Annotated in this window: 60 protein-coding genes (2 of these 60 running past the window's edge); 29 read left to right on the forward strand and 31 right to left on the reverse strand. The window is 56.6% G+C overall.

The features are described from left to right. On the reverse strand, positions 1-106 hold the start of the coding sequence (gene fepD / locus U9O48_RS06455) for a Fe(3+)-siderophore ABC transporter permease (protein ID WP_282493834.1). 899 nt of this gene lie to the left of the window's left edge; the window shows 106 of its 1,005 coding nt (coding positions 1-106); the start codon lies at positions 104-106; its stop codon lies beyond the left edge, outside the window. Positions 107-217: 111 nt separating this feature from the next. On the opposite strand from fepD, the gene entS reads away from it, so the two are divergent. Further along, on the forward strand, positions 218-1,453 hold the full coding sequence (entS, locus tag U9O48_RS06460) for an enterobactin transporter EntS (RefSeq protein WP_324723903.1): 1,236 nt from the start codon (positions 218-220) through the stop codon (positions 1,451-1,453). A 106-nt stretch (positions 1,454-1,559) separates the two neighbouring features. On the opposite strand, the gene fepB is transcribed toward entS, so the two are convergent. After that, positions 1,560-2,519 carry a Fe2+-enterobactin ABC transporter substrate-binding protein gene (fepB, locus tag U9O48_RS06465; RefSeq protein ID WP_324723904.1) on the reverse strand — a complete coding sequence of 320 codons (960 nt, stop codon included), beginning with the start codon at positions 2,517-2,519 and terminating at the stop codon, positions 1,560-1,562. 187 nt (positions 2,520-2,706) lie between these two features. Here fepB and entC point away from each other — a divergent pair, with 187 nt between their 5' ends. The 7 genes from entC to U9O48_RS06500 all read left to right on the forward strand — a co-directional run bounded on the left by entC (position 2,707) and on the right by U9O48_RS06500 (position 10,215). Further along, positions 2,707-3,882 carry an isochorismate synthase EntC gene (entC, locus tag U9O48_RS06470; protein WP_324723905.1) on the forward strand — a complete coding sequence of 392 codons (1,176 nt, stop codon included), beginning with the start codon at positions 2,707-2,709 and terminating at the stop codon, positions 3,880-3,882. Between the two features lie 9 nt (positions 3,883-3,891). After that, positions 3,892-5,502 carry a (2,3-dihydroxybenzoyl)adenylate synthase EntE gene (entE, locus tag U9O48_RS06475; RefSeq protein ID WP_324723906.1) on the forward strand — a complete coding sequence of 537 codons (1,611 nt, stop codon included), beginning with the start codon at positions 3,892-3,894 and terminating at the stop codon, positions 5,500-5,502. A 10-nt stretch (positions 5,503-5,512) separates the two neighbouring features. Continuing rightward, positions 5,513-6,367 (forward strand): isochorismatase, encoded by an 855-nt coding sequence (locus tag U9O48_RS06480; RefSeq protein WP_285146665.1) that lies wholly within the window; start codon positions 5,513-5,515, stop codon positions 6,365-6,367. After that, positions 6,367-7,122 (forward strand): 2,3-dihydro-2,3-dihydroxybenzoate dehydrogenase EntA, encoded by a 756-nt coding sequence (gene entA / locus U9O48_RS06485; protein ID WP_285146664.1) that lies wholly within the window; start codon positions 6,367-6,369, stop codon positions 7,120-7,122. The genes U9O48_RS06480 and entA overlap by 1 nt, the downstream gene beginning before the upstream one ends. Next, on the forward strand, positions 7,123-7,536 hold the full coding sequence (gene entH / locus U9O48_RS06490) for a proofreading thioesterase EntH (RefSeq protein ID WP_324723907.1): 414 nt from the start codon (positions 7,123-7,125) through the stop codon (positions 7,534-7,536). A gap of 244 nt (positions 7,537-7,780) precedes the next feature. Next, positions 7,781-9,886 (forward strand): pyruvate/proton symporter CstA, encoded by a 2,106-nt coding sequence (gene cstA, locus U9O48_RS06495; protein ID WP_285146661.1) that lies wholly within the window; start codon positions 7,781-7,783, stop codon positions 9,884-9,886. Between the two features lie 131 nt (positions 9,887-10,017). After that, positions 10,018-10,215: a YbdD/YjiX family protein gene (locus U9O48_RS06500; protein WP_100777263.1), complete on the forward strand. Its 198-nt coding sequence runs from the start codon at positions 10,018-10,020 to the stop codon at positions 10,213-10,215. Here U9O48_RS06500 and U9O48_RS06505 read toward each other — a convergent pair. From U9O48_RS06505 to U9O48_RS06520, 4 genes are all read right to left on the reverse strand, one after another. After that, complete coding sequence (locus tag U9O48_RS06505) at positions 10,212-10,616, reverse strand: helix-turn-helix domain-containing protein (protein ID WP_285146660.1); 405 nt, start codon at positions 10,614-10,616, stop codon at positions 10,212-10,214. The genes U9O48_RS06500 and U9O48_RS06505 overlap by 4 nt on opposite strands. Next, positions 10,594-10,893 carry a type II toxin-antitoxin system RelE family toxin gene (locus tag U9O48_RS06510; RefSeq protein WP_285148756.1) on the reverse strand — a complete coding sequence of 100 codons (300 nt, stop codon included), beginning with the start codon at positions 10,891-10,893 and terminating at the stop codon, positions 10,594-10,596. Before U9O48_RS06510 ends, U9O48_RS06505 begins: the two co-directional genes overlap by 23 nt. Positions 10,894-11,083: 190 nt before the next feature. Then, positions 11,084-11,827: an SDR family NAD(P)-dependent oxidoreductase gene (locus tag U9O48_RS06515; protein ID WP_285146658.1), complete on the reverse strand. Its 744-nt coding sequence runs from the start codon at positions 11,825-11,827 to the stop codon at positions 11,084-11,086. 55 nt (positions 11,828-11,882) lie between these two features. Next, entirely contained in the window at positions 11,883-12,971 is a 1,089-nt protein-coding gene (locus U9O48_RS06520) for an oxidoreductase (protein WP_285148711.1), read from the reverse strand. Between the two features lie 162 nt (positions 12,972-13,133). Between U9O48_RS06520 and U9O48_RS06525 the strand changes: the two genes are divergently transcribed. The 4 genes from U9O48_RS06525 (at position 13,134) to U9O48_RS06540 (ending at position 18,052) form a co-directional block, all read left to right on the forward strand. Continuing rightward, positions 13,134-14,636 (forward strand): sugar ABC transporter ATP-binding protein, encoded by a 1,503-nt coding sequence (locus tag U9O48_RS06525; protein ID WP_285148713.1) that lies wholly within the window; start codon positions 13,134-13,136, stop codon positions 14,634-14,636. Then, positions 14,633-15,628, forward strand: a complete 996-nt coding sequence (locus U9O48_RS06530) for an ABC transporter permease (protein WP_285148715.1) — start codon at positions 14,633-14,635, stop codon at positions 15,626-15,628. Before U9O48_RS06525 ends, U9O48_RS06530 begins: the two co-directional genes overlap by 4 nt. 27 nt (positions 15,629-15,655) lie before the next feature. Next, positions 15,656-16,720 (forward strand): sugar ABC transporter substrate-binding protein, encoded by a 1,065-nt coding sequence (locus tag U9O48_RS06535; RefSeq protein WP_285148716.1) that lies wholly within the window; start codon positions 15,656-15,658, stop codon positions 16,718-16,720. Between the two features lie 87 nt (positions 16,721-16,807). Further along, positions 16,808-18,052 carry an LVIVD repeat-containing protein gene (locus U9O48_RS06540; protein ID WP_324723909.1) on the forward strand — a complete coding sequence of 415 codons (1,245 nt, stop codon included), beginning with the start codon at positions 16,808-16,810 and terminating at the stop codon, positions 18,050-18,052. A 57-nt stretch (positions 18,053-18,109) separates the two neighbouring features. Here U9O48_RS06540 and mtnK read toward each other — a convergent pair whose 3' ends face one another. After that, positions 18,110-19,309 carry an S-methyl-5-thioribose kinase gene (gene mtnK, locus U9O48_RS06545; protein WP_285148717.1) on the reverse strand — a complete coding sequence of 400 codons (1,200 nt, stop codon included), beginning with the start codon at positions 19,307-19,309 and terminating at the stop codon, positions 18,110-18,112. A 105-nt stretch (positions 19,310-19,414) separates the two neighbouring features. Here mtnK and mtnA point away from each other — a divergent pair, with 105 nt between their 5' ends. Next, complete coding sequence (gene mtnA, locus U9O48_RS06550) at positions 19,415-20,431, forward strand: S-methyl-5-thioribose-1-phosphate isomerase (protein WP_285146653.1); 1,017 nt, start codon at positions 19,415-19,417, stop codon at positions 20,429-20,431. Between the two features lie 43 nt (positions 20,432-20,474). Next, on the forward strand, positions 20,475-20,945 hold the full coding sequence (locus U9O48_RS06555; protein WP_285146652.1) for an SRPBCC family protein: 471 nt from the start codon (positions 20,475-20,477) through the stop codon (positions 20,943-20,945). A gap of 59 nt (positions 20,946-21,004) precedes the next feature. Here the strand turns inward: U9O48_RS06555 and U9O48_RS06560 are convergent, their stop codons facing one another. Then, entirely contained in the window at positions 21,005-21,277 is a 273-nt protein-coding gene (locus U9O48_RS06560) for a helix-turn-helix domain-containing protein (RefSeq protein WP_285146651.1), read from the reverse strand. Between the two features lie 106 nt (positions 21,278-21,383). On the opposite strand from U9O48_RS06560, the gene U9O48_RS06565 reads away from it, so the two are divergent. Beyond that, the gene (locus U9O48_RS06565) at positions 21,384-21,617 is read left to right on the forward strand and encodes a helix-turn-helix domain-containing protein (protein WP_285146650.1); all 234 of its coding nucleotides are present in this window, start codon (positions 21,384-21,386) and stop codon (positions 21,615-21,617) included. A gap of 13 nt (positions 21,618-21,630) precedes the next feature. Further along, the gene (locus U9O48_RS06570; RefSeq protein WP_285146649.1) at positions 21,631-22,950 is read left to right on the forward strand and encodes a DUF6602 domain-containing protein; all 1,320 of its coding nucleotides are present in this window, start codon (positions 21,631-21,633) and stop codon (positions 22,948-22,950) included. 184 nt (positions 22,951-23,134) lie between these two features. Here the strand turns inward: U9O48_RS06570 and U9O48_RS06575 are convergent, their stop codons facing one another. Genes U9O48_RS06575 through U9O48_RS06585 form a run of 3 tightly spaced genes read right to left on the reverse strand, consistent with a single transcriptional unit; the run spans position 23,135 to position 24,974 of the window. Further along, positions 23,135-23,677 (reverse strand): 1,2-dihydroxy-3-keto-5-methylthiopentene dioxygenase, encoded by a 543-nt coding sequence (locus tag U9O48_RS06575; RefSeq protein ID WP_285148718.1) that lies wholly within the window; start codon positions 23,675-23,677, stop codon positions 23,135-23,137. Further along, positions 23,674-24,363: an acireductone synthase gene (gene mtnC / locus U9O48_RS06580; protein ID WP_285148719.1), complete on the reverse strand. Its 690-nt coding sequence runs from the start codon at positions 24,361-24,363 to the stop codon at positions 23,674-23,676. The genes U9O48_RS06575 and mtnC overlap by 4 nt, the downstream gene beginning before the upstream one ends. Then, the gene (locus tag U9O48_RS06585; RefSeq protein ID WP_285148720.1) at positions 24,360-24,974 is read right to left on the reverse strand and encodes a methylthioribulose 1-phosphate dehydratase; all 615 of its coding nucleotides are present in this window, start codon (positions 24,972-24,974) and stop codon (positions 24,360-24,362) included. The genes mtnC and U9O48_RS06585 overlap by 4 nt, the downstream gene beginning before the upstream one ends. A gap of 125 nt (positions 24,975-25,099) precedes the next feature. Here U9O48_RS06585 and U9O48_RS06590 point away from each other — a divergent pair, with 125 nt between their 5' ends. Beyond that, a complete protein-coding gene (locus tag U9O48_RS06590) occupies positions 25,100-26,260 on the forward strand; it encodes a pyridoxal phosphate-dependent aminotransferase (protein WP_324723910.1) in 1,161 nt (386 codons plus the stop codon). Here U9O48_RS06590 and U9O48_RS06595 read toward each other — a convergent pair whose 3' ends face one another. Beyond that, positions 26,261-26,887 (reverse strand): IbrB-like domain-containing protein, encoded by a 627-nt coding sequence (locus tag U9O48_RS06595; RefSeq protein ID WP_282493812.1) that lies wholly within the window; start codon positions 26,885-26,887, stop codon positions 26,261-26,263. Further along, positions 26,872-28,095: a phosphoadenosine phosphosulfate reductase gene (locus U9O48_RS06600; protein ID WP_324723911.1), complete on the reverse strand. Its 1,224-nt coding sequence runs from the start codon at positions 28,093-28,095 to the stop codon at positions 26,872-26,874. The genes U9O48_RS06595 and U9O48_RS06600 overlap by 16 nt, the downstream gene beginning before the upstream one ends. Positions 28,096-28,735: 640 nt before the next feature. On the opposite strand from U9O48_RS06600, the gene ahpC reads away from it, so the two are divergent. Then, the gene (ahpC, locus tag U9O48_RS06605; RefSeq protein ID WP_100777247.1) at positions 28,736-29,299 is read left to right on the forward strand and encodes an alkyl hydroperoxide reductase subunit C; all 564 of its coding nucleotides are present in this window, start codon (positions 28,736-28,738) and stop codon (positions 29,297-29,299) included. A gap of 180 nt (positions 29,300-29,479) precedes the next feature. After that, positions 29,480-31,045 (forward strand): alkyl hydroperoxide reductase subunit F, encoded by a 1,566-nt coding sequence (ahpF, locus tag U9O48_RS06610; RefSeq protein ID WP_282493810.1) that lies wholly within the window; start codon positions 29,480-29,482, stop codon positions 31,043-31,045. Between the two features lie 67 nt (positions 31,046-31,112). On the opposite strand, the gene uspG is transcribed toward ahpF, so the two are convergent. From uspG to rnk, 3 genes are all read right to left on the reverse strand, one after another. Then, positions 31,113-31,541: a universal stress protein UspG gene (uspG, locus tag U9O48_RS06615; RefSeq protein ID WP_282493809.1), complete on the reverse strand. Its 429-nt coding sequence runs from the start codon at positions 31,539-31,541 to the stop codon at positions 31,113-31,115. Positions 31,542-31,675: 134 nt separating this feature from the next. Further along, a complete protein-coding gene (yldA, locus tag U9O48_RS06620; protein ID WP_276329564.1) occupies positions 31,676-31,765 on the reverse strand; it encodes a small membrane protein YldA in 90 nt (29 codons plus the stop codon). 140 nt (positions 31,766-31,905) lie between these two features. Next, on the reverse strand, positions 31,906-32,316 hold the full coding sequence (gene rnk / locus U9O48_RS06625) for a nucleoside diphosphate kinase regulator (protein WP_282493808.1): 411 nt from the start codon (positions 32,314-32,316) through the stop codon (positions 31,906-31,908). A 242-nt stretch (positions 32,317-32,558) separates the two neighbouring features. Here rnk and U9O48_RS06630 point away from each other — a divergent pair, with 242 nt between their 5' ends. After that, on the forward strand, positions 32,559-33,176 hold the full coding sequence (locus U9O48_RS06630) for a flavin reductase family protein (protein WP_285146643.1): 618 nt from the start codon (positions 32,559-32,561) through the stop codon (positions 33,174-33,176). Between the two features lie 20 nt (positions 33,177-33,196). Here U9O48_RS06630 and rna read toward each other — a convergent pair whose 3' ends face one another. Together rna and dcuC are read right to left on the reverse strand one after the other, a co-directional pair. Beyond that, positions 33,197-34,006 (reverse strand): ribonuclease I, encoded by an 810-nt coding sequence (rna, locus tag U9O48_RS06635; protein WP_285146642.1) that lies wholly within the window; start codon positions 34,004-34,006, stop codon positions 33,197-33,199. A 187-nt stretch (positions 34,007-34,193) separates the two neighbouring features. Next, positions 34,194-35,567, reverse strand: coding sequence for an anaerobic C4-dicarboxylate transporter DcuC (gene dcuC / locus U9O48_RS06640; protein ID WP_282493805.1), 1,374 nt, complete (start codon positions 35,565-35,567; stop codon positions 34,194-34,196). Between the two features lie 342 nt (positions 35,568-35,909). Between dcuC and U9O48_RS06645 the strand changes: the two genes are divergently transcribed. The 7 genes from U9O48_RS06645 to cspE all read left to right on the forward strand — a co-directional run bounded on the left by U9O48_RS06645 (position 35,910) and on the right by cspE (position 43,384). Continuing rightward, complete coding sequence (locus U9O48_RS06645; protein WP_285146640.1) at positions 35,910-36,311, forward strand: hypothetical protein; 402 nt, start codon at positions 35,910-35,912, stop codon at positions 36,309-36,311. Positions 36,312-36,366: 55 nt separating this feature from the next. After that, positions 36,367-36,675 (forward strand): copper-binding protein, encoded by a 309-nt coding sequence (locus U9O48_RS06650; protein WP_324723913.1) that lies wholly within the window; start codon positions 36,367-36,369, stop codon positions 36,673-36,675. An 11-nt stretch (positions 36,676-36,686) separates the two neighbouring features. Next, complete coding sequence (locus U9O48_RS06655; protein ID WP_324723914.1) at positions 36,687-37,943, forward strand: TolC family protein; 1,257 nt, start codon at positions 36,687-36,689, stop codon at positions 37,941-37,943. Then, the gene (locus U9O48_RS06660) at positions 37,940-39,145 is read left to right on the forward strand and encodes an efflux RND transporter periplasmic adaptor subunit (RefSeq protein WP_324723915.1); all 1,206 of its coding nucleotides are present in this window, start codon (positions 37,940-37,942) and stop codon (positions 39,143-39,145) included. The genes U9O48_RS06655 and U9O48_RS06660 overlap by 4 nt, the downstream gene beginning before the upstream one ends. After that, positions 39,142-42,246, forward strand: a complete 3,105-nt coding sequence (locus U9O48_RS06665) for an efflux RND transporter permease subunit (protein ID WP_324723916.1) — start codon at positions 39,142-39,144, stop codon at positions 42,244-42,246. The genes U9O48_RS06660 and U9O48_RS06665 overlap by 4 nt, the downstream gene beginning before the upstream one ends. Positions 42,247-42,408: 162 nt before the next feature. Further along, the gene (gene pagP / locus U9O48_RS06670; RefSeq protein WP_416382176.1) at positions 42,409-42,984 is read left to right on the forward strand and encodes a lipid IV(A) palmitoyltransferase PagP; all 576 of its coding nucleotides are present in this window, start codon (positions 42,409-42,411) and stop codon (positions 42,982-42,984) included. Positions 42,985-43,174: 190 nt separating this feature from the next. Next, complete coding sequence (gene cspE / locus U9O48_RS06675; protein ID WP_000034826.1) at positions 43,175-43,384, forward strand: transcription antiterminator/RNA stability regulator CspE; 210 nt, start codon at positions 43,175-43,177, stop codon at positions 43,382-43,384. Between the two features lie 221 nt (positions 43,385-43,605). Here the strand turns inward: cspE and crcB are convergent, their stop codons facing one another. After that, a complete protein-coding gene (gene crcB / locus U9O48_RS06680; protein WP_282493799.1) occupies positions 43,606-43,989 on the reverse strand; it encodes a fluoride efflux transporter CrcB in 384 nt (127 codons plus the stop codon). A gap of 66 nt (positions 43,990-44,055) precedes the next feature. Between crcB and U9O48_RS06685 the strand changes: the two genes are divergently transcribed. Together U9O48_RS06685 and tatE are read left to right on the forward strand one after the other, a co-directional pair. Beyond that, the gene (locus U9O48_RS06685) at positions 44,056-44,844 is read left to right on the forward strand and encodes a deaminated glutathione amidase (protein WP_285148731.1); all 789 of its coding nucleotides are present in this window, start codon (positions 44,056-44,058) and stop codon (positions 44,842-44,844) included. Between the two features lie 127 nt (positions 44,845-44,971). Next, positions 44,972-45,175, forward strand: coding sequence for a twin-arginine translocase subunit TatE (gene tatE / locus U9O48_RS06690; protein WP_095281210.1), 204 nt, complete (start codon positions 44,972-44,974; stop codon positions 45,173-45,175). Between the two features lie 80 nt (positions 45,176-45,255). Here tatE and lipA read toward each other — a convergent pair whose 3' ends face one another. From lipA to holA, 12 genes are all read right to left on the reverse strand, one after another. Further along, complete coding sequence (gene lipA / locus U9O48_RS06695) at positions 45,256-46,221, reverse strand: lipoyl synthase (RefSeq protein ID WP_282493797.1); 966 nt, start codon at positions 46,219-46,221, stop codon at positions 45,256-45,258. 207 nt (positions 46,222-46,428) lie between these two features. Next, on the reverse strand, positions 46,429-47,382 hold the full coding sequence (locus U9O48_RS06700; RefSeq protein ID WP_282493796.1) for a YbeF family transcriptional regulator: 954 nt from the start codon (positions 47,380-47,382) through the stop codon (positions 46,429-46,431). A gap of 299 nt (positions 47,383-47,681) precedes the next feature. Continuing rightward, positions 47,682-48,323, reverse strand: coding sequence for a lipoyl(octanoyl) transferase LipB (gene lipB / locus U9O48_RS06705; protein ID WP_282493795.1), 642 nt, complete (start codon positions 48,321-48,323; stop codon positions 47,682-47,684). 96 nt (positions 48,324-48,419) lie between these two features. Next, a complete protein-coding gene (ybeD, locus tag U9O48_RS06710; RefSeq protein ID WP_003022706.1) occupies positions 48,420-48,683 on the reverse strand; it encodes a DUF493 family protein YbeD in 264 nt (87 codons plus the stop codon). Between the two features lie 108 nt (positions 48,684-48,791). Beyond that, positions 48,792-50,003 (reverse strand): D-alanyl-D-alanine carboxypeptidase DacA, encoded by a 1,212-nt coding sequence (gene dacA, locus U9O48_RS06715; RefSeq protein WP_282493794.1) that lies wholly within the window; start codon positions 50,001-50,003, stop codon positions 48,792-48,794. 139 nt (positions 50,004-50,142) lie between these two features. After that, the gene (rlpA, locus tag U9O48_RS06720) at positions 50,143-51,237 is read right to left on the reverse strand and encodes an endolytic peptidoglycan transglycosylase RlpA (RefSeq protein ID WP_282493793.1); all 1,095 of its coding nucleotides are present in this window, start codon (positions 51,235-51,237) and stop codon (positions 50,143-50,145) included. Positions 51,238-51,253: 16 nt separating this feature from the next. Then, entirely contained in the window at positions 51,254-52,366 is a 1,113-nt protein-coding gene (gene mrdB / locus U9O48_RS06725) for a peptidoglycan glycosyltransferase MrdB (protein ID WP_282493792.1), read from the reverse strand. A gap of 2 nt (positions 52,367-52,368) precedes the next feature. Beyond that, positions 52,369-54,270 carry a peptidoglycan DD-transpeptidase MrdA gene (gene mrdA, locus U9O48_RS06730; RefSeq protein WP_282493791.1) on the reverse strand — a complete coding sequence of 634 codons (1,902 nt, stop codon included), beginning with the start codon at positions 54,268-54,270 and terminating at the stop codon, positions 52,369-52,371. Between the two features lie 28 nt (positions 54,271-54,298). After that, positions 54,299-54,766, reverse strand: coding sequence for a 23S rRNA (pseudouridine(1915)-N(3))-methyltransferase RlmH (gene rlmH, locus U9O48_RS06735; protein WP_014069327.1), 468 nt, complete (start codon positions 54,764-54,766; stop codon positions 54,299-54,301). A gap of 3 nt (positions 54,767-54,769) precedes the next feature. Beyond that, positions 54,770-55,087, reverse strand: a complete 318-nt coding sequence (gene rsfS / locus U9O48_RS06740) for a ribosome silencing factor (RefSeq protein ID WP_282493790.1) — start codon at positions 55,085-55,087, stop codon at positions 54,770-54,772. A gap of 268 nt (positions 55,088-55,355) precedes the next feature. Further along, positions 55,356-56,021, reverse strand: a complete 666-nt coding sequence (gene nadD, locus U9O48_RS06745; protein WP_285146630.1) for a nicotinate-nucleotide adenylyltransferase — start codon at positions 56,019-56,021, stop codon at positions 55,356-55,358. Then, a protein-coding gene (gene holA, locus U9O48_RS06750) for a DNA polymerase III subunit delta (protein ID WP_285148734.1) crosses the window boundary here: on the reverse strand, positions 56,014-56,152 show its 3' portion. 893 nt of this gene lie beyond the right edge of the window; the window shows 139 of its 1,032 coding nt (coding positions 894-1,032); its start codon lies off the right edge, out of view; it ends in the stop codon at positions 56,014-56,016. The genes nadD and holA overlap by 8 nt, the downstream gene beginning before the upstream one ends.

The raw sequence follows: 56,152 nt of genomic DNA on the forward strand, positions 1-56,152 counted from the left end.
GCAGCGGTTTCGCGCCGACCAGCAGGCTGAGTGCCACAGCAAGAAATAGCAGTATCAATAACACGGGCACGGCAGTGGCGCGCACCGTCAAAGGGGAAGACGACATAGCAACATCCATGATTTGATAATGATAGTAATTATCGTTATCTATCTTATTTGGCTATGTTAGCATGTGCCGCCATGGAATTGGTAGAAAGTTAGATTTGAAGGCATTGTTATGACTAAACAATCCTGGCTGCTCAACCTCAGCCTGCTCAGGACCCACCCGGCGTTTCGCGCGGTATTTATCGCCCGTTTTATCTCCATTTTATCCCTCGGCCTCTTGGGCGTTGCCGTCCCGGTACAGATCCAGGCCATGACGAACTCCAGCTGGCTGGTCGGTCTTTCCGTCACCCTGACGGGCAGCGCGATGTTTATCGGCCTGATGGTCGGCGGCGTGCTGGCGGACCGCTACGAGCGCAAAAAGCTGATCCTGCTGGCGCGCGGCACCTGCGGCGTGGGCTTCGTCGGGCTATGCCTGAACGCCATGCTGCCGGAGCCGTCGCTTGTCGCGATCTATGCGCTCGGTTTGTGGGACGGTTTCTTTGCCTCGCTGGGCGTAACGGCGCTGCTGGCGGCTACGCCTGCGCTGGTCGGGCGTGAGAATCTGATGCAGGCCGGGGCGATCACCATGCTCACCGTGCGTCTGGGGTCGGTCATTTCCCCGATGGTCGGCGGCCTGCTGCTGGCGACCGGGAACGTGGCCTGGAACTACGGCCTGGCGGCGGCGGGGACTTTTATCACCACGCTCACCCTGCTGCGTCTGCCGCTGCTGCCCCCTCCGCCGCAGCCGCGCGAGCATCCGCTGAAATCCCTGATGGCGGCGATCCGTTTTCTCTTCAGCAATCCGTTGATCGGCGGCATTGCGCTGCTGGGCGGGCTGCTGACGATGGCGAGCGCGGTGCGCGTGCTTTACCCGGCGCTGGCGCTGGAGTGGCAGATGAGCGCCTCGCAGATTGGCCTGCTGTACGCGGCGATCCCGCTCGGCGCGGCGTTTGGCGCGCTGACCAGCGGTAACCTGGCGCAGAGTGCGCGTCCGGGGCTGATTATGCTTTCGGCCACGCTGGCGTCCTTTGTCGCTATCGGCTTCTTCAGCCTGATGCCGTTCTGGGCGCTGGGCGTGGTGTGTCTGGCGCTGTTTGGCTGGCTGAGCGCCATCAGTTCTCTGCTGCAATACACCCTGATTCAGACCCAGACGCCGGAAGGGATGCTCGGGCGGATCAACGGCCTGTGGACCGCGCAGAACGTGACGGGCGATGCGATTGGCGCGGCGATTTTAGGCGGGCTGGGGGTGATCATGACCCCGGTGGCGTCGGCGAGCAGCAGCGGGTTTGTATTAGCCATCATCGGGGTGATTTTGTTGATGACGTTGGCGGAGTTGCGCCGGTTCCGTCAGGAGCCCGCCACGGTTTAAACCGGTGGACATTGCCGGGTGGCGGCTTCGCCTTACCCGGCCTACAAAACCCGTAACGACACGAAACGTAGGCCCGGTAAGGCGTAGCCGCCACCGGGCGCAGCGGTTATCCAAACACCGCACTCAGCCTCTGCAACACCAGCATCGCACTGTAATAATCCAGCCGGAATGTCTCCGTCCCGAGCGCCCAGACGCGTTTGTTTTCGACAGACGGCAGGTGCGCCAGCAGCGGATTCGCGTAAATCGCATCGACATCCTTCTGGTCGCCCGCAAACAGGAACAACCCTTGCCCGTTCAGACCCGTCGCCAGATTTTCCCCCCCGAGCTGGATGATGTCGTGGCGTTTCCCCTGGCTTTTTGACGTCGTCAGCCCGGCAGGTAAATCAGCCAGCTGGAAACCGAGCTGCTGCAGGAATTTGCCCTGCGCGGATTCGGGCGTCCACAGGTTCGCGCTGTGCGCCGCGGCGGTGTAAACGATAGCGTTGACCGGCTGCGGCGGCAGCTTCATCTGCTGTTTCACCTGCGCGAGCTGCTTATCGAATTCGGCGATGCGCGCGGTGGCCTGCTTCTCCTGCCCGGTGATGGTCCCGAGCTGGGTCAGCAATGTCTGCCAGCTTTTGTCGTCGTAATTAATGACCAGCGTCGGGGCGATAGCCGACAGCTGATCGTACAGCGCCAGCGCCGAATCACCGCCGGTGGCGCTAATCAGAATCAGATCCGGCATTTGTGCGGCCACGGCTTCGGCGCTCGGTTCGCCGATATAAAGGCGGCTCAGTTTGCGCGTTTTCGCGATATCGCCCCACTGGCGCATAAAGCCCTGCGCATCCGCCACGCGGTTGTTCGGCGTGGTTGCGCCGCTGGCAATGACCGGCGCGTCAATCGCCAGCAGGGAGCCGGTGAGGGTCACGCTGGTGGAGACAATGCGCGTCGGTTTGCTCTCAAGGGTGTGGGTACCCTGGCTGTCGCTCACCTGACGCGGCCAGTCGGCGGCGGTGGCTGAGGTTAGTCCTAAAACAAAAAGTCCTGCTAAAAGCAGGGCGTTACGACAAACAGCGGGGAGTTTCACAAAGTGGCATCCTGTTTTCGTTGAAGTTAATGCTTCTCATTTTCATGAATGCGCCGAAGGGATGCAAGCGATAGTCGCACAAGATGCGCTGTCGGCGGTTGACACCGTCGCGCTCACCGATTAGGTTAGCCATCGAAAATATAAATGATAACTATTCGTAATGCGTTTATCGTTTAAGGAGGATGATATGGATACGTCATTGGCTGAGGAAGTTCAGCACACCGCGACCACGCTGCAATCAGACAGCTTTTTCTTTATGTCGCCTTATCGCAGTTTCACCACGTCAGGCTGTTTTGCCCGCTTTTCTGAATCCGCCGTCGGCGGCGACGATCCGACTGGTGCCTTCCAGCAAAAACTGGCGCAGGCCTTCCGACAGGCCAAAGCCCAGGGGATAACGCACCCGATTATGGTCGGCGCGATCCCATTCGATACCCGCAAACCGTCGTCACTGTTTATTCCGCAAAGCTGGCAAACCTTCTCGCGCCCGGCGCGACAGAAATCCGCGCGCTACCTTCCCGGCGCCCAGGAGCTGACCGTCACGAAGCGCACCGAAATCCCATCGCAGCCGATTTTCGAAGAGATGGTGGCCCGCGCCGCCGCGCTCACCGCCACGCCGCAGGTGAATAAAGTGGTGCTCTCGCGCCTGATTGATATCGCCGCCGATCAGAAGATCGACAGCGGGGCTCTGCTTGAGCGTCTGATTGCGCAAAACCCGGCCAGCTTTAACTTCCACGTGCCGCTCGAAGACGGCGGCGTGCTGCTCGGCGCCAGCCCAGAGCTGCTGCTGCGCAAAGAGGGGGCGCATTTTAGCTCCCTGCCGCTGGCCGGTTCCGCGCGTCGTCAGCCGGACGATATGCTGGACCGCGAAGCCGGGAACAAACTGCTGGCCTCGGAAAAAGATCGTCACGAGCACGACCTGGTGACCCAGGCGATGAAAACTGTGCTCGAAACGCGCAGTCACCATCTGACCATGCCTTCCTCGCCGCAGCTGGTGACCACACCGACGCTCTGGCATCTGGCGACGCCGGTCGAAGGCGAAGCGCGCGAGAACGAAAATGCCCTGACGCTGGCCTGCCTGCTGCACCCAACGCCTGCCCTGAGCGGCTTCCCGCATCAGGCGGCGAAACAGCTGATTGCTGAACTTGAGCCGTTCGATCGCGAACTGTTCGGCGGCATCGTCGGCTGGTGCGACAGCGAAGGCAACGGCGAGTGGGTCGTCACCATCCGCTGCGCGCGCATTCATGAAAAAACGGTTCGCCTGTTCGCGGGCGCGGGCATCGTCCCGGCCTCTTCGCCGGTCGGCGAGTGGCGCGAAACCGGGGTGAAACTTTCCACCATGCTCAACGTTTTTGGCCTGCACTGAGGAATCATCATGACCCTTCCCTTTACCCGCTGGCCCGAAGATTTTGCCCGGCGCTACCGTGAAAAAGGCTACTGGCAGGATCTGCCCCTGACCGACATTTTGACCCGCCACGCCGGCCGCGACGCGACGGCGATTATCGACGGCGAGCGCCAGTTCACCTATCGCCAGTTCCATCAGGCGGTCAACAATCTGGCGTGCGCATTGCAGGCGCAGGGCGTCAAGCGCGGCGAGACGGCGCTGGTGCAGCTCGGCAATGTCGCCGAGTTTTACATCACCTTCTTCGCGCTCCTGCAAGTGGGCGTCGCGCCCGTCAATGCCCTGTTCAGCCATCAGCGCAGCGAGCTGAACGCCTACGCCACGCAGATTGAACCGGCGCTGCTGATTGCCGACAGGCAGCACGCCCTGTTTGCGGGCGATGATTTCCTCAATACCTTTGTCGACCAGCACCGCTCCGTGCGCGTGGTGCTGCTGCGCGGTGATACGGGCGAACACGCCCTGGAAGCGGCGATAGCGCGCCCGGCGGATAACTTTATCGCCAGCCCAACGCCCGCCGACGAAGTGGCGTTTTTCCAGCTCTCCGGCGGCAGCACCGGCACGCCGAAGCTAATCCCGCGCACCCACAATGACTACTACTACAGCATTCGCCGCAGCAACGAGATTTGCGCCATCAACAGCCAGACGCGCTACCTGAACGCGCTGCCTGCCGCGCATAACTACGCGATGAGTTCCCCTGGCTCGCTGGGCGTGTTCCTTGCGGGCGGCTGCGTGGTGCTGGCGAATGATCCAAGCGCGACGCTCTGTTTTCCCCTGATTGAAAAACATCAGATCAACGTCACCTCGCTGGTGCCACCGGCGGTCAGCCTGTGGTTGCAGGCGATTGCCGAAGGAGCGGGCAACGCCCAGCTCGCATCGCTGGCATTGTTGCAGGTGGGCGGGGCGCGCTTGTCTGCGACCCTTGCCGCGCGGATCCCGGCGGAGATCGGCTGCCAGCTGCAGCAGGTGTTTGGCATGGCGGAAGGGCTGGTGAACTACACCGCGCTTGACGATTCGCCGGAAAAAATCATGAACACCCAGGGCCGTCCGATGTGTCCGGACGACGAAGTGTGGGTGGCGGATGAGCACGGTAATCCGCTGCCGCGCGGCGAAGTCGGACGCCTGATGACGCGCGGTCCGTACACCTTCCGCGGCTATTTTAAAAGCCCGGAGCACAACGCCAGCGCCTTTGACGCCGACGGCTTCTACTGCTCCGGCGATCTGATCGCCATCGACGAACAGGGCTACATCACCGTTCAGGGGCGAGAGAAAGATCAGATCAACCGCGGGGGCGAGAAGATCGCCGCCGAAGAGATCGAAAACCTGCTCCTGCGCCACGAGGCGGTGATCCATGCGGCGCTCGTCAGCATGGAAGACAGCCTGCTGGGCGAGAAAAGCTGCGCGTATCTGGTGGTGAAAACCCCGCTGCGGGCGGTGGACGTGCGGCGTTTTCTGCGTGAGCAGGGCGTGGCGGATTTCAAGCTGCCGGATCGCGTGGAGAGCGTGGATGCGCTGCCGCTGACGCCGGTAGGAAAAGTGGACAAGAAACAATTGCGCCTGTGGCTGGCCGAACGCGCCCAGGGCTGAGGAGTGAAACATGGCAATCCCAAAATTAACCGGTTATGCGCTGCCAACGGCGGCCGAACTGCCGAACAACAAAGTGAGCTGGGCGTTTGAACCGGAGCGCGCGGCGCTGCTGATCCATGACATGCAGGAATACTTCCTCAACTTCTGGGGCGATAACTGCCCGATGATGGAGCAAGTCGTGGCGAACATCGCTGCGCTTCGCGAGTACTGCAAAAAGCACAATATTCCGGTCTATTACACCGCCCAGCCGAAAGAGCAGAGCGATGAAGATCGCGCCCTGCTGAACGACATGTGGGGACCGGGCCTGACGCGTTCTCCGGAGCAGCAGCGCATTGTCGCCGAACTGGCCCCTGACGAAGCCGATACCGTGCTGGTGAAGTGGCGCTACAGCGCGTTCCACCGCTCGCCGCTGGAGCAGATGCTCAAAGAGACGGGCCGTAATCAGCTGCTGATCACCGGTGTTTATGCCCATATCGGCTGCATGACCACCGCCACCGATGCGTTTATGCGCGACATCAAACCGTTCTTCATCGCCGATGCGCTGGCCGATTTCAGCCGCGAAGAGCACCTGATGTCCCTCAACTACGTGGCGGGCCGTACCGGTCGCGTGGTGATGACCGACGAACTGCTGCCGTCCGTACCGGCAAGCAAAGAGGCCCTGCGCTCGGTGGTGTTGCCGCTGCTGGATGAATCCGACGAGCCGATGGATGACGAGAACCTGATCGACTACGGTCTGGACTCTGTGCGCATGATGGCCCTCGCCGCCCGCTGGCGCAAAGTGCATGGTGATATCGACTTTGTGATGCTGGCGAAAAATCCGACCATTGATGCCTGGTGGGCGCTGCTCTCCCGCGAGGTGAAGTGATGGCCGGGTTTGATTTCACGGGTAAAACCGTCTGGGTGACCGGGGCCGGAAAGGGCATCGGTTACGCCACGGCGCAGGCTTTTGCTGAGGCGGGCGCGCGGGTGACTGGTTTTGATCTCGCGTTCCCGGAGGAGGATTACCAGTTCTCCACTGAAGTGCTGAACGTAGCGGATGCGACCCAGGTGAGCGACGTCTGCGGGCGCGTGCTGGCGACAGTCGAGCGCCTCGACGTGCTGGTTAACGCGGCAGGGATTTTGCGCATGGGCGCGACGGATCAGCTCTCGCAGGAGGACTGGCAGCAGACTTTTGCCGTCAACGTCGGCGGGGCGTTTAACCTGTTCCAGCAGACCATGGGCCAGTTCCGCCGTCAGCAGGGCGGGGCGATTGTCACCGTCGCGTCTGACGCGGCGCACACCCCGCGCATCGGCATGAGCGCGTACGGTGCATCGAAAGCGGCGCTGAAAAGCCTGGCGCTGACCGTCGGGCTAGAGCTGGCAGGCAGCGGCGTGCGTTGCAATATTGTCTCTCCGGGGTCGACGGATACGGACATGCAGCGCACCCTGTGGGTGAGCGATGACGCCGAGCAGCAGCGCATTCGCGGCTTTGGCGAGCAGTTTAAGCTCGGTATTCCGCTCGGCAAGATTGCGCGTCCGCATGAAATTGCCAACACCATTCTGTTCCTCGCCTCGGATCTGGCCAGCCACATCACGCTGCAGGATATTGTGGTCGACGGCGGCTCAACCCTGGGGGCGTAAATGATCTGGAAACGTCATTTGTCCCTTGAAGAGCTGAACGCCACCAGTCTGAACACCATGGTGGCGCATCTGGGGATGGTTTACACCCGCATCGGTGACGATACCCTCGAAGCCGAAATGCCGGTGGATGCGCGGACGCATCAGCCGTTTGGTCTGCTGCACGGCGGGGCCTCGGCGGCGCTGGCGGAGACGCTCGGTTCGATGGCCGGTTTTCTGATGACCCGCGACGGGCAAAACGTGGTGGGAACGGAGTTGAATGCCACCCATCATCGCGCCGTGTCGCAGGGCAAGGTGCGCGGCGTGTGCCAGCCGTTGCACCTGGGGCGGCAGAACCAGAGCTGGGAGATTGTGGTGTTCGACGAGCAGGGACGGCGGTGTTGTACCTGTCGGTTGAGTACGATGGCGTTGGGGTAGGTTTTGTACCCGCGTGTTTGTCGGGTGGCGGCTGCGCCTTACCCGACCTACAAAATCCCCGAATGTAGGCCCGGTAAGCGTTAGCGCCACCGGGCAATCCCCCCGCGAAGGTGATCTCCGTAACAATGTCGCGTAAATATCTGGTTTGACCACGCATTATTGAGTTTCAAAGTTGTTAAATTTTAAGCCGTGATCTAGAAACAAAATGTAACATCTCACTGTTTCACGCTAACGGAAAACAACTATGAACAACTCAGGGAAATACCTCATCTGGGCCGTGCTCTCCGTTGTGGGCGCATTCGCTCTGGGCTATATCGCCCTCAATCGTGGTGAACAGATCAATGCGCTATGGATTGTCGTCGCTTCCGTCTGCATTTATCTGATCGCGTATCGTTTTTATGGCCGTTTTATTGCCGACAAAGTGCTGGCGGTCGACGGCACGCGCATGACGCCTGCAGTTCGTCATAACGACGGGCTGGACTATGTGCCTACCGATAAAAAAGTGCTGTTCGGTCACCACTTCGCCGCGATTGCCGGGGCGGGGCCGTTGGTCGGGCCGGTGCTGGCCGCACAGATGGGCTATCTGCCTGGGATGATCTGGATCCTCGCGGGCGTGGTGCTGGCCGGTGCGGTGCAGGACTTCATGGTGCTGTTTGTCTCCACCCGCCGCGACGGGCGCTCGCTCGGCGAGCTGGTGAAAGAGGAGATGGGCGCCACGGCCGGGGTGATCGCGCTGATCGCCACCTTTATGATCATGGTGATCATTCTGGCGGTGCTGGCGATGATCGTGGTGAAAGCGCTGACCCACAGTCCGTGGGGAACCTACACCGTGGCCTTCACCATTCCGCTGGCGATTTTCATGGGGATCTACATTCGCTATATCCGCCCAGGGCGTATCGGTGAAGTGTCGGTCATCGGGCTGTTCTTCCTGGTCTTCGCGATTATCTCCGGCGGCTGGGTGGCGGAAAGCCCAACCTGGGCGCCGTACTTTGACTTTACCGGCGTGCAGCTGACCTGGATGCTGGTGGGCTACGGTTTTGTGGCGGCGGTACTGCCGGTCTGGCTGCTGCTGGCCCCGCGCGATTACCTCTCTACGTTCCTGAAAATCGGCACCATTGTCGGTCTGGCGATCGGCATTCTGATCATGCGTCCGACGCTGACCATGCCAGCTCTGACCAAATTCATCGACGGCACCGGCCCGGTCTGGACCGGCAACCTGTTCCCGTTCCTGTTTATCACCATTGCCTGCGGGGCGGTGTCTGGCTTCCACGCGTTGATTGCTTCCGGGACTACGCCGAAAATGCTGGCCAATGAAAATCAGGCCTGCCTGATAGGCTACGGCGGCATGTTGATGGAGTCCTTCGTGGCGATTATGGCGCTGGTCTCGGCCTGCATCATCGATCCGGGCGTGTACTTTGCGATGAACAGCCCGATGGCGGTACTGGCTCCGGCCGGAACCGTTGACGTGGTGGCCTCTGCGGCACAGGTGGTGAGCGGCTGGGGCTTCGCGATTACCCCGGAAACCCTGACCCACATTGCGAACGAAGTGGGCGAGCAGTCGATTATCTCCCGTGCGGGCGGTGCGCCGACGCTGGCGGTAGGGATGGCGTATATCCTTCACGGCGCGCTCGGCGGGCTGATGGATGTGTCGTTCTGGTATCACTTCGCGATTCTGTTCGAAGCGCTGTTCATCCTCACGGCGGTCGATGCCGGGACGCGTGCGGCGCGCTTTATGCTCCAGGATTTGCTGGGGGTGATCTCCCCGAATCTGAAGCGCACCGATTCCCTGCCCGCCAACCTGCTGGCAACGGCGCTGTGCGTGCTGGCGTGGGGTTATTTCCTTCATCAGGGGGTCGTGGATCCGCTCGGTGGGATTAACACCCTGTGGCCGCTGTTCGGTATCGCCAACCAGATGCTGGCCGGCATGGCGCTGATGCTTTGCGCGGTCGTGCTGTTCAAGATGAAACGCCAGCGTTACGCGTGGGTGGCACTGCTGCCGACGGCGTGGCTGCTGATCTGTACGCTCACCGCGGGCTGGCAGAAAGCGTTTAGCCCGGATAATAAAGTTGGCTTCCTCGCCATTGCCAATAAGTTCCAGGCGATGATCGACAGCGGCAAAATCCCGATGCAGTACACGGAGTCACAGCTCTCGCAACTGGTGTTTAACAACCGTCTGGATGCCGGGCTGACCATCTTCTTTATGGTGGTGGTTGTGGTGCTGGCGTTGTACTCTCTGAAGACCGCGCTGGCGGCGCTGAAAGAAGACAAGCCGACCGCGAAAGAGACGCCATACGAGCCGATGCCGCAAAATCTGGAAGAGATTGTGACGCAGGCGAAAGGGGCGCATTAACCATTATCACTCACCCCTCACCCCGGCCCTCGCCCCATAGGGGAGAGGGTGAAAACCGCACCGAGCAGTCCCCTCTCCCCTATGGGGAGAGGGTTAGGGTGAGGGGTAAGGGGACAACACGAGAATCAACCATGTTCGATACCCTATCCAAAGCAGGGAAATACCTCGGCCAGGCGGCCAAAATGATGATCGGTGTGCCGGATTACGACAACTATGTTGAGCATATGCGCGTCACGCATCCGGACCAGACGCCGATGACCTACGAGGAGTTTTTCCGCGATCGTCAGGACGCCCGTTACGGCAGCAAAGGCGGGGCGAAGTGCTGTTAACCCTCTTTCGGGAAGTAAAGGCTGATTTGTTCCTGGGTGCAGCCGTAAATGGCGGCCAGCTTTTCGCGGGTACGTTTTTGCGGGCGGGAGTCCAGCGCTTCGAGCTGTGAAACGGCGGACTGGCTGATGCCCAGTTTGTCGGCCACTTCCTGCTGGGACAGGCCGCGCAGAATGCGCCAGGCAGCCTGCAGGCTGACGTTTTCGTAAGTCATGATGCTGCAGACGTCATTTGGCAATCCAACGCCATCGTCGGTGCCGCTCTCCTTATCAATTCTCTCCCAGTCATCTTCATTTTCGTCGTCGTACTCAGCGGTTTGCAGAAGCATACGGAAATAGTCGGCGTAAGGGATGACGGCGTACTGCGGGTTCCCGTCCGCATCAGCGATAAATTGTACATCCATAGGGGGCATTCTCCTCGTGAAGATAAGTTGTCGTCGTGCGTCGCTTAACCGCGATGAGATAGCACTCATTTCGCGATTCGCCTTGCATCAAAAAGATAACGCGGTATTCACCGACTCTGAGGCGATAGTACTCGCCAGGCATCGTCAGTTTTTTAATGTCCAAATATGGCGAGTTTTGATTCGCTATCGCGTTTAACTTTTCCTGAATCCTTTTTTGCGAAAGAGAATCAAGTTTGGCTAAATCTTTTTTCGCCGGTCTGGACCAAATAACCCTCATCTGTGACGTCACTCTACACCCCTTCGAATTATAAGGAAATAATAAGACTATTAGACAAATTCCGAATTTCTTATACGTCACTCTAGAGCGCGGGATTTGACGGCGAAAGGGGCAAAACGAAGGGTGTCGAGGCGGCTCGCAAGCGCCTCTGTCAGGCGACAGAGGCGTGCAAAAAATGTGGAAGCAGGCTTCAGGCGTTTAACCCTCCATCCACGTCCAGACCGGTGCCGGAGATCTGCCCGGCGGCAGGGCTTGCCAGGAAGGTGACCGCCGCCGCGATATCTTCCGGCTGGCCGTAATGACCGGTGGCAATCAGCTGGCGCTGAGAGTCGGCCTGTTCGCCATCTTCCGGGTTCATGTCGCTGTTGGTCGGGCCGGGATGGACCAGATTGACGGTGATCCCGCGCGGACCCAGATCGCGGGCCAGACCGCGAGTCAGGGAGTTAAGCGCCGATTTGGTCATGGAGTAGACGGAGATTCCCGGCTGGGCGACGCGGTTGGCGAGACAGCTGCCGATATTGATGATGCGCCCGCCGTCAGAGAGATGAACGAGTGCGGCCTGGGTGGCGATGACCACACCGCGGATGTTGACGTTGATCAGGGCGTCGATGTCCGCCAGCGTCATGGACTCCAGCGGGCCGCCGCGCGCAATCCCGGCATTGTTGACCAGAATATCCAGCCCACCCAGGGTTCGCGCCGCATGAGTCACGGCATCCTGAATGGCCTGGGCGCTGGCGCTGTCAGCCTGAATCGCCTCGCTGTGACGCCCAAGTGCGGCGATCTCATCGGCGACGGCCTGAGCTTTGTCGGCGGATTTTTCATACGTAATAACCACGTCAGCCCCGGCCCGGGCTAATGACAGCGCAATCGCACGCCCCAAACCACGACTGGCGCCGGTAACCAGCGCCTTCTTACCCGTTAAATCAATCTGCATGATGACCTCGTTGAGAGTGGTGAGAATCATCATTAGGTATAGACGGTCGGGGCGATTAGCGGCTGAAGTTTTCCACCTTCACCAGCGCAGCGTAAAGCGTCTCAGGCGTGAGGGTCACCGGCAGGAAGTGGATCGACTCCACCGGGCGCAGCGTATGGGCGATCACCTTATCCAGCTCGGCGCGATTGTGGATATCCACGTCCAGTTCACGCAGGGTTGTCGGCAGATGAAAACGCTGATACGCCGCGATTAACTGCGTGAGAACGTCGTCCTGACCGAGCAGGGCGCTCTGCACCAGGATGCCGTAGGCGACTTTGGTGCCGTGGAGGAATTTGTCAGTCTGCGGCAGGACCGTTAATCCGTTGTGTACCGCATGCGCGGCGGCCACGCGGGTGTAGCGCTCGCCCAGCCCGCCGACCATCCCGCCACCGGCGATAATGGCATCGACCACATCGCGAAACGCCTGCGACTGCTCGCCACGAGCCTGATCCGCCAGCGCCTGTTCGCTGCTCTCCAGCAGCACGTCGCGGATCGCCAGCGCGCCGTTGATGCCGAGTCGCACCGTCAGAGACAGCTCTTCCGGTTTTGGGGCCAGCACCACCGCTTCGTACCATTTCGCCAGCGTATCGCCGATCCCTGCCAGCAGATACTCCGCCGGGGCGTTGAGGATAATTTGCGGCTCGACCAGCACCAGGAAGTTGGCGTCATCGAAAATCTCAAACTGCAGCGCCTGACCGGCGTCGTTGTACCACACGGAGAGCGGCGTCCAGGCCGCGCAGGTAGCGGCAATCGTTGGAATGCCGACGAATGGCGCATTCAGTCGACGCGCCACCGCTTTGACCGTGTCGAGCACCGCGCCGCCGCCCACGCCGATCACCACGCTGACGTCCGTACCCGATTCATTCACCAGATGGGTGACATCGCGCTCGCTGCAGTGGCCTTTAAACAGCAGATGCTTCGCCCCAGGCGCGTTGAAACTCTCCGGCAGGAACGGACGGGCACCGTCGATGGCGCGTTCGCCGTAGATCCATACCGCGCGGGAAAGCTGCTCCGGGGTGAAGAAATCGTTCAGGCGCGCGAGGCTGCCGCTGTGGGAGAAATAGTTTGCCGGGCCGGGTACGACGCGAATATCAGTGTTGCTCATGAGGGTGTCCTTTTTGCGAAGCGCTAACCCGATGTTATGTCTGGACATCCGGATGGCTAATAATATTTCGCTTTATCTTATGCCTTTTCACTCGTTGCCAGTCAACCCCAGCTGTGAAAAATTCCATAAATCAAAATATTAAATGAGAAGGAATGACAGCGGATGGGTTCCAGTCGCCTTGAGATGCGCGGTATCAGCCTGGCCTTTTCCGGCTTTCAGGCGCTGTCACGTGTGGATTTCACCCTGACGGGCGGATCCGTCCATGCGCTGACGGGGGCCAACGGGGCGGGAAAATCAACGCTGATGGCGGTGCTCTGCGGTACGCATGACCACTACGAGGGTGAAATCAGCATTAACAATCAGCCAGTGGGCATCCGCGAGCCGCTGGACGCCAAACAGCTGGGGATTCACCTGGTGCAGCAGGAAGTGGACGTGGCGCTGATCCCGGGGCTTAGCATCGCGGAAAACATCATGCTCGATAATCTGGCGCAGCCGGGCCATCGCTATCGCTGGCGTGCGATTCGCGAGCAGGCGCAGCAGGCCCTGGCGCAGCTGGATGTCTCCCTCAACGTCCGTCGTTCCATCGATAGCTGCACCCTTGCCGAAAAGCAGCAAATTCTGCTGGCGCGAGCCCTGTCTCACCACTGCCGTTTTCTGATCCTTGATGAACCCACCGCTCCGCTGGACGCCCACGAAAGCGAGCGTCTGTTCGCGGTGGTCCGTCGCCTGCAACAGCAGGGCATCGGGGTGGTGTTTATCTCCCATCGCATTCACGAGCTGAAAGCCATCTGCGACACCTTAACGGTGCTGCGCGACGGCAAGCTGATTGAGTCCGGCCCGATGGCGTCGCTCTCGGGCGAAGCCATCGTCGAGAAGATGCTCGGCCACGAGCTGAGCGATATCTACCCGCCAGCGAGGCCGCCGCACAGCGACGAAACCCTGCTGCGCGTGGAAGGACTGCACGACGAAGCGCTGCTGAAAGATATCTCTCTGCACCTGCGCAAAGGCGAAATTCTGGGTATCGCAGGGCTTGCCGGAGCGGGGAAAACCGAGCTGTGCAAAGCGCTGTTTGGCGCCTCGAAAAGCCGGGTCGACAGCGGAGAGTTAAATCATCAGGCATGGAAACCGCGCGATCCGGCGGATTCCGTGCTGCGCGGGCTGGCGCTGGTGCCGGAAGAGCGGCGCAAAGAGGGCATTTTTATCGACGAGCCAGTGAGCATGAATCTGGCCGTCAGCGCGGATAACAGCTTCTCGCGCTGGAGCCTGTTTGGTCATCGTCAGGCGTGGCGTTGGGCCGAAGAGGTGATCGCTCGCGTCGGCGTGCGGGCGCGCGGGCCGGGGCAGGTTCTGCGCCGTTTGTCGGGCGGGAATCAGCAGAAAGTGGCGATTGGCAAATGGCTGCGCGGTAACGCCAGCGTACTGATTTTTGACGAGCCGACCAAAGGCGTGGACGTGAAGGCCAAAACCGATCTGTTCCAGCTGATCGACGGTCTGGCGCGCGAAGGCAAAGGGGTGATCTATGCCTCGGGCGAATTCGCCGAGCTGGTAGGGTTGTGCGACCGCATCTGCGTGCTGTGGGACGGGAAGATCGTGGCGGAGATCGCCGGGGCCGAGGCCCGCGAAGAGACATTACTTTATTATTCAACCGGAGGTACGGCGTCGTGAGCAAGGCCCTTTCAGTGAATGCGACGGCGTCGGGCCGTCAGCAGTTTTTCGATTTTCTCTACAAATGGGGCATGTTGCTGACCGTGGTCGCGCTGGTGGCGATTTTTGGCATCGCGTCGGACAACTTCCTCGACCCGTTCAACATCATCAATATCCTGCGATCGATCGCCATTGTGACGGTGATTGCGATTGGGGTGTCGATCTCGCTGACCGTCGGCGGGTTTGATCTCTCCGTTGGTTCAACGGCGTCGCTGGCAAATGCGCTGGTGATTTCGCTCTTCGTCTGGCACGGCTTCGGCACCACCGAATCGATTCTGATCACCCTGGCCCTCTGTACGCTGGTCGGGCTGTTTAACGCTTTCCTGATTGTCATTCTGCGCATTCCGGACATGCTGGCGACCCTTGCCAGTCTGTTTGTGATCCAGGGCGTGGCGATGACCTACAGCTACGGTGGCTCCATTACCGAAAACATGGTGCTGCCGAGCGGCGACATGGCCGAAGGGACCATTCCGGCGGCGTTTGGCCTGCTCGGCCAGGTGCCGACCATCGTGATCATCATGCTGGTGGTGACGGTGCTGGCGCAGCTCGGGCTATCGCTGACCACCCACGGGCGACGTATGTACGCCATCGGCGGCAACCCGGAAGCGGCGCGCCTGTCCGGCATTCGCACTACGCGTTACAAAGTGGCGGCGTATGTGATCGCCTCTCTGCTGGCCGGGTTAGGCGGGATTTTGCTGGCGTCACGCATTGGATCGTCGCAGGTGAATGCGGGCGGCGGGTATTTGATGGACGCTGTGGCCGCAGCGTGGATTGGCTTCTCGCTCGCCGGTTCCGGCAAGCCCAACGCGCTGGGGACGCTGGTCGGGGCGGTGATTTTAGGCGTGCTCTCCAACGGGCTGGTGATGCTCTCGGTTCCGTATTACGCGATGGACATTATAAAAGGGCTGGTGCTGGCAGTGGCGCTGGCGATGACCTACATACAAAAACGTTAAAACTTAACAACACAACGGGATAACAGAATGAAAAAAATCGCACTCTCTTTAGCGGCGCTGGGATTATTGACGGCATTGCCAGGCTACGCGGCGACGCCTGCACCGGTTCCGGCGGCCATTGCCAACCATGAAGGCCCGATTCGTATCGCGGTGATCCGCAACCTCGGCTCAGACGACAACACCACGCAGTTTGTCTCGGGCGCGATTCAGGAAGGGAAAAAGCTCGGCTTTAAAGTCAGCACCTTTTTAAGCAACGGCGACGACGCCAAATTCCAGGATTTCGTTAACCAGGCCATCAGCCAGAAGTATGACGGGATCATCCTCTCTCAGGGCCGCGACCCGTACTCCACGGCGCTGGTGAAAAAAGCGGTCGATGCCGGGATCAAAGTGGCGGTGTTCGATACCGCCGTTAACGGTGAAATTCCGGGCGTGACCGTCACCCAGCAGGATGACGCCTCCCTGACCAATCTCTCCTTCGGCCAGTTGGCGAAAGATTTCAACGGCAAAGCCAATATCATCAAGCTGTGGGTCGCGGGCTTCCCGCCGATGGAGCGTCGTCAGGCGGCGTATCAGGAATTGCAAAAGCAGTATCCGGGCATCAAAGAGCTGGAGTCTATTGGCGCGGTATCGTCTGACGTGCAGGGCGACACGGCGAACAAAGTCGGAGCCGTGCTGGCGAAATACCCGAAAGGCCAGATCGATGCGATCTGGGGCACCTGGGACGCCTTCAGCCAGGGCGCTTATAAGGCGCTCAAAGAGAACGGTCGCACCGAGATCAAACTCTATAGCATCGATATTTCGAATCAGGATCTGCAGCTGATGCGCGAATCCGGCAGCCCGTGGAAAGTGAGCGTGGCGGTCGATCCTAAGCTGATTGGGGCGACTAACGTGCGTCTGATCGCCAATAAGATCGCGGGCGAAACCACGCCTGCGACCTACGACTTTAAAGCGGCGGCGATCCCGCAGGCGCTGCTGGCGGCCCAGCCGGGTGCAGTGAACGTGGCGTCGCTCGGGAAAATCATTCCGGGCTGGGGTCAGACCGAAGATTTTATCGCGCCGTGGTTTGCGACTCTCGAAGCCAAGAGCAAGTAACATTGCCCGGTGGCGCTGCGCTTACCGGGCCTACAACAAAACGTAGGCCGGATAAGGCGTAGCCGCCATCCGGCAAAAGGAACGGATATGTCCTCTCAATTACCTCGCCCTGACTACAGCCGCAATATGCGTCTGATCGGCCACAGCGATCAGGGCGGTCGCCCGGACGGCGTGCAGCTCATGGTACATCGCGGCTTTGCTTATATCGGCCACATGGTGTCGCAGGGCTTTTCCATCGTCGACGTGCGCGACCCGAAAAACCCGAAAGCAGCGGGCTACGTGCCTGCGCCGTCGGGGACCTGGAACGTGCATCTGCAGGCCCACGACGATCTGCTGCTGGTCATTAACGCCCGCGATCTGTTTGCCGACGCCCGTTTTGCCGATGAAAAGGTCTATTACACCCGCCAGGTCGGCCACACCGTCAGCGACGTGCAGGACAAAGGCTGGAGCGCAGGGCTGCGGATTTTCGATATCTCTACGCCGGACAAACCGCGTGAAATCAGCTTCCTGTCTCTCGACGGGATCGGCATTCACCGCATCTGGTACGTCGGCGGGCGCTGGGCCTATGTCTCGGCGCTGATCGACGGCTTTACCGACTACATTTTCCTGACCATCGATCTGGCCGATCCGCGTAAACCGGAGGTGGCGGGCCGCTGGTGGTTACCGGGGATGAATCAGGCGGATGGCGAAGAGCCGACCTGGCCGGAAGGTAAACGCCACGCCCTGCATCACGCCATTATCGCGGGCGAAACCGCCTACGGCAGCTGGCGCGACGGCGGTTTAACTCTGCTGGATGTGAAGGACAGAACCCAGCCGAAGCTGATTAGCCATCGCAACTGGAGCCCGCCGTTTGGCGGCGGAACCCACACCGCGCTGCCGCTCCCGGACCGGGATCTGCTGGTGGTACTCGACGAAGCGGTGCTTGATAATCAGGAAGACGGCGAAAAGCTGATCTGGCTGTTTGATATCCGCGAGCCGTCGAACCCGGTCAGTATTTCGACCTTCCCGCAGCCGGATGAAACGGATTACGTGGCAAAAGGCGCACACTTCGGGCCGCATAATCTGCACGAAAACCGGCCTGGGAGTTTTATCAGCTCGACGCTGATTTTCGCGACGTATCAGAATGCGGGCGTGCGCGCGTACGACATTTCAAACCCGTACCGCCCGGTGGAAACCGGTGCGCTGGTGCCCGCCGCACCGGCAAAAATGATGGACACGCGGCCGAATCGCCCGCAGGTGATTCAGTCATGCGATGTGTTCGTGGATGCGCAGGGGATCATTTACAGCACCGATTACAACGGCGGATTGTCGGTGATTGAGTATTTGGGGTAATCGTAGCGGACGGGTTTTGTAGGCCGGGTAAGGCGAAGCCGCCACCCGGCAACAAATTCAACTGTACTGACGTACCCGCGCCACCAATTCTTCGGCGCTGTCGATACGGTCGGCGATCACAATCAACGCTCTGCCGAGGGTAATGGCGTGACGCAGGCATTCGTGGCACATCGCCTCGTCGGCAATGGTATCGATATCCGCCACGTGCGACAGCCCTACGCTGCGGCGAATCAGCTCCGTACCGCAAAAACCAATCGCATCGGTCCAGACTTTTTTCAGAAACTCAGAGGCATAGCCGGGCGCGCTGAGGGCGGCATCGCGGGTTTTTTCACGCGCCAGCGCCTGGAAGCGTTCGGCAAAGGTGTTCCACAGCTCCTGAATATCCGTCAGGCGCTGCTCGCGGGCGGCAGCCGCATCACGGATCCCCAGATGCCCCGGCAGACCGCAGAAGTTCAGCAGCAGATTGCCGATGGCGGTGCCGATATCAAACCCGATCGGGCCGTAATAACCGAACTCGGCGTCAATGGCCTTCAGGCTGTCTTGTGCGACAAAAATCGAGCCGCTGTGGATGTCGCCGTGCAGCAGGGCTTCGGCCTGCGAGAAGAAGCGGTGTTTGAGGGACGCGACGGCGATTTTCAGGCGATCGTCATTGCGCAGGGCGGAAACGTCCGCCTCCAGCTCGGCCGGATAGTTATTGCGCTCGTGGATCTGGTACGGATCGTTAAAGAACAGGTCTTCGGTGATCTCGCACATCTCCGGATTGATGTATTTCGCCACCTGCGCTTTTTTGGCGTGCGGGTGCAGGTAAAAGTCGCTGGTGTGGAACAGGGTGTGGGCCAGATATTCCCCCAGCTGGCGCGAAGCCTGCGGGTAATACGCGCCGCTAATCAGTTCGCCGCGCCAGATTTTGTGGCTGGAGAGATCTTCCATCACCATCACCGCCAGTTCCGGGTCGTAGTGGTGAATTTTTACCGTGTGTTGCGGGCTGTGCTGATAGTGCTCGACCAGGGTCTGCGCTTCAAGACGGGCGCGATCCAGCGTCAGCGGCCAGGACTCGCCGACGCAGCGCACATAGGGCAGCGCCTGCTTGACGATGATGCGGCTCACGCCCTCGGCATCAAAAATTTTAAACACCAGATTGAGGTTGCCGTCGCCCACTTCCTGCGCCTCCACCAGCGATGATGGGTTATCGAGGCCGCCAAACTGCTTTGCATAGTCCACGGCATCCTGGGCGGTAAAGGTACGGTATTGCGACATTGCCTGTTCCTCATCAGTTCTGGTAATAAAGACATTTAGACGTCTATACATCTGAATTTTATCCTGACACAATGTGATACAACAACGCAACAGAGAATTAACGATATGCAGACATTACAGACGACCAGCCTGCGGGTGGCGGATAATCAGCTATTTATTCTCGACCAACAGGCGCTTCCGCAGGAGAAACGCTGGCTGGATGCCTCAACGGTAGAGGCGCTGGTCGGCCACATTCACGCCCTCCGGGTGCGCGGCGCGCCGCTGATCGGGCTCTCTGCCAGCCTGCTGTTGGCGCTGCTGGCTGAGTCAGGCAAAAGCCGCGACGAGCTGGCGCTGGCCCTTGAAACTCTGCGCGCGTCACGCCCGACGGCGGTGAATCTGATGAACAATCTCGACCGCATGAAGCAGGCGCTGGGGCAGGAGGATTTTGTTCCGGCGCTGACCGCTGAAGCTCTGCGTCTGATTGAGGAGGACAAACAGCTCTGTGATGCCATCGCCCGCGCGGGGAGCGAACTGGTAAAACCGGGAAGCCGTTTGCTGACTCACTGCAACACCGGTGGGCTGGCGACGGCGGGCGTCGGCACCGCGCTGGGGGTGATTGCGGTGGCGCATCAGCAGGGGAAAATCGCCAATGTCTGGGTGGATGAAACGCGTCCCCTGTTGCAGGGCGGCAGACTCACCGCCTGGGAGTTGGGCGAACTGGGCGTGCCGTATCAGCTGATCACCGATTCCATGGCCGCCAGCCTGATGGCGAAAGGGCTGGTGGATGCGGTGTGGGTCGGGGCGGATCGCATTGCTGCCAACGGCGATGTGGCGAACAAAATCGGGACTTACTCGCTGGCGGTGCTGGCGAAATTCCACGGTATTCCGTTCTACGTCGCGGCCCCGCAAACCACGCTGGACCCGAACTGTCCGAACGGTGAGGCGATCCCGATTGAGCAGCGTGCCGCCAGCGAAGTGACGGGCGTCGCCGGGAGTTTTGGTACGGTGCAGTGGGCTCCGGAAGAGGTGAAAGTCTACAACCCGGCGTTTGACGTTACGCCTGCGGCGCTGATCAGCGGGTGGGTGCTGGATACGGGCGTGGTGTGGCCGCACGAGGTGGCAGCAGGGAAATTCGCCTGAGTCCGGCTATCCTTTAAGGGCCTTCCCTGAAGAGGATCAAATCGTGACGCTTAATCCCGACACTGACTTAAAACTGGAACGCGTGGTGAATGCGCCACGCGACCTGCTGTGGCTGTGCTGGACAACGCCCGAGCACATCAAACAGTTCTTCATTCCTGTTCCGCATAAAGTGCTCGAGTGTGACCTCGACCTGCGCGTGGGCGGGCGTTTTAACACGGTTTTTGAGGTGGACGGCCAACGGATGGACAACAAAGGCGTCTTTCTGGAGATCGACCCGGGTAAGAAACTGGTCTTTACCGATGGCTATACGGAAGGCTGGAAACCTGCAGAACACCCGTTCATGACGGCGATTTTGTTGCTGGAAGATGTGGGGGAGGGGCAAACGCGGTATACCGCCATTGCGCGTCATCCCACGGCGGAAATCCGCGAGCAGCACGAGAAGATGGGCTTCCATGAAGGTTGGGGGATTGTGTTGGATCAGCTGGTGGTTTATGCGAATGGGTTGCCGCGCTGAATGTTGAGACCCCCTCTCCCTTGAGGGAGAGGGTTGGGGTGAGGGGGAAAATTACGTGATCATGTTCCAGACAGGTTTTCTCTCTTTTTGACTCTCATCTGGCGAATGATGGGATTCCCTTGTTCATCAAAATACCTCTCAGGCCAGATCACTTCCGGTGAAGTATTGAGTGCCTGAGCGATGAGCAATTCTCCTTTTGGCCATGGGCGACTGAGCGCATTTGCTAATGTCGATGATGAAAGCCCTGCTTGACGGGACAGTGCTGCGAGGCTGGTTCCGTGCTTCTTTAATGCAGCAATGATATCGGCAGTGTGCCAATTTTGATGGTTCATGGTGTTCTCCTTACATGTGTTTTGTAAGTGTTCAATTATCCCGTTTTGGGATAAAAACGCAATGAGAGGATATTCGATTTCAGGATATTTGTATGGAATCGGAACAATGGCCTCAGTTTACTCAGATGAATACCAGCGTGTTATCAATGCATTAAAGACTGCTCGCAAAGAGCGTGGAATCACTCAGGCGCAGCTTGCTGAGGCTTTGGGCAAACCGCAGTCATTTATTGCAAAAGTGGAAAGCGGTGAACGCCGACTTGATGTTGTGGAGTTTGTGCATTTGGCGAGGTTGGTTGGAGTTGAACCAACCAACGTAATTAATTCTATAAATAAAAATTAAAACGTGAGTCTTTATGTTAGAGAAAGCTTCCGAGTTACTAGAGAAATTTATAGAAATTGAGAGGCAAGAGCTCAGTAAAATCGATATGCCTCATATGCCTACATTAGGATCTGCGTATGAAGAAATTACCAAACAAGGCATTGATCAAGAATTTATTATCCCTAAAGGGTTAAATCTTAAAGTAGTTTCTGGATTTATCTCGATTAATGGTGAGATGCTACCTCAGCAAATTGATGGAATGTTAGTCTGTGGTGATGGAGCTCAATATGGGCGCACAACTCAATATATATATCCAATAGATCAAATTCTTTGTATATTTGAAGTTAAAAAGACATTGAATAAATCTGATTATATAGATGCGTTTGATCATCTTAGAGTTATTAGGCATAAATATTCGAAATACTTCGAATCCAAATTTCAAGATCCTGATTTCGAACCTGATATTTCTATAGCTAGTAAGCATTTTTCTCAAATAACGGGAAGAGAGTCACCTAGGTATTACAGTGATATTCATTCATTGTCCAAACCAGATGGGATATTATTTTATGCCTTAGTGCAAGAAAGTTTGGCTCCCTCAAGTATCATTCATGGATATGGCGGTTATGTAACAGAGTCTGGAATGAGGAATGCGTTTCTGGATATTATAACTGAGAAAAGTGAGGTTTCAGGGCATGGGTTAGGTGTTCCAAGCTTGCCAGCGTTAGTGACAACAAACAAAATTAGTATAGTGAAAGCTAATGGAATACCTTTCCTTGGGGTTAACAAAAATAGGCATTGGGCAGCATTAGTATCGATGCGAGATAATGCAGCAAGAATTATGCTGGAAATAATTTGGTCAAAAATATCATTATATTTTAAGCTTGGAATACCATGGGGTGATGATTCTCAAATTGAAAATATGGCTCCCTTACTATATGCGATCCCTTTGGAAAAAGGTGGCAAAGTTGGTTGGCTTTACAAATCTGTAGAAATGAAAGAAAGCGAGTTGCAAAAGCGAGATTTTTCACAAGAGTGGGAGCCAGAGAAAATCGATGAAGATATGCAATCCGTATTTAATCGTATGCTATTTTCTGGTGGTTATATCCATTTGGATGATATTGCTAAAATAGCTGAGAATTACAATGAAACAAAAAATGAGTTGTTAGATAAACTCATGGGTATTTTTTTATTTAAGCAAGTTGGTGATTATATTAGACCTATATGTTCAACTATGGCAATGGTTTCCGATGAAAAAGGAACCAAATATTTAACTTCTAATCTTGATAGTCTGGATGTCTGGTGCGATAAAAGAGGCTTGCGTAAAAATTATATTAATTTGGTTATTGCGGAATAGTGTTGATAATTTTTATCAAACTCAGTCGTCACAGTTGAGTGACAAAAGCCGGGTGGCGCTGGCGCTTACCCGGCCTACGGGATCGGAGATTGAATACGCCGGGTGGCGGCTACGCCTTACCCGGCCTACAAAAACCGCCGATCGTGTAGGTCGGGTAAGGCGCAGCCGCCACCCGACAATGTTTTTACGCCAGCCGCGGATACCCATCCGCAATCTCACTTCCGGTAAACTGCGCGACCCATCCCTCGGGGTTATCGAAAATGCGGATCGCGGTAAAGTTCGGCTCAGAACCCATATCAAACCAGTGCGGTGTCCCGGCGGGGACCGAGATCAGATCGTTTTTCTCGCACAGCACCTGATAAACCTGATCTTCGATGTGCAGGCAAAACAGCCCGGCGCCCTCGACGAAGAAACGCACTTCGTCTTCGCCGTGGGTATGTTCGTTGAGGAACTTCGCGCGCAGCGCCTCTTTCTGCGGGTTGTCCGCGCGCAGGCTAATCACATCCCAGCTCTGATAGCCTTTCTCTGCCACCAGTTTATCGATCGCATGCTGATACGCGCCGATCACCGTTTCCGGCGCCGGATCGCGGCCCAAGTCGCGGTCGGCTTCCCAGCGCTCGAAACGCATGCCGCGGGCGTTGAGCTGTTCGGCGATCTCGTCCGCCTGCGTGCTGTGCCACAGCGGAGTGCTTGTCTCGGTGTCGGAAAAAATGGTCAATGCGCTCATGAAGGAATGTGCTCCGGATTGATCTCGTCGAATTGATGGACCTGGTGGTGGTGGCTCGCGCCATCGTCATCACCGCGAATCAGCTGCAGGGTGCGAAAACCTGCCTGCTCAGCGGCGTCCAGCTCCTCGTGAATATCCGAGAGGAACAGGATTTGCGACGGGGCAACGCCGATCTGCGCGGCAATGTTGGCGTAAGATTGCACTTCGCGCTTCGCGCCCACGTGGGTATCAAAATAACCGCTGAACAGATGAGTAATATCACCTTCGTCGCTGTAGCCAAATAACAGTTTCTGCGCGGCGACGGAGCCGGAGGAATAAACATAGAGATCAATGCCCTGGGCTTTCCATTTTTCAAGCGAGGGCAACACATCCGGGTAGAGATGGCCGGTGAAGTCGCCGTTAACGTAACCGTCCTGCCAGATGATCCCCTGCAGGGCTTTCAGGGCGGTGGATTTCCGGTCTTCGTCCATAAAGGTAAACAGGGTGTCGATCAGTTCGCTGATGCTGGCGTGCGGGTTGGCGATCTCATCGCGCAGATTGTCCAGAATGGATTTCACCGGCTCGGCGTACTGCTGGGCGGTAACAAACGCCGCCAGCCGTTCACGCGCATAGGGGAACAACACATTGTGAACAAAACGAATATCGCTGGTCGTCCCTTCAATATCCGTCACTATCGCGCGAATCATAATCTCTCCAGTTGTCGTAAACGCATTTCGCATTCAAATAAGAATTCAAGGCCTTCAAGGTGACGGCGGGCTTCGGCCACATCACGTCCCCAGCAGGTTAAGCCATGACCGCGCAGAAGAAAACCATAATTAAGCGGGGTTTCCTGTGCGTAATGGGCGATTCGCGAGGCGAGGGCGTCAATATCCTGGTCGTTGTCGAACACCGGAATGGTGAGCGTATCCAGATGGGTGGTCTGCCCGCTGAGGGATTTTTGCATCTCAAAGCCGCTGATACGCAGTTCGGTTGTTTTCGTCAGGCGCGACAGCACCGTGGCGTTGACGGTGTGGACGTGCAGCACCGCGTTGGCCTGCGGGAACAGACGATAAATCAGCGTATGCAGCCCCGTTTCCGCCGAGGGTTTGCGCCCGGAAGGCGCGCGGTTGGTGGCGATCTCCACTTGCAGGAAATCATCCGTCGTCAGGCTGCCTTTGTCTTTCCCGGATTCGCTGAGCCAGCACAGGGCGTCGTCCTGGCGCACGGACATGTTTCCGCCGGTCGCGGGGGCCCAGCCTTTCGCGCCAATCCAGCGGCAGGCGTCGACGAGTTGTGTGAGTTGCAGGTGGTCTGTCATTTTCCTTTTACCCTCTGTCGGCCAGGAATATTGATATGGTTTAGACGTCTAAGCGTCTTGATTGCCAAAGACTAACATCGTGTTATAGTGTCAGCAACATAAGTATTACACGCAGGCACAACACAATGAGCAATAAGGCGTTGATTCCGCAAAGCAAACTTCCCAATCTTGGCACCACCATCTTTACCCAGATGAGTGCGTTAGCGCAGGAGTACAAGGCGATTAACCTCTCGCAGGGATTCCCTGATTTTGACGGCCCGAAATACTTGCAGGAACGTCTGGCGCACCATGTGGCGCAGGGGGCGAACCAGTATGCGCCGATGACGGGCGCCCAGCCGCTGCGCGACGCGATCGCCGATAAAACGGCTGAACTGTATGGCTACAAGCCTGACGCCAACGCGGAAGTGACCGTGACGGCGGGAGCGACGGAAGCGCTGTATGCGGCGATCACGGCTCTGGTGCGCACCGGCGATGAGGTGATCTGCTTCGACCCGAGCTATGACAGCTATGCCCCGGCGATTGAACTCTCCGGCGGAGTGGTGAAACGCGTGGCGCTCCAGCCGCCGCATTTCCGTCCGGACTGGCAGGCGTTTGCCGCGTTGCTGAGCGACAAAACCCGTCTGGTGATCCTCAACACGCCACACAATCCGTCGGCGACCGTCTGGCGCAAAGCGGATTTCGCTGCATTGTGGCAGGCGATTGCCGAACGCGAAATCTATGTCCTGAGCGACGAAGTGTACGAGCACATCTGTTTTGCCGAAGAGGGGCACGCCAGCGTGCTGGCGCATCCGCAGCTGCGCGAGCGTGCCATTGCGGTGTCGTCGTTTGGTAAAACCTATCATATGACCGGCTGGAAGGTGGGCTATTGCGTCGCGCCTGCGGCCATCAGCGCCGAGCTGCGTAAAGTCCATCAGTATCTGACTTTTGCGGTGAACACCCCGGCACAGCTGGCGCTGGCGGATATGCTGCGCGCCGAACCGGAGCATTATCGGGAGTTACCGGAGTTTTATCGCGCGCGGCGGGATCTGTTTGTGAATGCGTTGAGCCGCAGTCGCCTGGAAATCTTGCCGTGTGAAGGGACCTACTTCCTGCTGGCGGATTACAGCGCGATCTCCTCTCTGGACGATGTGAGTTTTTGCCAGTGGCTGACCAAAGAAGTGGGCGTGGCCGCCATTCCGCTGTCGGTATTTTGCGCCGATCCCTTCCCGCATAAACTGATTCGTCTCTGTTTTGCGAAGCAGGAATCGACGCTGTTAGCGGCGGCCGAACGCCTCAATACCCTGTGATTATTTAACGGTCCAGGCTTCTGAATATCGACGGTCTGCAAAGAGTTCCAGCAGGCCGTTGATTTGCTTCAGACGCAGCACTTCATCGCAGTCCATCCCCAGCTCCATGCCGATTTTCTTATCCTCCCAACCCAGCAGGACCAGCTCACGAACAATCTCCGACATGGCGTTGATTTGATGGCGTCCGCGCGCCCGGTTGTGGCGGATGGTCGAGGCCATCCGATCGAACTTCTCCTGGCGCTCTTTTCGCAGACAGGTGATCGGCAGATAGCCTTGTAACTGGCGCTTCAGGGCCGCGCGATGGGTGCCGATTTCATGCCGGTGGAAGCCATCGACGATTTCGTAATGGTTGTCGCAGTTTTCGGTGACGAGGATCGGCTGGGTAAACCCATCCAGCTCCAGCGATTTGCTGAGCAGGCGTTTCTCCGGCGGGGCCACGTTATTGGGGTTGTAATCGTTGGCGCTGATCTCTTCCTGTTTGATCCACAGTACGCAGTCGACGGGTTGTTCGCGAAACGGGCTGAGTTCGTGAATGGCCTGGCGAAAAGCGTTGATGGCTTCAATTTTCTCTTCGCCAGAAAGTGACTGCAGATAGTTTTCCACGTCATGAATTAATCGTTGTTGCATAAAATTCCCCACTCCTGGCGTTTGTTTTTCATTCGTTCACTGTAGCGTTGGTAATGCTTAGGTTTATTTGGGCTAAAAGATAACGCCCGACACCAATAATCATTATTAAGAAGCACCTTACAAATTCGTCGCCAGGAGGGAATATCTTTTGAGCCAATATCACCCGTCTGGGTGTCGGGAATATTCTCGCTGCCGTGCTTTTTATACCAGTGCAAATAAACGGCAATTTTGTTGCGATAATGTTCAGCCGTGGTTTCAGGCATGCTTGCGAGTAATAACATCGCATATTCCTGCCAGCAAAGATGATCGGGTTTGAGGATTTTCCGATGACCGTAGAAATGGTTGTCATGGCCTGCGTAGATCCCTCCGCTTCTGACGCCGCTGACCCGTTCGCACATTGCCGCCCAGCGCTCGGGTTCAAGCACATGATAGAGCCACAAACCCTGGCGCTGCTCCGGGCCAAAGGGCTCGCAAATGCGCATATAGCGCAGCGGAACCCCGGCCTGATGCATCAGATTGTACAGGGGGTTATAGCAGCTGCCGGTTTTGGCAAACCAGGTCCAGATATCGGCGGTTTTCCAGTCATAAATGGGGTAGAGATACCAGGCGTGGCCGCCCGGCGCAATGGTGGTCCAGGGCTTATCGTCCGCAAACCGCTGTTTGCGGGCGCTGGCGATACTCAGGAAGCGGTTATAGGACTCATCAGCGCGAATACCAATCATCACCGCGGCGGGGCGCTTTTGCGCGAACCAGTCGGAAAAGGCTCTGACAAAGGCTTCGAAGGTCATTCCCTGCTGGTAGAAATCAAAATATTTAGGATCGGTAATGGCATCCGCCGGGGGCTGGCGGACCCAGTCGGTGCCGGGCTCCCAGCATTGCCACTCGGGCTGGAACTGGGAGAGGGAGTTTTGCGTGGTGAGCGGCAGCGCGACCCAATAAAACTGCTCGATAACGTCGCGATACTGGGCCCGCATACGTTCGATATGGGTTATCGTGCAGGAGAATTGCGCCTCCCAGTCGATAAATAACACGCTTATTTTCCGCTGCTTCTTGCGCGCCTGCTGCGCGACCAGATGCAGCATGATGGTGGAATCTTTTCCCCCGGAAAAAGAGACGCAAACCTTCGCTAAGTTATCCAGCGCCCAGTCGACTCTCTCTATTGCGGCTTCAAGAACATTACACTGAAGGGGATATTTGTAGATAGACATAAGCAATCCCTGCATGGCTATTCACGGCCATATAGTCATTTTGACGGAAATTAACTTCTGATAGTAAAGCAATTCTCAAATATGTAAAAAAGAAAGTTGCTAACAAATAATAATGGAGCCGGGCGGGCAAGGCAAACTGTGATTCAAAGCCCGTTTTGAAAAGTGTGTAATATTGCACGGTGTCTTTGCGTGTCCAAAAATACATTATATAGCCGGGAAATAATATTTTTACTTTAATAATAACCTTTATGAATGCGTTATTATTAATTTATTATGATTTTGTATTTTATCTATTTGAAGTGTGTTGTTAGGCCAAACCTATCGCAGCCATAGACACGAATGCCATCGCGGCGGATTGCTCAATGCCTGCGCGGGTGGTGTAATCAGGTCGCTGTTACATCCTGTCTCAGGTTATGTAGAGCGCAACGCAACGCCAGCTTCGGCTGGCACTGAATGACCCCGCGGGAGTTCAGGTATTAGGGCCGCCCGTTGAGGCGGCCTTTTTACGTTTGGGGGATTCACAACGTTGTCTTGAAAGGCTTGTAAGGTATGACTGATTGATTTGATACGGCAAACGCATTAGCCCCCTCAGCCAAAGTTCGTTACCTTACATCTCAACGAAAACACGGAGGAAGTACAGATGTCTTTGATTAACACTAAAATTAAACCTTTCAAAAACCAGGCGTTCAAAAACGGTGAATTCGTCGAAGTGACCGAGAAAGATACCGAAGGTCGCTGGAGCGTGTTCTTCTTCTATCCGGCAGATTTCACCTTCGTTTGCCCGACCGAACTGGGCGACGTGGCAGATCATTACGACGAACTGCAGAAACTGGGCGTGGACGTTTACTCTGTCTCTACCGACACCCACTTCACCCACAAAGCGTGGCATGGCAGCTCTGAAACCATCGCGAAAATCAAATACGCGATGATCGGCGACCCGACTGGCGCCCTGACCCGTAACTTCGACAACATGCGTGAAGATGAAGGCCTGGCTGACCGTGCCACCTTCGTTGTTGACCCGCAGGGTATTATCCAGGCTATCGAAGTTACCGCTGAAGGTATCGGCCGTGATGCATCTGACCTGCTGCGCAAAATCAAAGCCGCTCAGTACGTCGCTTCTCACCCTGGCGAAGTGTGCCCGGCTAAGTGGAAAGAAGGCGAAGCAACGCTGGCTCCATCCCTGGACCTGGTTGGCAAAATCTAAGCACTCAGGCGCTTTGAAGCCGGATGGCGCTACGCTTATCCGGCCTACAAGACTTGTGAATTACGATATCTAACGGGTGCACCACGCACCCGTTTCATTCCAAACCCCATGATGCAAGCCGCATTCAGGCCGCCCGCAAGGCAGCTTGCATGATGATGTTTTTTAAGCAGGAGATTAATGATGCTCGACACCAACATGAAAACCCAGCTCAAGGCCTACCTTGAGAAACTGACCAAACCTGTTGAGTTGATTGCCACGCTGGACGACAGCGCTAAATCGGCAGAAATCAAGGAACTGCTGGCGGAAATCGCTGAACTGTCACCGAAAGTGACCTTTAAAGAAGACAATACGCTGGCGGTGCGCAAGCCGTCGTTCCTGATTACCAACCCAGGCTCTGACCAGGGGCCACGTTTTGCGGGCTCTCCGCTGGGCCACGAATTTACCTCTCTGGTACTGGCGCTGCTGTGGACCGGCGGGCATCCGTCGAAAGAGGCGCAGTCGCTGCTGGAGCAGATCGGCAATATCGACGGCGACTTTGAGTTCGAAACCTATTACTCGCTCTCGTGCCACAACTGCCCGGACGTGGTGCAGGCCCTGAACCTGATGTCGGTGCTGAACCCGCGCATCAAACACACGGCCATCGACGGCGGCGTGTTCCAGAACGAAATCACCGATCGCAACGTGATGGGCGTTCCGGCGGTCTTCATGAATGGTCAGGAGTTCGGCCAGGGGCGTATGACGCTGACGGAAATCGTTGCCAAAATTGATACCGGCGCGGAGAAACGCGCGGCGGAAGAGTTGAACAAACGCGATGTTTACGACGTGCTGATTGTCGGCTCCGGCCCGGCAGGTGCGGCGGCGGCGGTTTACTCCGCACGTAAAGGCATTCGTACCGGCCTGATGGGCGAGCGTTTTGGTGGCCAGGTGCTCGACACCGTGGACATCGAAAACTACATCTCCGTGCCGAAAACCGAAGGTCAAAAGCTGGCGGGTGCCCTGAAAGCGCACGTTAGCGATTATGAAGTGGATGTGATTGACAGCCAGAGCGCCAGCAAACTGGTTCCGGCGGCGCAGGAAGGTGGCTTACACCAGATTGAAACCGCCTCCGGCGCGGTGCTGAAAGCGCGCAGCGTGATCATCGCCACCGGCGCGAAATGGCGCAACATGAACGTTCCGGGCGAAGATCAGTATCGCACCAAAGGCGTGACCTACTGCCCACACTGCGACGGCCCGCTGTTTAAAGGCAAACGCGTGGCGGTGATCGGCGGCGGTAACTCCGGCGTCGAAGCGGCTATCGATCTGGCGGGGATTGTGGAACACGTGACCCTGCTGGAATTCGCACCTGAAATGAAAGCGGATCAGGTATTGCAGGATAAAGTGCGGAGCCTGAAAAACGTCGATATCGTACTGAACGCCCAGACCACCGAAGTGAAAGGCGACGGCAGCAAAGTCACCGGCCTGGAATACCGTGACCGCGTGAGCGGCGATGTCCACAGCGTGCCGCTGTCAGGGATTTTCGTCCAGATTGGTCTGCTGCCAAATACCACCTGGCTGGAAGGCGCGATTGAGCGCAACCGCATGGGCGAAATCATTATCGACGCCAAATGCGAAACCAGCGTGAAGGGGATCTTTGCGGCGGGCGACTGCACCACGGTGCCGTACAAACAGATTATCATCGCCACCGGCGAAGGGGCGAAAGCGTCACTCAGCTCGTTTGATTATCTGATTCGCACCAAAACAGCATAATAAAAGAAAGTAAGACTGCACCTGCACCAGACAAAACCCCGCGCGAGCGGGGTTTTTCTTTTGGGCGTTATCTGACAACCATCACCGGAATGTGGGTGTGGCGGATCACGCTCGAGGCGTTTGAGCCCAGCAGATGGGTGCTGATAGACGGATTACGTGAACCGATAACGACCACATCGGCTTTCAGTTCGTTCGCCATTTCGTTCACCGCATCGCGCACGCTGCCGAAGCGGACGTGGGTTTTGATCCGCGACGGGTCGATGGTGAAATGGCCGACCATGGTTTGTAACCGCGTTTCGGCTTCATGCTGGAGATGCTCTTCAAAGCGGCGCACGTCGGCGGCGAAGCGATGCAGGCTCAGGCTGGCAGAGCCGGGTAAAACGTGTAGCAGATGAATGATGCCGTCCTGTTGCGCCAGAAACTCGGCGTGGCGAACGGCCTTGTCGCTCAGTTCCATTTCAAAAACATCAACGGGCATAATGATTGTCTGGTACATATCCGTTTCTCCTCCTTTATAAACGCTGAAATCATTCAAACACAAAATAATCGAGGTTTCTGATAGCTGTCAGACACTTTTTCATATCGTGGCGTTTTTTGACATTTCTTTGCGCAGTTCAGGCGAGGGGAGGGCTACCAGTGGCGTTCCAGGTACAGCACGGCCGTGACGATAATCGCCAGAAAAATGAAATAGATCAGGGAGATCACCACTATCTCATTCATGTCCGTCCTTAAGGTGATGAAACGGATTAAGCCTGGATGAAGATAATTATGGTCTCTATAAGAAATTAAGGTGATTTTACGGAAAGAGGATGCAGGTGCATCCTCTGGGCAAAGCGGTGATGGCGCTTATTCAGATGGGATTAACGCAGGTAATCGCCGGCAGCTTCTGGCTGGTAGAGCAGTTCCAGCACTTCCAGATGCGCGGAGGCACCACCTGGTAATTCCCAGTGGATGGTATCGCCCGTGCGCAGGCCGAGCAGTGCGGCACCGACTGGTGCGAGAACCGAAAGCTGCGTGCTGCTGTCGGTCATTTGCGCAGGGTAAACCAGGGTACGCGTGCGCTCTTCGCCGGAGGTGAGATCGCGGAATTTGACCTGGCTGTTCATCGTCACCACATCATGCGGCATGGTTTCCGGAGTACACATCTGTGCCCGGTCCAGCTCAGCATTCAGGGCGTCGGCCACCGGCAGGGAGGCGAACTGCGGTTTTTCCAGAAGGCGATCAATACGTTCTGCGTCGAGTTCATTAATGATAATTGTAGGTCTGGACATTTATTACTCCATGTCGTTAATGCTGCGTGCACCGCAGAAACCAATCCAAAAGAAAACCCTCGCCGTCTGGCAGCGAGGGTTTTATCTGTTCTGATGATACTGGCTGTGCCCGCAACTTTGAAGTGATCAATGTCACATTCATTGCGCAGATGAAGTTTATGCAGGATGGATTTCAGGATTGCCGCTGCACCGGGCGAGTTCGCGCGGCATAATGAGGTTCTGACTATACACCGGAGAGCGTCATGTACTTTTATCAGCCTTCGCAGGGACATGGTTTGCCGCACGATCCCCTGAATGCCATTATCGGCCCTCGCCCTATTGGCTGGATTGCCTCGCAGGATGCGGCAGGGCATACCAATCTGGCGCCCTACAGTTTCTTCAACTGTTTTAATTATCGTCCGCCCATTATTGGTTTCGCCAGCAGCGGCTGGAAGGACAGCGTGCGAAATATCGTCGAGACCAAAGAATTTGTCTGGAATCTTGCCACACGCGAGCTGGCAGAGGCGATGAATGAAACCTCCGCCAGCCTCCCTCAGGGGGAAGATGAGTTTGCGTTTGCGGGGCTAACCAAAGCTGAGAGCAGGCTGGTCAAGGTGCCGCGGGTGGCAGAAAGTCCGGTGAACTTTGAGTGCCGACTGTCGCAATGCATTCAACTGACCGCCGCAGACGGAACAGCGATTGAGAGCTGGCTGGTACTGGGCGAAGTCGTCGGGATTCATATTGCGTCGTCGTTGCTGGAAGAGGGCATCTATCAGACCGCGAAGGCCAACCCGGTACTGCGCGCGGGCGGGCCTTCGGCCTACTACTCGATTAGCGACGAGCACCGCTTTGATCTGGTGCGGCCGGATGCGCGCAGGTAAAGGGATCGCCCGGCAGAAGATCAGTACCCAACTTTATCGATCACAAACTGCTTGCCGCAGTTGCCTGGATGAGGCTGCGGGGCGAATGACGATGCAGTCAGCGGCGCGTTGATCGTGGCGGCGTTAAGCGAGATCTGCATTTCGGTGAGATACGCCGGGTTGTTGTTGCAGGTCAGTTTGACCGCTTTCACCGAATCTTTGCCCCAGCTTTTGGCGACCGCGTCGTCAAAGTCGCGGCGCGATACGGTTTTGCCGTAGTTATCGGCAAGGAATTTGCCCAGCGCGCTGCTTTTCACTTCCTGATTCATGCGCACCATGGTGCCAAAATAGGCGTCGGGATCGAACCCGAAGCAGACGCCGTGCTTGGCGTATTCGTAGCGTTCCAGACAGGATCCACCGCCCGCGCCCGGCATCACGCCGTTCAGCTTCGCGGCGGCTTCGAAGGAGAGGCCGGTTTCGGCGGCGGCGCATTTACGGCTGGCTCTCGCCTCCGGCATGTTAGGGACGGGGCGGGTGGCGCAGCCAAAACGCATCCAGCGGCGGTCATCGACGCCGCGTGAGGCGATGGATTTCGGCAGGCTCGGCCACAGGCCGTGAACCGTCAGGAAATCCGTTTTGTTCGGGCTCTCTTTTTGCAGTCGGCACTCGTCAGGCTCGTTGCGATCGCGATCGTGCATGCTCTGGCAAAACCCGGTTTGCCAGGAAAGCGCCAGAACGTAACGGTCAAAATCGGCGTATTGCGTAGCCTGAAGCGGGGCAGCATGGGCTGAGAAGGCGCACAGCGCAAAAGCGGTTGCACTGAACCGGAGAACGATATCCTTCCTGAACATTTGTATTCCTGATGATTAAAGGGAAATTAATTCCAGGAACTTATTAAAGCACAAAAAGCGCCCGTGGGCGCTTTGGTGTGATGTTTGATGGTTGATGTCGGGTGGCGCTGCGCTTACCCGACCTACAAAACGACTCTGCGGTCTGGTGCCCTCACCCTGACCCTCTCCCACGGGGAGAGGGAAAAACTTAATGCGCCACCGTACCCGGCACCAGAATTTCCGTCGCAATAATCACAATCACCAGGCCGACCAGAACCGGAACGGAGGTGCGTTTCACGACTTCGAACGGAGAGATTTTTGCCATACCCGCAACCGCAACCACTACGCCGGAGACCGGGGAGATGGTACGGCCCAGGTTAGAGGCCTGCAGCATCGGAATCGACAGATAAGCCGGGTTGATGCCTGAAGAATGCGCCAGTTTTGGGATCATCTCGACGAAGGCATAGAACGGCGCGTTACCGGAGCCGGTGGTCATCGCCGCCAGCATGGTCAGGATCACCAGCACCAGCATCAGAATAATGCTCGCGGAGCCGAATGAGGTGGCGATGGAGATCAGGCTCTGGATAAAGCCGATGGTGCTCAGGCCCTGAGCAAACACGCCCGCCGCGACCAGCAGCATCACCACGCCTGCGAAGGCGTCGGCCATGCCGCGATAGGCCACTTCCAACCCGGAGAACACTTTCTGGGTGTTAAAGCCGCGCACGAATTCCAGCACGGCGGCCAGCAGCATGCAGATCACCAGGATGGTAATGATGTGCAGCTGCGGGCCCCATTTACCGTCAAAAATCAGCACCCCGATGATCGGCGTGAACGGCAGAATGGCGTAGAACGACGGCGCGGTGGTGGTGATTTCGCTGACATCCAGCATCTCGTGGCTGATATTTTCTTTTTTATCGAGATACTTCTGCCAGAAATAGTGCGCGACCGCCATGCCAATAATCGCGGCGATGGAGATCGGCAGCGTGGTTTTAAAGGCAAAGTCGATGAGCGGCATTTCGGCGGCTTTCGCAGCCAGCACCACGTCACCGGAAGTCGGGGAGAGAATAATTGCGGCAGGGGAGGCGCAGATCGCCGCCGCAGCGCCGCGGCTGATCCCAACGTTCACCATCACCGGGAACAGCGTCGCCATCAGCAGTACGCCGAGACCGGTGGCGGAGGAGACTGCCAGCGACATCAGGCATGCCACGAAATAGGCGGCAATCATCAGAATGTACGGGGAATTGATATATTGCAGCGGTTTGGAAGCCAGTTTAACGACCATATCGTTAGCGCCGATATGGGTCATATAGGCGGCGAAACCACACAGCATCATAATCATCATGCCGAGATCGCCACCGCGGCTCATCAGCAGAATTTTAATATATTCCACAATATCGGTGGCGGTATATCCGGTGCTGGTTTCGCTGGCCGGTAACACCTGATGGCCCATTAGCGCGCTAATAATCAGCAGGGTTAAACCGCCGACGAATAATACCCCGGTGGCCGAATAGCCTTTGATGATGTAGCGCGCGACGCCAACGATGACGACAACTCCAATGAGGAGTTCGATTACGGTAAGCATGGTTTCCCCTGTACGTGCGCTCCCCAGAGAGCACGGAAAATCAAAAAATAAGAAGTGTGGAAATGTGCCGAATAAATGGGCAGTCATTGATGACTAAAATCAATAAAACCACTACTAGAACTATCATCGACGATATTTTGCCACCACTGCGTCATTTGTGTCATCACAGTATTGACCGTGGCTATGATTATTATATGTCACTAAATTGATAATTAATTGTTGTGATATTTAGAGGGTTTTATCAGCGAACAGATAAAGAACGTAAAACTTTTTAAAATAGCTTTAATTTCAACAGGCCCTGTTCCTATACTCGACCACCTTTTCACACCCGATGACGCGAATATGCATGCCAGCTGGACCTACCGCCTGCGCTTTCTGAAAAAGCATCTGCTGATGTTTTTGTTCGCGTTTGGCTGGCTGCTGATCCAGAGCCAGGTCGCGGTGGCGTCTCATGACTGCTCCCTGAGTCCGCGCGGTGAAAGTGCCATGATCCAGCATATGGATATGATGGACGCGCCGCAGCATCACCAGCTCAGCAACATCTCTCCACTGTGTGAAAAACACTGCGTGCCGGATCAGGTGCAAAAAGATCCGGCTCAGCCGCAGCTGGTCGCAATACCGGCGACCATGACCATCACCTTAAACACGCCGTCCTGCAGCGAAGTCGCGCATTCGGCATGGTCCCTGACTCCTCCCGCCGCGGGGCCGCCGGCAACCATTCGGTTTTGCCGGTTCCGGGAATAACTCGCTGTTAATTCGTTGAATTTCTTTTTCATTTACGATTAACAGGAGTTTTATCATGCGTGCATTTTTTGTCTCTGCGCTTACGGGCGTACTGCTTTCCCTTTCTTCTCTTTCCGTTCAGGCTACCGAGCCGTCCGCTGCCCAGCAGTGGCAAGGCCAGGGCGTGGTCCGGGAAATCTCCCCACCGCAAATCATCCTTCAACATCAGGCGATCCCTGAGCTGCAGTGGCCCGCGATGACCATGCCGTTTGTGCTGGCGAAAAGCGCGGATACCGCCTCGGTGAAGCCTGGCGATCGCGTCACCTTTACGCTCGAGCGAGCGGGTGACGGGTTCCAGATTATCTCTCTGACGCCGCTGCGCTAAGGGAGCACATCATGAAACCACAAACACTGAGCCTGTGGCTCGGTGGGGTGTTGCTCGGCTTTTTAAGCTCAGCGGTTCAGGCGCAGCCCTGGACGCTCGCGCAAACCCTGACCGAGGCCCAGCGCTATTCCGCCGAGCTTTCCGCCAGCCGCAATGAGGCGCAGGCTCTGGATATGATGGCGGATTCCGCCACGCAACTTCCCGACCCTAAGCTCAAATTCGGTATCGAAAACGTGCCCGTTCAGGGCAGTAACGACCAGCGTTTTACCCGCGAAGGGATGACGATGCAGCGGATTGGCATCATGCAAAGCTACGTGAGCGCGGAAAAACGGGAACGTAAATCGCAGACGCTGCAGGCGCAGGCCCGCGGCGTGGAAGCGAAATCCGAAACCTTTCGCGCCGCGCTTCAGCGCGATACGGCCCAGGCGTGGCTCGATCTGGCGCTTTCACAGCAGGCGCTCGCCACCGCGAAAAAACTGGTGAGCGAAACGGAACGTCAGCAGGGCGCGCAAAAAGCGAGCGTCGGCGCGGGAAGCGCCGCGCCGGATAGCGTGCTGTCGCTGCAAATGACCCTGAGCGCGATGCGCGACAAAGTGACCCTCGCGACACGGGATGTTCAGCTGGCGCAAAGCCGTCTGTTCCAGCTCACCGGGCAATCCATCACGGAGGTGCAAGGCCCGCTGCCACGCTATCAGCGTTTACCTGCCGATGAAAAGACGCTGGAGGAGGGGATCACTCGCCATCCGGAAGTGGAAGCTGCGCTGCGCGAGTCGGAAACGGCGAAAGCGCGCTCGGCGCAATCGGCGGTGGCGGCCATTCCTGACGTTGACGTCGAAGTGTTCTACTCCCATCGCGCCGAAGGGTATGACGACATGGCCGGGGTGATGTTCACCGTGGACCTGCCGCTGTTTCAGTCGCGCAGGCAGGACAAGGATTACGCCGCAGACGTCTCGCGCTCAATGCAGGCCGTGGATCAACTGACGTTGATTCAGCGCGAGCACGTCGCGCAGGTGCAGTCGCTGGTGGCGCAATATCAGGCCGCGCAGACCCTGTGGCAGCGCCAGCGCGATGACATTTTACCCCTGCAGCACAAGCGGCTGGAGGTGCTGGCCGCGCAGTATCGCTCCGGGCAGTCGGAACTCCCGTCACTTCTCGAGGCGCGTCGCAGCGTGCTCGACACTGAACTGGCTGCCAACCAGGCCGAGCGCGAAATGGCGCGTACCTGGGCGGCCATCCAATGGCTGATCCCGCAGGAGATCGCACAATGAAAACTCTCACCCTGAGCGCGATCGCGCTGGCCGTTCTGCTGGCGGCGGGCGGTGGATATTACGCCGGACAGCGTGCGATGCATGCCGCGCCCGAAGAGGCCAAACCGTCCGGGCGTAAAGTGCTCTACTGGTACGATCCCATGATGCCCGGCCAGCGGTTCGATAAGCCCGGCAAATCGCCGTTTATGGATATGGATCTGGTTCCGCGCTACGCCGATGAAGAGAAAGCGGCTGCGGGCGTGGGGATCAGCGCTCAACAGCAGCAAAATCTGGGGATGAAAACCGGTAAAGCGCAGAAGCGCGAGCTCGCGCAGCCGTTCTCCGCCTATGCCACGGTAACCACCAATGAGCGCAGTCTGACGCTCATTCCAGCACCCGCTGCGGGGGTGATCGCAAAACTGTACGTGCGCGCCCAGCAGCAGCAGGTCAAAGCCGGGGAGCCACTGGCGGAGATCTGGGTTCCGCAGTGGACGACAGCGCAGCAGGAGTATCTGGCTGTGCGCCAGCTCGGTGACGCGTCGCTCACCCGCGCGGCGCGGGAGCGGCTGGCGCTGCAGTTTATGCCGGAAGAGACCATTCGCGCCGTCGAACGCAGCGGCAAACCGCAAACCCGCTTAACGCTGCGCGCCGAGCGTGCAGGATACGTCGTCAAACTGGATGTGCGGGAAGGGGCGCAGGTGGCGGCCACCGCGCCGCTGTTTGAGATGGCGGCGCTGGATACGGTCTGGCTGGTTGCGGATTACCCGCAAACCCAGGCGCAGTCCCTGACGGTGGGCAGCGAGATGGTCGCGACCTCAGAAAGCTGGCCGGGCGAGCGTTTCCACGGCAAAGTCAGCGAACTGCTGCCGCAGATGGAGACCACCACGCGCACGCTGCAGGCGCGCATCGTGCTGGAAAACCCGGACAACAAGCTCAAACCGGGTATGTTCCTCAATGTTTCTCGCGCCAACCAAACGCATGGTGCCGCGGTGCTTGCCGTCCCGGAAGAGGCGGTGATTAACAGCGGCGAATCTCAACGGGTGCTGCTGGCGACGGGGGACGGCTATTTCCGTCCGGTGAATGTCACGACAGGTCTGAGCGCAGGGGGCTGGACAGAAATCACCTCCGGCCTGAAAGAGAATGATGCCGTGGTGACATCCGGGCAATTCCTGATCGACTCGGAAGCCAGCCTGCGCAGCGCGCTGCCGGAGGTGACGAAATGATCGCCGCTGTGATTCGCGCCTCGCTGCGCAACCGGCTGCTGGTGATCCTCGCCGCCGCGATCATGGCCGGGTGGGGCTGGTGGGCCGTGCAACGTGCGCCGCTGGACGCACTGCCCGATCTCTCTGACGTCCAGGTGATCGTCAAAGCGAGCTACCCCGGTAAAGCGCCGCAGGTGATAGAGGACCAGGTGACCTGGCCGCTGACCACCTCGATGCTCTCCGTGCCGGGGGCGAAAACCGTGCGCGGTTTTTCGATGTTCGGTGACGCGTATGTTTATGTGCTGTTTGAGGACGGGACCGATCTCTACTGGGCACGCTCAAGAGTGCTGGAATATCTGAGCCAGGTGCAGTCGCAATTCCCGGCGGGGGTGAAAGTCTCTCTCGGGCCAGATGCCACGGGCGTGGGCTGGATTTACGAATATGCGCTGATCGATCGCACTGGCAAACACAGTCTGGCGGATTTACGGGCGCTGCAGGACTGGACGCTCAAGTTTGAGCTCAAAACCGTGCCCAACGTCTCGGAAGTCGCCAGCATCGGCGGCATGGTGCGCCAGTATCAGATTGTGGCCTCACCCGAGAAAATGCGCGCCCTGAATATCACTCACGGGCAAATGGTGAGTGCGATTCAGGTGGCGAATAAAGAGAGCGGCGGCGCGCTGCTGGAGATGGGCGAGGCAGAATACATGGTGCGAACCACCGGTTATTTGCGCTCGCTCGAGGATTTCCGCAACGTGGTGTTGACCTCGCGCGAGGGCAAACCGGTGCTGCTCAGCGATGTCGCCTCGATAAGCTACGGCCCAGAAATCCGTCGCGGGGTGGCGGAGCTGAACGGTGAGGGCGAAGTGGCCGGTGGCGTGGTGGTGATGCGCTACGGGCAGAATGCGCTGGAGACCATTCATGCGGTGAAAGACAAACTCCGGGCGCTGCAAAAAACGCTGCCGGAAGGGGTCGAGATTGTTCCGGTGTATGACCGCTCCACGCTTATCGAAGAGTCGGTCAAAACCCTGACCCACAAACTGCTGGAAGAGTTTGCGGTGGTGGTGCTGGTGTGCGCGCTATTCCTCTTCCATTTCCGCTCGGCGCTGGTGGCGATTGTCTCTCTGCCGCTGGGCATTTTGGGCGCGTTTGTGGTGATGCATTATCAGGGCATCAACGCCAACATCATGTCGCTCGGGGGGATTGCGATTGCGATTGGGGCGATGGTGGATGCCGCGATTGTGATGATTGAAAACATGCACAAGGTGCTGGAGCAGTGGCGACACGAGAATCCGGACCAGGAGCCATCTTCGGGGGATTACTGGCATCTGGCCGAACGGGCGGCGGTTGAAGTCGGGCCCGCGCTGTTTTGCAGTCTGCTGATCATCACGCTGTCGTTTATTCCGGTCTTCTCCCTCGAAGCACAGGAAGGGCGGATGTTCTCCCCGCTGGCCTTCACCAAAACCTGGTCAATGGCGATGGCCGCCGGGCTCGGGATTACGCTGATCCCGGTGCTGATGGGCTATTTCATTCGCGGCAAAATTCCGGACGAAAAAGCCAACCCAATCAACCGATTTTTGATTCGGGCCTATGAACCGCTGCTCGATAAAGTGCTGACCTTTCCCAAAACCACGCTGGCTCTGGCGTTTGCGCTTTTACTGGTGACGCTCTGGCCGCTCAGTCGGCTGGGCAGCGAGTTTATGCCGCCGCTGGACGAGGGCGATCTGCTATATATGCCGTCGACGCTGCCGGGCATTTCGGCGCGCGAAGCCAGCCGCCTGCTGCAACAGACGGATCGCCTGATCAAAAGCGTTCCGGAAGTTGCCAGCGTGTTCGGCAAAGCCGGACGGGCGGAGACGGCGACCGACCCGGCCCCGCTGACCATGATTGAAACCACCATCCACTTTAAACCGCGCGACCAGTGGCGGCCGGGCATGACGCCGGAAAAACTGGTGGAAGAGCTGGATAAAACTGTCTCGGTTCCGGGGATTGCCAACGTCTGGGTGCCGCCAATCCGTAATCGTCTGGATATGCTGGCGACAGGGATCAAGAGCCCGGTGGGCATTAAGGTGAACGGCAACAATATTGCCGATATCGAACGGGTGGCGTCGCAGATTGAATCGATCGTGAAGCAGGTGCCGGGCGTGACCTCCGCGCTGGCGGAGCGGCTGGCAGGCGGGCGCTATGTCGATATTCGTATCGACCGCCAAAAAGCGGCGCGCTACGGCGTCTCGGTCGATGAGCTGCAAAGTATGGTCTCGACGCTGGTGGGCGGCGACAATATTGGCGAAGTGATCCAGGGGCGCGAGCGGTATCCCATCAACGTGCGCTATCCCCGCGACCTGCGCGATAACGTCGATAAACTGCGTGTGCTGCCGGTGGTCACCGCCAGCGGAGGACAGATCGCCCTGGGCGAGCTGGCGGATATCGTGGTGACTGAGGGGCCGCCAATGCTGAAAAGCGAAAACGCGCGGCTGTCGAACTGGATTTATGTCGATTTGCGCGGGCGGGATTTGAAGTCAGCGGTGGAGGAGATGCAGCAGCGCGTTGCCGAACAGGTGGTACTGCCGCAGGGCGTTTCGCTCTCGTGGTCAGGGCAATTTGAATATCTGGAGCGTGCGACGGAAAAACTGAAAGTGGTGCTTCCGGTAACGCTAATGATTATCTTTATTCTGTTATGGCTGACGTTTAAACGCATCTCAGATGTCTTATTAATAATGGGGGCATTACCCTTTGCGCTTATTGGCGGCGTCTGGTTGCTGTGGCTGCTGGGGTATAATCTTTCTGTCGCGGGAGCGGTTGGATTTATCGCTCTCGCCGGCGTGGCCGCAGAGTTTGGCGTTATTATGGTGCTGTATCTCAATCAGGCGCTGGATAAATATCCCGGCGGCGGGAACACCCAGCTGATGCGCGCCATTCATGAAGGTGCTGTGCTGCGCGTGCGGCCAAAGGTGATGACGGTAGCGACGATCATGGCAGGGCTGTTACCTATCATGTGGGGCGGCGGCAGCGGTTCGGAGGTGATGCAGCGCATCGCTGCCCCGATGATCGGAGGCATGGTGACGGCACCTTTATTATCTATGCTGGTCATTCCCGCTTTGTATAAATTGTTACATAAACGTTAGTTTTTGTATGCGCCTCGAATATTTCGGGGCGCATTCAGACTATTCGTTAGGAATATTCCCATTTTGTAATTAAATAATTCGGATTTAAACCGGTGTTATTGGGCTTTCATTTAATTAAAATTTGTTAAGATCGCCCCGAATACAATAAATGGTAATTTCATCGTGACGTTAAGAAATAATATTTATCTGGTGTTGTTGTTTATTTTTGCTCAGCTCACGTTATCGTCTTCGGCGATGGCGGACGATAAAGCGACGGAAAAGGGCTGGTTCTCAACCTTCACCGATAACGTGGCGCAAACCTGGAACGAACCAGAACATTACGACCTTTACGTCCCGGCGATCACCTGGCATGCACGCTTTGCCTACGACAAAGAGAAAACGGACAGCTACAACGAACGCCCGTGGGGCGCGGGTTTCGGTCAGTCTCGTTGGGATGAAGAGGGTAACTGGCACGGCCTGTACCTGATGGCGTTTAAAGACTCCTATAACAAATGGGAGCCGATTGGCGGCTACGGCTGGGAGAAAACCTGGCGCCCGCTGGCGGATGACAATTTCCGTCTCGGCCTGGGGTACACGGCGGGCTTCACGGCGCGTGATAACTGGAAATACATCCCGATCCCTGTGCTGTTACCCCTGGCCTCGATTGGCTATGGTCCGGCAACCTTCCAGATGACCTACATTCCGGGCACTTACAATAACGGAAACGTTTACTTTGCCTGGATGCGCTTCCAGTTTTAACTGAAAAATGACAAAGGGTTGGCTGAAAAATACACGCTTTTTACATCGGAAAGAACAAACAGCCAGCCGATAAAATTAACGCGACTTTTGTCACTTTTTAACAAAGATCCGCTGGACAAAACGCCCCACAATTGTTGTACTGATACCCGACACAGCATTTGTGTCCATTTTTCATGTAAAGGTAATTTTGATGTCTAAGATTAAAGGTAACGTTAAGTGGTTTAATGAGTCCAAAGGATTCGGTTTCATTACTCCGGAAGATGGCAGCAAAGACGTGTTCGTACACTTCTCTGCAATCCAGACTAATGGTTTCAAAACCCTGGCTGAAGGCCAGCGCGTTGAGTTCGAAATCACTAACGGTGCCAAAGGTCCTTCTGCTGCTAACGTAACTGCTCTGTAATTCGAGCCGTTCAGCAAGAAATCCAAAACCCGCTCATTGAGCGGGTTTTTTTTGGCTTTTTTTTAGCTAAAACAGATAGATTTTCAAAAAGCTGGCGACGATCAGTACGCTCAGTAACACCATGCCCGCGCTCATCACTTTCTCTTTCATTTCATCACCCCTGGTCGGTTTGTCGACAAGAGTGACAGAGAAAAATTAAGCTAACATTAATGCGCCGGGTCTTAGTGCGCGCTGGCGGCAGAAAATAGCCAAAATGCGAGGGCGGTCATCGCAAAAGAACCGAGCATATTGACGGCGATGTTGGTTAACGCCCAGCCAAATCGTCCGTCCTGGAACAGGAAAACCACTTCCGCCGAGAAGGTGGAAAAGGTGGTTAATCCGCCGCAAAAACCGGTGGTAATCAAAACCTTCCACATAGGGTCGATATTGGTCATGCGGTTAAACCACGCCAGGCCCATACCAATGATAAAGGCACCGATCAGGTTTGCGGCAAGCGTACCCATCGGGATGGCCTGATGCATCGGGTTAAAACGCATGCTGAGAAACCATCGCGCAACGCTACCCGTGCCGCCGCCAATAAAGACGGCTAAAAGGAGTTGTAACACAGTCAATTCCTGCTATTTGAATGAGTAAGGGTTTAAGTGTATCGCTAACTGATGCTGGGGGAAAATATGTATGTTGCGGTTGGGCAGTTCGCGGTAACGGCTGACTGGGAAGAGAATGCCCGCCAGTGCGTCGCCTTAATGGCACAGGCGGCACGTCAGGGAGCAGCGCTTTTAGTGCTGCCTGAAGCGCTGCTGGCGCGTGATGACAACGATCCGGATCTCTCGGTAAAGTCTGCGCAATCTCTTGAGGGCGGTTTTTTGCAGCGGCTGCTGGCAGAAAGCCTTCGCAATGATCTCACCACGGTGCTGACCGTCCATGTGCCGACGACGCCGGGCAGGGCGGCGAATACGCTGGTGGTGCTGCGCGAAGGGAAAGTCATTGAACAGTACGCCAAGCTCCATCTCTATGATGCGTTTAGTATTCAGGAATCACGGCTGGTCGATCGGGGCCACCAGATCCCGCCGCTGATTGACGTCGGAGGGTTCAGGCTGGGGCTGATGACCTGCTACGATTTGCGCTTCCCGGAGATGGCGCTGAATCTGGCCCTGGCGGGAGCGGAAGTGCTGGTCTTGCCTGCCGCGTGGGTCAAAGGGCCGCTCAAAGAGCATCACTGGGCAACGCTACTGGCGGCGCGGGCGCTGGACACCACCTGCTATATCGTCGCGGCGGGAGAGTGTGGTAACAAGAATATCGGTCAGAGCCGGGTTATCGACCCGCTGGGTGTGACTATTGCCGCGGCGGCAGAAGCCCCGGCCTTGCTGATGGCTGAAATTGACCGCGAGCGGGTGACACAAGCGCGGCGGCAATTGCCGGTTCTTAACAACCGACGCTTTGCGCCACCGCAATTATTGTGATGTTTTTTTCATCAGAGCTTGATTCACCTTGTTACAGATTGCTATTGTGTGCGCGCGTCGAATATCCGTTAATAACATCAGGTTTTCTGGCGCTGTTTGCAGCCTGTTTTATGTGAAGAAGGTATCTATGGGTGAGATTAGTATTACTAAACTGCTGGTAGTTGCGGCGCTGGTCGTCCTGCTGTTTGGTACCAAGAAGTTACGTACGCTGGGCGGAGACCTGGGTACCGCCATTAAAGGCTTCAAAAAAGCGATGAATGACGATGATTCTTCTGCGAAGAAAACCGCAGATGATGAAGTCCCGGCTGAGAAGCTGTCGCACAAAGAGTAATGGCTATTCCTTCCAGATCTCTGGAAAGAAAAAAACCGGCGTAATAGCCGGTTTTTTTATGCCTGAAGTGTAATAAATTATTACTTCACTTCTTCGCCTTTCGCCTGCATATCGGCATGGTAAGACGAGCGAACGAACGGGCCGCAGGCGGCATGGGTGAAGCCCATCGCCATCGCTTCGGCTTTCATCTCATCGAACTCATCCGGGCTGACGTAGCGCTGCACCGGGAGGTGGTGACGGCTCGGCTGCAGATACTGGCCCAGGGTCAACATGGTCACGCCATGACGACGCAGATCGCGCATCACTTCGATGATTTCGGCATTGGTTTCACCCAGACCGACCATCAAACCTGATTTGGTTGGAATGTGCGGATGCGCTTCTTTAAAGCGTTCCAGCAGCTTCAGCGACCAGTTGTAGTCTGCACCCGGACGCACCTGACGGTATACGCGCGGCACGTTTTCCAGGTTGTGGTTAAAGACGTCTGGCGGGGTAGCGGTGAGAATATCCAGCGCGCGATCCATACGACCACGGAAGTCAGGCACCAGAGTTTCAATCTTAATGGTTGGGCTTTTCTCACGAATGGCGCTGATGCAGTCAGCAAAGTGCTGAGCACCGCCGTCGCGGAGATCGTCACGGTCAACGGAGGTAATCACCACGTAGCGCAGCGCCATGTCGGCAATGGTCTGAGCCAGCTTCAGTGGCTCATTGGCGTCTGGCGCCACCGGGCGACCGTGTGCCACGTCGCAGAACGGGCAGCGACGGGTGCAAATCGCGCCCAGGATCATGAAGGTGGCCGTACCGTGGTTGAAACATTCCGCAAGGTTAGGGCAAGAGGCCTCTTCACAGACGGAGTGAAGGCCGTTCTTACGCATCGCCGCTTTGATACCCTGGATGCGTGACGAGTCAGCCGGAAGTTTGATTTTCATCCATTCCGGTTTTCTTAACAGCGCTTCGCGCTCTGTAGCCACGTTTTTAACCGGGATAAGGGCCATTTTATCGGCGTCGCGGTACTTAACACCGCGTTCCATCACAATGGGTTTACTCATAGCGTGCGTGTTCCAGTTGCGAAATTCGAGGGAAAGCGTTTCAATTCAAGGGAATGTTGTATTTATCAACTATTTTTGAACGAACGACAGGCAGTATATCATTGATAAGGGCGATAAAGCAGCCTGTGAGGTCGCCAAATTGTAAAATAGTTGTTGTTTTGTGCCCTTTGCCCCCTGCGGGGCGCGGACCTGCGAGGAAGGGCAGCGTTAAAACGCCTGGCGGATAATATTAATCACATTCTCCAGAACCGGGTCGCGCAGGCTCAGTTTATTGTAATGCAGCGAGATCTCAATAGATTCCGCATTCAGTGGTGCATAGGGGATTTGGTCCAGCGGCCAGCACTGACGGAGCAGGCCGAACAGGCGCGAAGGCATAATCGTCAGCATATCGCTGCTGCCTATCAGCGCGGCAATCGTGAACATATTGTAACTGCTGAAGCTAATCTGGCGGTCCGGGAAGAGCTCGTTGATGCGCAGATGGAGCTGATTCAGGTTCTGCCCGTCGTTCATGAACAGCGCGTATTCGTGCTCGCGCAAATTCTCAGCGGTCGCTGGATGGTTGAGCGCCGGATGGTTTTTACGGCAGACCAGCAGCAGCCCGTCGGCATAAAGCACGCTGTGCGCCAACGAGCGGGCGCCAATGGCGTTGCTGTCGACGATCAGATCGGTCTGGAACTGCGCAAGCTGAGTTTCCGTGTCAAGAACCGGAATGTTGCGCAGCAGGAGCTGAGGCGCTTCACGCTTCACGGCCTGATAGATAATTGGTAATACCATTGCGCCAACGGAAGGCGAGGTGCCGATGGTGATTGTCCGCTGTTTGTCATAGCTGCCGGTGAGATCCAGCGCACCGAGAATCGACTCCAGGCCCTGGCTGATGTACTCGTGGAGGTGCGTGGCGTAAGCGGTTGGCGTGACGCCCTGACCTTTACGAATAAACAGCGGATCAGGAAATATGGCGCGCAATTTCTGAATAGACTGACTAATTGCTGACGGGGTGAGATTAAGAATTTTCGCAGCATTAACGATACCCTTGTGGACATATACTGCCTCAAAGATCGTCAATAAATTGAGGTCAATATTACGTAAAGTCCGAAACACTTGCGGCTTGTCCTGGCCACCGGGCTCATTCAGTCGTTTAGCTGGTAAATTATTATAATCCACGCTCTCACTCCGTATTCATTCACAATATGAATGATAGTTGAATTTATATATTGTGCTTGTTGTGATCGGTAAAGTATTTTGTGGATTTCAATTGTTTAAGAAAATCAACTAGCTGAGTAATTTTCAATCAAGTGAAGGTCAATTCGCAAGGTGGTATTCACGCACTGAAATTAAACGCGGCAAAATAAGTAAACCTGCTCAAGCGCTTCGAAAATATAGAAACAATGGATTATTGTAAAGCCAAAAAGCGGGAAATAGGTGAAGGTCCATCAAATAAATGGACCAGTATGTATAATATATTAAGCGGTAATATATTCGTGTGGTGGATTGTTTAGCAGCGCTAAAAGATTACTGACAAGCCTTGGGCGAATAATATCGGGGGTGACATTTTCTACCCACTGACCCATTTGAGTCATTTCCATTCCCGCGTAGCCACAGGGATTGATGCGCAGGAAAGGCGAAAGATCCATATTGATATTGAGCGCCAGACCGTGGAATGAGCACCCTTTGCGGATACGTAAACCCAGCGAACAGATCTTCATCTCTCCGACATACACGCCCGGTGCGTCTGCACGCGGATGCGCGTCGATGCCGTATTCTGCCAGAGTGTTAACCACCGTATTTTCCAGCAGGGTCACCAGCTCGCGAACACCAAGTTTGCGGCGTTTCAGGTTCAGCAGGACATACATCACCTGTTGGCCCGGCCCATGATAGGTCACCTGGCCGCCGCGGTCGCTCTGAATAACGGGAATATCGCCGGGAACCAGCACATGCTCTGCTTTACCCGCCTGGCCTTGGGTGAAAATCGGCAGGTGCTCGACCAGCCAAATCTCGTCGGGGGTCGTCTCATCGCGTGAGTCAGTGAAATCATGCATAGCCTGAGAGACAGGCTCATAAGGTTGCAGCCCGAGATGGCGGACAAGAATTTTATCCTGATACAAAACAGCAACTCCGGGGGAGGTAGCGACTTAAGGTGGGGAGAAGTATATCACAGAGGGGAAGCGGGTTACCCGGCAAAGCGGGTAACCACGAGGGGACTACAGCACCATACGGACGATGTCGATATTGCCGAGCTCTTCGTAAAGGGTCTCGACCTGCTCAATATGCGTGGCCGTGATGGTGATGGAAACCGAGTGGTAGTTGCCCTTGCTGCTTGGTTTTACCGTCGGAGAGTAGTCACCCGGCGCATGGCGCTGTACCACTTCAACCACCTGGTCAACCAGCTCCGGCAACGCCTGACCCATTACTTTGTAAGTAAACGGGGTAGGGAATTCAAGCAGTTCGTTAAGTTTGGTTTTCATGTCAGCTCCGGCATTACATCAAAAAAATAATAACTCCCACGTGCGGGTGGGAGTTATCAGGATACCTAGTATATGGGGATCAAAATCACACTTTCAAGTGCTCAATTTTTAACCAAACCAGTGATGGAACATCAATTTAATGTAATCAATGATTTTGCCGAAGAAATTGCCTTCAGGAATTTCATCCAGCACCACCAGCGGACGTTGGTCGATGGTTTTGCCGTCCAGCTGGAAGTTGATGGTGCCCACCACCTGGTTTTTCTGCAATGGCGCGTGAAGTTCGCTGGTGTTCAGCACGTAGCTGGCTTTCAGGTCTTTCATGCGGCCACGAGGAATGGTCAGGTAGAGATCTTTATCTACGCCCAGGGACGCGCGATCGTTGTCGCCAAACCACACCGGCTCTGACGCGAACTCTTTACCGGCTTTCAGTGGGTTCACGGTTTCGAAGAAACGGAAGCCCCAGGTCAGCAGTTTTTTACTTTCAGTTTCACGACCTTTAAAGGTACGACCGCCCATCACGGCGGAGATCAGACGCATCTGGCCTTCGGTTGCGGATGCCACCAGGTTGTAACCTGCTTTATCCGTATGGCCGGTTTTGATGCCGTCCACATTCAGGCTGTTATCCCACAGCAGACCGTTGCGGTTGGTCTGACGGATGCCGTTGAAGGTGAACTCTTTTTCTTTATAGATGGTGTATTCGTTCGGCACGTCGCGGATCAGCGCCTGGCCAATCAGCGCCATATCGCGCGCGGAGCTGTACTGACCGTCTGCGTCCAGGCCGTGAACGGTCTGGAAGTGGCTGTTCTTCAGGCCCAGGGCGGAAACGTAGCTGTTCATCAGGCCCACGAAGGCGTCCTGGCTACCGGCTGCGAAATCGGCCATCGCCACACAGGCGTCGTTACCGGACTGCAGGTTGATACCGCGGATCAGCTGAGAAACCGGCACCTGCATGCCTGGTTTCAGGAACATCAGGGAAGAGCCTTTGAACACCGGGTTGCCGGTTGCCCAGGCATCGTTACCCACGGTGACGAGATCCGTCTCTTTGAATTTACCCGCTTTCATTGCCTGGCCGATGACGTAGCTGGTCATCATTTTGGTCAGGCTCGCAGGATCACGGCGCGAATCAGCGTTCTGTTCTGCCAGCACTTTGCCGGAGTTGTAGTCGATCAGGATGTAGGATTCCGCGTCAATCTGCGGAACGCCAGGGATCATGGTCTTGATGTTCAGGTCATCGGCGTGAGCGGCTGAAAAAGCGGCTGCGCAAAGGGCCGTGGTCAGCGCCATGCGCTGCAAAAATCGAGCGGAGAGAGTGGTCTTCATGGTCAGAACTACGACATCCGTGATGGAATTAAAAAAAGTGCCTTACTATAGCAAAAGCTATACAGGCAGGCATCCGACTTTCAGCGTGAGTTTGTGAACGTTGGTTACACAAGCTGACAATTCGGATACCGCCGATTAATTACTTCGCAACAGCGATAAACGACTGTAACTGAGCTTCATTTTGCAAACGCTGCTGCAATGAAGCGGCCTGCGACTTGCTGGCAAAGGGCCCCATCTGGATACGCCAGACGGCCCCGTTCTGCTCAACGCGCCCCGGCACGCCAAACTTCTGGCTCAGCTGCTGCTGATACTGCTGCGCGCGCGCCTGATCGCTCACCGCACCGACCTGAACGACAAAATTGCCGCTGCCAGAGGTCGCCGCAGGTGGGGTGACGGCGTTGGTCGCAGGCGCAGTGACCGGCGCGGGCTGAGCCACCACCGGTGCAGGTGTCGGCTCGCTGCCTTCCAGCACGCCAGAGGCCAGCGTCGTCGGTGCGCCCAGGAAACCGCTGCTGCTTACCGGCGCACCCATAGAATCGTCGCTTTTCAGCGTATCGTTGCTGATAGCGCGGACATTGCTCTGCGGCGTGGCGTCTTGCGGCATCGAGGTTGCGCTACCCATTCCGCTGTTCAAATCCGGACGGGCGGGCAGGGCATAAGTTTGTTTCGCCACCGTCGTACACACGGTTCCCGGGCCAGACAGCGTACCGTCTTGCGCCACGATAATCGGGTCGATGCGCACTTTGGTGTTGTTTGAGGTATTCAGACGATCGGCGGCCGCGCGGGAGAGGGAAATCACGCGGTCGTTGCCGTAAGGGCCACGATCGTTAATGCGCACCACAATCATACGACCGTTGGCGAGGTTAGTGACACGCACATAGCTTGGGATCGGCAGCGTCGGGTGCGCGGCGGTGATTTGCATCGGATCGAAGGCTTCACCGGAGGCGGTCAGGTTGCTGCCCGGCTCTGCGTCATAAATGGCGGCAAACCCGGCCTGGCTGAAGCGAGACGGGTCCTGAACGATTTTATAGCTCTTGCCGTCGCGCTGATAATCCTGATTCGCGGTTGCATTCAGCGGTTCGAAGACAGGGTCCGCGCCGCTGATTTCAACTACCGGACCGGTACAGGCCGCAGGCTGCGGCGGTGCGATGGTCGCCTGTTGCTGACCATCATCACTGGAACAAGCTGCAAGTAAACTTGCTGCGATGCAGATACCCAGCCACTGCTTACGCATGGCGATCCCCTTATTGTTATACGCTTTTGGACAACATTTTTCTGTGGGTGTGGATAGACATCACTATCCCAAACCCGGCCATCAACACGATCAGTGCCGAGCCTCCGTAGCTCACCAGCGGCAGCGGGACGCCCACGACAGGCAGAATTCCACTCACCATACCAATATTTACGAAGACATAAACGAATAAGATCAGCATCAACCCGCCCGCCATCACGCGACCGAAGGTGGTCTGCGCGCGCGCGGCAATCCACAGGCCGCGCATGATCAGCAGCAGGTAGAGGGCCAGCAAAATCAGGATCCCGACCAGACCCAGCTCTTCGGCCAGAACCGCAAAGATAAAGTCCGTGTGGCGTTCCGGCAAGAACTCCAGCTGCGACTGCGTGCCGTGCAGCCAGCCTTTGCCGCGCAGACCACCTGAGCCAATCGCAATTTTAGACTGAATAATATGATAGCCCGCGCCCAGCGGATCGGTTTCCGGATCGAGCAACATCATGACGCGCTGACGTTGATAGTCGTGCATCAGGAAGAACCACAGTATCGGGATAAAGGCGGCCACCAGCACCACCGCAATCCCGATCAAGCGCCAGCTTAAGCCCGACAGGAACAGCACGAACAGACCGGAGAGGGCGACCAGAATCGACGTTCCGAGGTCAGGCTGCGCCGCGACCAGTAGAGTCGGCAGGAAGATGAGTACCAGCGCGATAGCGGTATTTTTCAGCGACGGCGGACAGACGTCGCGGTTGATAAAGCGCGCGACCATCAGCGGGACGGCGATTTTCGCAATTTCCGAGGGCTGGAAACGCACAATGCCGAGATCCAGCCAGCGCTGCGCACCTTTTGATATCGCCCCGAAGGCATCCACGGCGACCAGCAAAATAATACAGATGAAATAGAGGTAGGGCGCCCAGCCTTCGTACACACGCGGCGGGATTTGCGCCATCACCACCATGATCACCAGGCCCATGGCGATCTGGCCGATCTTGCGCTCCATCATGCCGATGTCCTGGCCGCTGGCGCTCCAGATAACGAGGGCGCTGTAAGTCAGCAATGCCAGCAGGATCAGCAGCATGGCCGGGTCGATGTGGATTTTATCCCACAGCGATTTCTTGTTTGGATTATCCGTCATGATTATTGGTCCTCCGCCGCAGCGGCGGCTGGGGTTTCAGCCGGCAGTTCGGTGTTGTTGTCGCCCAACATAATGTGGTCGAGGATCTGGCGCATGATAGTACCAACTGCCGGGCCAGCGCCGCCGTTTTCGAGAATAATCGCCACCGCGACCTGCGGATTATCATAAGGCGCAAAGGCGGTCATGAGTTTATGGTCGCGCAGACGCTCGGCAATTTTATGTGCGTTATAGGTTTCGTTGGCTTTCAGGCCGAAGACCTGAGCAGTACCGGATTTGGCCGCCACTTTGTACGGAGCGCCCGCAAAATACTTATGCGCGGTCCCGTTCGGACGGTTGGCAACGCCGTACATCCCGTCTTTGGCAATTTCCCAGAAGCCGGAGTGGATATCACCCACCGGCGCTTCGTGCGGCTGTGCCCAAGGCACCTGTTTGCCATCTTCGACGGTACTCATCAGCAGGTGTGGCACTTTCACCACGCCGTCGTTGATGAGGATCATCATGGCTTTGTTCATCTGGATTGGCGTAGCGGTCCAGTAGCCCTGGCCGATACCGACCGGAATGGTATCACCCTGATACCACGGCTTTTTAAAGCGTTTCAGCTTCCACTCGCGGGTTGGCATGTTGCCGGAACGCTCTTCCGACAGATCCACGCCCGTATAATGGCCGTAGCCAAATTTGCTCATCCACTCCGACAGGCGGTCGATCCCCATGTCGTAGGCGACCTGATAGAAGAAGGTATCCGCCGACTCTTCCAGGGATTTGGTGACATTCAGGTGGCCGTGGCCCCATTTTTTCCAGTCGCGGTAGCGTTTTTCCGAGCCCGGCAACTGCCACCAGCCTGGGTCAAACAGGCTGGTGTTGCGATTGATGACGCCCGCACTCAGCGCAGAGACGGCAACGTAAGGTTTCACGGTGGACGCTGGCGGGTAAACGCCCTGAGTCGCACGGTTCACCAGCGGGGTGTTCGGATCGTTCAACAGGCCGGAGTAATCTTTGCTGGAGATACCATCCACGAACAGGTTCGGGTCGTAGCTTGGCATTGAGACCAGCGCCAGGATCCCGCCGGTGCGCGGATCGGTCACCACCACTGCCGCACGGCTGCCCGCCAGCAGGGTTTCGATATACTGCTGGAGCTTGAGATCCAGCGTCAGATAAACATCGTGACCCGCCTGCGGCGGCACTTCTTTCAGCTGACGGATAACGCGGCCACGGTTGTTGACTTCAACCTCTTCATAGCCCGTCTGCCCGTGCAGTACGTCTTCGTAGAAGCGCTCGATGCCGAGTTTGCCGATATCGTGCGTCGCAGCGTAGTTCGCCAGCTTGCCGTCTTTATCGAGCCTGTCGACATCTTTATCGTTAATTTTGGAGACGTAGCCGATGACGTGCGTCAGCGCGGAGCCGTAAGGGTAGAAGCGGCGTTTATAGCCTTTGACCTCAACGCCGGGGAAGCGGTACTGATTCACCGCAAAGCGGGCGACCTGAACTTCCGTGAGGTTAGTTTTAACGGCGATGGAGGTGAAGCGGTGCGAACGGGCGCGCTCTTTCTTGAAGGCGGCGATGTCATCATCGGTGAGATCGACCACGCCTTTCAGGGCGTCCAGCGTATCCTGCACGTTATCGACTTTTTCCGGCATCATCTCGATTTGGTAGATGGTGCGGTTTAACGCCAGCGGCGTGCCGTTACGATCGTAGATAATGCCGCGGCTTGGCGCGATGGGCACCAGCTTGATACGGTTTTCGTTGGAGCGCGTTTGATAGTCGGTAAAGCGGACGATTTGCAGATTGTAGAGGTTGGCGACAAGTACGCCAGACAGCAGCAAAATCCCGGTAAAAGCGACCAGCGCCCGGCGCACAAACAGCGCGGACTCAGCCGTATAGTCGCGAAAAGAATTCTGTAGTTTCATCCGCTGCTTAATTTGCCCTGGTCAATCATTACTCACGGTGATAAGGGTGGTTGGTAGTAATGCTCCACGCGCGATACAGGCTTTCTGCCACCAGTACCCGAACCAGCGGGTGGGGCAGTGTCAACGCGGAGAGGGACCAACTTTGTTCTGCGGCCGCTTTGCAGGCGGGGGACAACCCTTCGGGACCGCCAATCAACAGACTGACGTCACGGCCATCCTGCTTCCAGCGCTCCAGTTCGTGCGCCAGCTGCGGCGTATCCCAGGGTTTGCCTGGGATGTCGAGGGTGACAATGCGGTTCTTGCCAGCGGCCGCCAGCATGAGCTCACCCTCTTTTTCGAGAATACGTTTGATATCCGCGTTTTTGCCGCGCTTTCCTGCTGGGATCTCCACCAGTTCGAACGGCATGTCTTTGGGAAAACGACGCAGATATTCAGTAAAACCCGTCTGTACCCAGTCCGGCATTTTCGTGCCGACGGCTACCAGTTGCAACTTCACGCATTAACCCCAGAGTTTTTCCAGCTCATACAGACGACGGCTCTCTTCCTGCATGACGTGAACGATCACATCGCCGAGGTCAACAACAACCCAGTCAGCAATGGCTTCGCCTTCTACGCCGAGAGGCATCAGACCGGCTTTACGTGATTCCTGAACCACATGGTCAGCGATAGAGGCAACGTGGCGAGTGGAAGTGCCGGTGCAAATGATCATGCAGTCGGTGATACTGGATTTACCATGAACGTCGATAGTGATGATGTCCTGACCTTTCAGGTCATCAATTTTGTCGATAACAAAATCCTGGAGTTCTTTACCCTGCAAGTTTTCCCCCTGGTGAGTGAAGTTGAGCAACGATTAAATGGATAGCTCGGCAGTATACCTTAACTGACGGCTGTGTCGGGACAAATGTCACCTGACGGACTTTTTAAGGCGGGTATCATCCCATCCCCGGCCTGACAATGCATCGCCATTTTTGTAAAACAATTTCTGTAAGGTAACGACTGGCAGGAAGTCAGGCTGCGGAGGATATCAGCCTGAAAAGGGCTGTCAATGGCAGGGCGGTGAATTACCTGAATTTTCGCGTATCACCTTATTCATCTGCGCTTTTCTGATACAAACCGTGCTGATGGATATAGTCGAGCACCGGCGCGGGCAGCAGTTCGTCGCAGGATAAATCCTGCTGGAGACGCTCGCGAATCAGGGTCGCGGAGATATCAAACCACGGCGTCTCGGCCAGGTAAATTTTACCGGCGGGCAGGGTGTGAAGATCTTCCACGTTGTTCGTCAAATGGGTGTCGAGCCACTCCTGGTGCTGCTCTTCCTTCATGGTCAACGGGTAGCCCGGACGGCGGCAGACGATAAGATGACTGTTCTGCAGAATGGTTTCGTATTGATGCCAGGAGGGGAAATTCAGCAGCGAATCCTGGCCGATGATAAACCCCAGCGGCTGGGTCGGGCCGCGCTCGGCGCGCCACTCCTGCAAGGTTTGCGAGGTATACGACGGCGTATCGCGGCGCAGTTCGCGCTCATCGAGCTGAAACAGCGGCTTGTCGGCAATCGCCAGTTCCAGCATCGCTTTGCGCTGTTCGCTGGTCGCTTCCGGCTGCGGGCGGTGCGGCGGGACATTATTCGGCATGATGATCACGCGCTGCAGGCCAATTAGATTCGCCAGAATTTCCACCGGCTTGAGATGACCGTAATGAACCGGGTCGAACGTGCCGCCGTACAGCGCCTGTAAAGAACTCATATCAACCATCAATAAAGACGTCTGCCAGTGCCTTATGGCACAACAGCAGAGAAAGACTTTCAAGCTCGGCCCAGACCGACTGACCGTAATCCTGCTTGAGCGTCAGTTCGGCGCGCGTCAGGAGATGAACCGCCTGGCGA

The sequence above is a fragment of the Lelliottia sp. JS-SCA-14 genome (assembly GCF_035593345.1).
GTDB lineage: Bacteria > Pseudomonadota > Gammaproteobacteria > Enterobacterales > Enterobacteriaceae > Enterobacter > Enterobacter wanjuensis.

Bases quoted from the DNA above. Each gene is read 5' to 3' on its own strand.
- yldA (WP_276329564.1), bottom strand. From the start codon at position 31,765: ATGAATGAGATAGTGGTGATCTCCCTGATCTATTTCATTTTTCTGGCG.
- U9O48_RS06500 (WP_100777263.1), top strand. From the start codon at position 10,018: ATGTTCGATACCCTATCCAAAGCAGGGAAATACCTCGGCCAGGCGGCC.
- mtnA (WP_285146653.1), top strand. From the start codon at position 19,415: ATGCAGACATTACAGACGACCAGCCTGCGGGTGGCGGATAATCAGCTA.
- U9O48_RS06585 (WP_285148720.1), bottom strand. From the start codon at position 24,974: ATGACAGACCACCTGCAACTCACACAACTCGTCGACGCCTGCCGCTGG.
- U9O48_RS06515 (WP_285146658.1), bottom strand. From the start codon at position 11,827: ATGCAGATTGATTTAACGGGTAAGAAGGCGCTGGTTACCGGCGCCAGT.
- U9O48_RS06665 (WP_324723916.1), top strand. From the start codon at position 39,142: ATGATCGCCGCTGTGATTCGCGCCTCGCTGCGCAACCGGCTGCTGGTG.
- ybeD (WP_003022706.1), bottom strand. From the start codon at position 48,683: ATGAAAACCAAACTTAACGAACTGCTTGAATTCCCTACCCCGTTTACT.
- mtnK (WP_285148717.1), bottom strand. From the start codon at position 19,309: ATGTCGCAATACCGTACCTTTACCGCCCAGGATGCCGTGGACTATGCA.
- dacA (WP_282493794.1), bottom strand. From the start codon at position 50,003: ATGAAGACCACTCTCTCCGCTCGATTTTTGCAGCGCATGGCGCTGACC.
- U9O48_RS06655 (WP_324723914.1), top strand. From the start codon at position 36,687: ATGAAACCACAAACACTGAGCCTGTGGCTCGGTGGGGTGTTGCTCGGC.
- U9O48_RS06480 (WP_285146665.1), top strand. From the start codon at position 5,513: ATGGCAATCCCAAAATTAACCGGTTATGCGCTGCCAACGGCGGCCGAA.
- rna (WP_285146642.1), bottom strand. From the start codon at position 34,006: ATGTTCAGGAAGGATATCGTTCTCCGGTTCAGTGCAACCGCTTTTGCG.
- U9O48_RS06660 (WP_324723915.1), top strand. From the start codon at position 37,940: ATGAAAACTCTCACCCTGAGCGCGATCGCGCTGGCCGTTCTGCTGGCG.
- U9O48_RS06650 (WP_324723913.1), top strand. From the start codon at position 36,367: ATGCGTGCATTTTTTGTCTCTGCGCTTACGGGCGTACTGCTTTCCCTT.
- U9O48_RS06505 (WP_285146660.1), bottom strand. From the start codon at position 10,616: ATGGATGTACAATTTATCGCTGATGCGGACGGGAACCCGCAGTACGCC.
- tatE (WP_095281210.1), top strand. From the start codon at position 44,972: ATGGGTGAGATTAGTATTACTAAACTGCTGGTAGTTGCGGCGCTGGTC.
- U9O48_RS06595 (WP_282493812.1), bottom strand. From the start codon at position 26,887: ATGCAACAACGATTAATTCATGACGTGGAAAACTATCTGCAGTCACTT.
- U9O48_RS06535 (WP_285148716.1), top strand. From the start codon at position 15,656: ATGAAAAAAATCGCACTCTCTTTAGCGGCGCTGGGATTATTGACGGCA.
- U9O48_RS06570 (WP_285146649.1), top strand. From the start codon at position 21,631: ATGTTAGAGAAAGCTTCCGAGTTACTAGAGAAATTTATAGAAATTGAG.
- entS (WP_324723903.1), top strand. From the start codon at position 218: ATGACTAAACAATCCTGGCTGCTCAACCTCAGCCTGCTCAGGACCCAC.
- nadD (WP_285146630.1), bottom strand. From the start codon at position 56,021: ATGGTTGATATGAGTTCTTTACAGGCGCTGTACGGCGGCACGTTCGAC.
- U9O48_RS06645 (WP_285146640.1), top strand. From the start codon at position 35,910: ATGCATGCCAGCTGGACCTACCGCCTGCGCTTTCTGAAAAAGCATCTG.
- ahpF (WP_282493810.1), top strand. From the start codon at position 29,480: ATGCTCGACACCAACATGAAAACCCAGCTCAAGGCCTACCTTGAGAAA.
- rlpA (WP_282493793.1), bottom strand. From the start codon at position 51,237: ATGCGTAAGCAGTGGCTGGGTATCTGCATCGCAGCAAGTTTACTTGCA.
- mrdA (WP_282493791.1), bottom strand. From the start codon at position 54,270: ATGAAACTACAGAATTCTTTTCGCGACTATACGGCTGAGTCCGCGCTG.
- entA (WP_285146664.1), top strand. From the start codon at position 6,367: ATGGCCGGGTTTGATTTCACGGGTAAAACCGTCTGGGTGACCGGGGCC.
- lipA (WP_282493797.1), bottom strand. From the start codon at position 46,221: ATGAGTAAACCCATTGTGATGGAACGCGGTGTTAAGTACCGCGACGCC.
- U9O48_RS06565 (WP_285146650.1), top strand. From the start codon at position 21,384: ATGGCCTCAGTTTACTCAGATGAATACCAGCGTGTTATCAATGCATTA.
- entH (WP_324723907.1), top strand. From the start codon at position 7,123: ATGATCTGGAAACGTCATTTGTCCCTTGAAGAGCTGAACGCCACCAGT.
- U9O48_RS06685 (WP_285148731.1), top strand. From the start codon at position 44,056: ATGTATGTTGCGGTTGGGCAGTTCGCGGTAACGGCTGACTGGGAAGAG.
- U9O48_RS06590 (WP_324723910.1), top strand. From the start codon at position 25,100: ATGAGCAATAAGGCGTTGATTCCGCAAAGCAAACTTCCCAATCTTGGC.
- cspE (WP_000034826.1), top strand. From the start codon at position 43,175: ATGTCTAAGATTAAAGGTAACGTTAAGTGGTTTAATGAGTCCAAAGGA.
- U9O48_RS06510 (WP_285148756.1), bottom strand. From the start codon at position 10,893: ATGAGGGTTATTTGGTCCAGACCGGCGAAAAAAGATTTAGCCAAACTT.
- mrdB (WP_282493792.1), bottom strand. From the start codon at position 52,366: ATGACGGATAATCCAAACAAGAAATCGCTGTGGGATAAAATCCACATC.
- U9O48_RS06560 (WP_285146651.1), bottom strand. From the start codon at position 21,277: ATGAACCATCAAAATTGGCACACTGCCGATATCATTGCTGCATTAAAG.
- mtnC (WP_285148719.1), bottom strand. From the start codon at position 24,363: ATGATTCGCGCGATAGTGACGGATATTGAAGGGACGACCAGCGATATT.
- cstA (WP_285146661.1), top strand. From the start codon at position 7,781: ATGAACAACTCAGGGAAATACCTCATCTGGGCCGTGCTCTCCGTTGTG.
- uspG (WP_282493809.1), bottom strand. From the start codon at position 31,541: ATGTACCAGACAATCATTATGCCCGTTGATGTTTTTGAAATGGAACTG.
- dcuC (WP_282493805.1), bottom strand. From the start codon at position 35,567: ATGCTTACCGTAATCGAACTCCTCATTGGAGTTGTCGTCATCGTTGGC.
- U9O48_RS06600 (WP_324723911.1), bottom strand. From the start codon at position 28,095: ATGTCTATCTACAAATATCCCCTTCAGTGTAATGTTCTTGAAGCCGCA.
- entC (WP_324723905.1), top strand. From the start codon at position 2,707: ATGGATACGTCATTGGCTGAGGAAGTTCAGCACACCGCGACCACGCTG.
- U9O48_RS06630 (WP_285146643.1), top strand. From the start codon at position 32,559: ATGTACTTTTATCAGCCTTCGCAGGGACATGGTTTGCCGCACGATCCC.
- U9O48_RS06575 (WP_285148718.1), bottom strand. From the start codon at position 23,677: ATGAGCGCATTGACCATTTTTTCCGACACCGAGACAAGCACTCCGCTG.
- entE (WP_324723906.1), top strand. From the start codon at position 3,892: ATGACCCTTCCCTTTACCCGCTGGCCCGAAGATTTTGCCCGGCGCTAC.
- U9O48_RS06520 (WP_285148711.1), bottom strand. From the start codon at position 12,971: ATGAGCAACACTGATATTCGCGTCGTACCCGGCCCGGCAAACTATTTC.
- U9O48_RS06540 (WP_324723909.1), top strand. From the start codon at position 16,808: ATGTCCTCTCAATTACCTCGCCCTGACTACAGCCGCAATATGCGTCTG.
- rnk (WP_282493808.1), bottom strand. From the start codon at position 32,316: ATGTCCAGACCTACAATTATCATTAATGAACTCGACGCAGAACGTATT.
- ahpC (WP_100777247.1), top strand. From the start codon at position 28,736: ATGTCTTTGATTAACACTAAAATTAAACCTTTCAAAAACCAGGCGTTC.
- U9O48_RS06525 (WP_285148713.1), top strand. From the start codon at position 13,134: ATGGGTTCCAGTCGCCTTGAGATGCGCGGTATCAGCCTGGCCTTTTCC.